At 60.1% G+C, this 56825-nt stretch carries 53 protein-coding genes (1 of these 53 running past the window's edge); 36 read left to right on the forward strand and 17 right to left on the reverse strand.

Going from position 1 to position 56825, the window contains the following annotated elements; genetic code table 11:
• The first annotated feature begins 34 nt into the window (after positions 1-34).
• The 11 genes from OCT39_RS01390 to OCT39_RS01440 all read left to right on the forward strand — a co-directional run bounded on the left by OCT39_RS01390 (position 35) and on the right by OCT39_RS01440 (position 10056).
• Positions 35-1783 carry a bifunctional diguanylate cyclase/phosphodiesterase gene (locus OCT39_RS01390; protein ID WP_263585919.1) on the forward strand — a complete coding sequence of 583 codons (1749 nt, stop codon included), beginning with the start codon at positions 35-37 and terminating at the stop codon, positions 1781-1783.
• A gap of 77 nt (positions 1784-1860) precedes the next feature.
• Complete coding sequence (gene phnD, locus OCT39_RS01395) at positions 1861-2823, forward strand: phosphate/phosphite/phosphonate ABC transporter substrate-binding protein (RefSeq protein WP_263585920.1); 963 nt, start codon at positions 1861-1863, stop codon at positions 2821-2823.
• Positions 2824-2896: 73 nt separating this feature from the next.
• Positions 2897-3727: a phosphonate ABC transporter ATP-binding protein gene (gene phnC, locus OCT39_RS01400; protein ID WP_263585921.1), complete on the forward strand. Its 831-nt coding sequence runs from the start codon at positions 2897-2899 to the stop codon at positions 3725-3727.
• Entirely contained in the window at positions 3724-4548 is an 825-nt protein-coding gene (phnE, locus tag OCT39_RS01405) for a phosphonate ABC transporter, permease protein PhnE (protein WP_263585922.1), read from the forward strand. The genes phnC and phnE (OCT39_RS01405) overlap by 4 nt, the downstream gene beginning before the upstream one ends.
• 13 nt (positions 4549-4561) lie before the next feature.
• Positions 4562-5377: a phosphonate ABC transporter, permease protein PhnE gene (gene phnE, locus OCT39_RS01410; RefSeq protein WP_263585923.1), complete on the forward strand. Its 816-nt coding sequence runs from the start codon at positions 4562-4564 to the stop codon at positions 5375-5377.
• A gap of 112 nt (positions 5378-5489) precedes the next feature.
• Positions 5490-5981 (forward strand): C40 family peptidase, encoded by a 492-nt coding sequence (locus OCT39_RS01415; protein ID WP_263585924.1) that lies wholly within the window; start codon positions 5490-5492, stop codon positions 5979-5981.
• Between the two features lie 196 nt (positions 5982-6177).
• Positions 6178-7956, forward strand: a complete 1779-nt coding sequence (locus OCT39_RS01420; protein WP_311958860.1) for a putative bifunctional diguanylate cyclase/phosphodiesterase — start codon at positions 6178-6180, stop codon at positions 7954-7956.
• A gap of 66 nt (positions 7957-8022) precedes the next feature.
• Entirely contained in the window at positions 8023-8247 is a 225-nt protein-coding gene (locus OCT39_RS01425) for a DUF2835 domain-containing protein (RefSeq protein WP_263585926.1), read from the forward strand.
• Positions 8248-8253: 6 nt separating this feature from the next.
• The gene (locus OCT39_RS01430) at positions 8254-8631 is read left to right on the forward strand and encodes a hypothetical protein (protein ID WP_263585927.1); all 378 of its coding nucleotides are present in this window, start codon (positions 8254-8256) and stop codon (positions 8629-8631) included.
• A 129-nt stretch (positions 8632-8760) separates the two neighbouring features.
• Complete coding sequence (locus OCT39_RS01435; protein ID WP_263585928.1) at positions 8761-9351, forward strand: antibiotic biosynthesis monooxygenase; 591 nt, start codon at positions 8761-8763, stop codon at positions 9349-9351.
• A gap of 33 nt (positions 9352-9384) precedes the next feature.
• Positions 9385-10056 carry a glutathione S-transferase family protein gene (locus OCT39_RS01440; RefSeq protein WP_263585929.1) on the forward strand — a complete coding sequence of 224 codons (672 nt, stop codon included), beginning with the start codon at positions 9385-9387 and terminating at the stop codon, positions 10054-10056.
• Between the two features lie 36 nt (positions 10057-10092).
• On the opposite strand, the gene nhaD is transcribed toward OCT39_RS01440, so the two are convergent.
• Positions 10093-11562: a sodium:proton antiporter NhaD gene (gene nhaD, locus OCT39_RS01445; protein WP_263585930.1), complete on the reverse strand. Its 1470-nt coding sequence runs from the start codon at positions 11560-11562 to the stop codon at positions 10093-10095.
• A gap of 399 nt (positions 11563-11961) precedes the next feature.
• Between nhaD and OCT39_RS01450 the strand changes: the two genes are divergently transcribed.
• A complete protein-coding gene (locus OCT39_RS01450; RefSeq protein ID WP_263585931.1) occupies positions 11962-12939 on the forward strand; it encodes a TAXI family TRAP transporter solute-binding subunit in 978 nt (325 codons plus the stop codon).
• Positions 12940-13050: 111 nt separating this feature from the next.
• A complete protein-coding gene (locus OCT39_RS01455) occupies positions 13051-14841 on the forward strand; it encodes a TRAP transporter permease (protein ID WP_263585932.1) in 1791 nt (596 codons plus the stop codon).
• On the opposite strand, the gene OCT39_RS01460 is transcribed toward OCT39_RS01455, so the two are convergent.
• Positions 14809-15381: a hypothetical protein gene (locus OCT39_RS01460; protein WP_263585933.1), complete on the reverse strand. Its 573-nt coding sequence runs from the start codon at positions 15379-15381 to the stop codon at positions 14809-14811. The two genes, OCT39_RS01455 and OCT39_RS01460, sit on opposite strands and share 33 nt — an antisense overlap.
• Positions 15382-15410: 29 nt before the next feature.
• Entirely contained in the window at positions 15411-16406 is a 996-nt protein-coding gene (locus OCT39_RS01465; RefSeq protein WP_409335773.1) for a calcium/sodium antiporter, read from the reverse strand.
• Positions 16407-16601: 195 nt separating this feature from the next.
• On the opposite strand from OCT39_RS01465, the gene OCT39_RS01470 reads away from it, so the two are divergent.
• Positions 16602-17366, forward strand: coding sequence for a ZinT family metal-binding protein (locus OCT39_RS01470; RefSeq protein WP_263585934.1), 765 nt, complete (start codon positions 16602-16604; stop codon positions 17364-17366).
• Positions 17367-17750: 384 nt separating this feature from the next.
• Positions 17751-18638, forward strand: coding sequence for a GGDEF domain-containing protein (locus tag OCT39_RS01475; protein ID WP_263585935.1), 888 nt, complete (start codon positions 17751-17753; stop codon positions 18636-18638).
• 9 nt (positions 18639-18647) lie between these two features.
• On the opposite strand, the gene OCT39_RS01480 is transcribed toward OCT39_RS01475, so the two are convergent.
• Positions 18648-19409: an SDR family NAD(P)-dependent oxidoreductase gene (locus OCT39_RS01480; RefSeq protein ID WP_263585936.1), complete on the reverse strand. Its 762-nt coding sequence runs from the start codon at positions 19407-19409 to the stop codon at positions 18648-18650.
• A gap of 218 nt (positions 19410-19627) precedes the next feature.
• Here OCT39_RS01480 and OCT39_RS01485 point away from each other — a divergent pair, with 218 nt between their 5' ends.
• Positions 19628-19921 carry a hypothetical protein gene (locus OCT39_RS01485; RefSeq protein ID WP_263585937.1) on the forward strand — a complete coding sequence of 98 codons (294 nt, stop codon included), beginning with the start codon at positions 19628-19630 and terminating at the stop codon, positions 19919-19921.
• Between the two features lie 104 nt (positions 19922-20025).
• Positions 20026-20553: an HPP family protein gene (locus OCT39_RS01490; RefSeq protein ID WP_263585938.1), complete on the forward strand. Its 528-nt coding sequence runs from the start codon at positions 20026-20028 to the stop codon at positions 20551-20553.
• 2 nt (positions 20554-20555) lie between these two features.
• Here the strand turns inward: OCT39_RS01490 and OCT39_RS01495 are convergent, their stop codons facing one another.
• Positions 20556-21116: a gamma-glutamylcyclotransferase gene (locus OCT39_RS01495; protein WP_263585939.1), complete on the reverse strand. Its 561-nt coding sequence runs from the start codon at positions 21114-21116 to the stop codon at positions 20556-20558.
• 82 nt (positions 21117-21198) lie between these two features.
• Between OCT39_RS01495 and OCT39_RS01500 the strand changes: the two genes are divergently transcribed.
• Entirely contained in the window at positions 21199-22062 is an 864-nt protein-coding gene (locus tag OCT39_RS01500; protein WP_263585940.1) for a sirohydrochlorin chelatase, read from the forward strand.
• Positions 22063-22109: 47 nt separating this feature from the next.
• On the opposite strand, the gene iolB is transcribed toward OCT39_RS01500, so the two are convergent.
• The 3 genes from iolB to OCT39_RS01515 form a co-directional block, all read right to left on the reverse strand.
• Positions 22110-22913, reverse strand: coding sequence for a 5-deoxy-glucuronate isomerase (iolB, locus tag OCT39_RS01505; protein WP_263585941.1), 804 nt, complete (start codon positions 22911-22913; stop codon positions 22110-22112).
• A 73-nt stretch (positions 22914-22986) separates the two neighbouring features.
• Entirely contained in the window at positions 22987-23976 is a 990-nt protein-coding gene (gene iolG, locus OCT39_RS01510) for an inositol 2-dehydrogenase (RefSeq protein ID WP_263585942.1), read from the reverse strand.
• Between the two features lie 68 nt (positions 23977-24044).
• The gene (locus OCT39_RS01515; protein ID WP_263585943.1) at positions 24045-24896 is read right to left on the reverse strand and encodes a MurR/RpiR family transcriptional regulator; all 852 of its coding nucleotides are present in this window, start codon (positions 24894-24896) and stop codon (positions 24045-24047) included.
• A gap of 210 nt (positions 24897-25106) precedes the next feature.
• On the opposite strand from OCT39_RS01515, the gene OCT39_RS01520 reads away from it, so the two are divergent.
• From OCT39_RS01520 to OCT39_RS01565, 10 genes are all read left to right on the forward strand, one after another.
• Positions 25107-26063, forward strand: a complete 957-nt coding sequence (locus OCT39_RS01520) for a sugar ABC transporter substrate-binding protein (protein ID WP_263585944.1) — start codon at positions 25107-25109, stop codon at positions 26061-26063.
• Between the two features lie 52 nt (positions 26064-26115).
• On the forward strand, positions 26116-27246 hold the full coding sequence (locus OCT39_RS01525; protein ID WP_263585945.1) for an ABC transporter permease: 1131 nt from the start codon (positions 26116-26118) through the stop codon (positions 27244-27246).
• A gap of 1 nt (position 27247) precedes the next feature.
• Positions 27248-28108 carry an ATP-binding cassette domain-containing protein gene (locus OCT39_RS01530; protein ID WP_263585946.1) on the forward strand — a complete coding sequence of 287 codons (861 nt, stop codon included), beginning with the start codon at positions 27248-27250 and terminating at the stop codon, positions 28106-28108.
• Positions 28109-28117: 9 nt separating this feature from the next.
• Entirely contained in the window at positions 28118-28915 is a 798-nt protein-coding gene (locus OCT39_RS01535) for a TIM barrel protein (RefSeq protein ID WP_263585947.1), read from the forward strand.
• Between the two features lie 109 nt (positions 28916-29024).
• Entirely contained in the window at positions 29025-30983 is a 1959-nt protein-coding gene (locus tag OCT39_RS01540; protein WP_263585948.1) for a bifunctional 5-dehydro-2-deoxygluconokinase/5-dehydro-2-deoxyphosphogluconate aldolase, read from the forward strand.
• A 1-nt stretch (position 30984) separates the two neighbouring features.
• Positions 30985-32832, forward strand: coding sequence for a 3D-(3,5/4)-trihydroxycyclohexane-1,2-dione acylhydrolase (decyclizing) (gene iolD / locus OCT39_RS01545; RefSeq protein WP_263585949.1), 1848 nt, complete (start codon positions 30985-30987; stop codon positions 32830-32832).
• 40 nt (positions 32833-32872) lie between these two features.
• Positions 32873-33784 carry a myo-inosose-2 dehydratase gene (iolE, locus tag OCT39_RS01550; RefSeq protein WP_263585950.1) on the forward strand — a complete coding sequence of 304 codons (912 nt, stop codon included), beginning with the start codon at positions 32873-32875 and terminating at the stop codon, positions 33782-33784.
• Between the two features lie 34 nt (positions 33785-33818).
• Positions 33819-35321, forward strand: coding sequence for a CoA-acylating methylmalonate-semialdehyde dehydrogenase (locus OCT39_RS01555; RefSeq protein ID WP_263585951.1), 1503 nt, complete (start codon positions 33819-33821; stop codon positions 35319-35321).
• Between the two features lie 93 nt (positions 35322-35414).
• On the forward strand, positions 35415-36536 hold the full coding sequence (locus OCT39_RS01560; protein ID WP_263585952.1) for a Gfo/Idh/MocA family protein: 1122 nt from the start codon (positions 35415-35417) through the stop codon (positions 36534-36536).
• 80 nt (positions 36537-36616) lie between these two features.
• Positions 36617-38209 carry an ABC-F family ATPase gene (locus OCT39_RS01565; protein ID WP_263585953.1) on the forward strand — a complete coding sequence of 531 codons (1593 nt, stop codon included), beginning with the start codon at positions 36617-36619 and terminating at the stop codon, positions 38207-38209.
• A gap of 27 nt (positions 38210-38236) precedes the next feature.
• On the opposite strand, the gene OCT39_RS01570 is transcribed toward OCT39_RS01565, so the two are convergent.
• The 7 genes from OCT39_RS01570 to OCT39_RS01600 form a co-directional block, all read right to left on the reverse strand.
• Positions 38237-38824, reverse strand: a complete 588-nt coding sequence (locus tag OCT39_RS01570) for a cell division protein ZipA C-terminal FtsZ-binding domain-containing protein (RefSeq protein ID WP_263585954.1) — start codon at positions 38822-38824, stop codon at positions 38237-38239.
• A gap of 199 nt (positions 38825-39023) precedes the next feature.
• Entirely contained in the window at positions 39024-40142 is a 1119-nt protein-coding gene (locus OCT39_RS01575; protein ID WP_263585955.1) for an alkene reductase, read from the reverse strand.
• A 100-nt stretch (positions 40143-40242) separates the two neighbouring features.
• Entirely contained in the window at positions 40243-41628 is a 1386-nt protein-coding gene (locus tag OCT39_RS01580; protein WP_263585956.1) for a YfcC family protein, read from the reverse strand.
• 93 nt (positions 41629-41721) lie between these two features.
• On the reverse strand, positions 41722-42108 hold the full coding sequence (locus tag OCT39_RS01585) for a hypothetical protein (protein ID WP_263585957.1): 387 nt from the start codon (positions 42106-42108) through the stop codon (positions 41722-41724).
• 118 nt (positions 42109-42226) lie between these two features.
• The gene (locus tag OCT39_RS01590) at positions 42227-42967 is read right to left on the reverse strand and encodes a sulfite exporter TauE/SafE family protein (RefSeq protein ID WP_263585958.1); all 741 of its coding nucleotides are present in this window, start codon (positions 42965-42967) and stop codon (positions 42227-42229) included.
• Positions 42968-42976: 9 nt separating this feature from the next.
• Complete coding sequence (locus OCT39_RS01595) at positions 42977-43633, reverse strand: lysozyme-like domain containing protein (protein ID WP_263585959.1); 657 nt, start codon at positions 43631-43633, stop codon at positions 42977-42979.
• Between the two features lie 25 nt (positions 43634-43658).
• Complete coding sequence (locus tag OCT39_RS01600) at positions 43659-45101, reverse strand: PLP-dependent aminotransferase family protein (RefSeq protein WP_263585960.1); 1443 nt, start codon at positions 45099-45101, stop codon at positions 43659-43661.
• A gap of 232 nt (positions 45102-45333) precedes the next feature.
• Between OCT39_RS01600 and OCT39_RS01605 the strand changes: the two genes are divergently transcribed.
• From OCT39_RS01605 to gabT, 3 genes are read left to right on the forward strand one after another with little or no spacing between them, the layout of a single operon-like run.
• The gene (locus OCT39_RS01605) at positions 45334-46749 is read left to right on the forward strand and encodes an APC family permease (protein WP_263585961.1); all 1416 of its coding nucleotides are present in this window, start codon (positions 45334-45336) and stop codon (positions 46747-46749) included.
• Positions 46750-46774: 25 nt separating this feature from the next.
• Positions 46775-48226, forward strand: a complete 1452-nt coding sequence (locus tag OCT39_RS01610; RefSeq protein ID WP_263585962.1) for an NAD-dependent succinate-semialdehyde dehydrogenase — start codon at positions 46775-46777, stop codon at positions 48224-48226.
• 11 nt (positions 48227-48237) lie between these two features.
• Entirely contained in the window at positions 48238-49509 is a 1272-nt protein-coding gene (gene gabT, locus OCT39_RS01615; protein WP_263585963.1) for a 4-aminobutyrate--2-oxoglutarate transaminase, read from the forward strand.
• A gap of 67 nt (positions 49510-49576) precedes the next feature.
• Here gabT and OCT39_RS01620 read toward each other — a convergent pair whose 3' ends face one another.
• Positions 49577-50401, reverse strand: a complete 825-nt coding sequence (locus OCT39_RS01620) for a helix-turn-helix transcriptional regulator (RefSeq protein ID WP_263585964.1) — start codon at positions 50399-50401, stop codon at positions 49577-49579.
• A 267-nt stretch (positions 50402-50668) separates the two neighbouring features.
• Between OCT39_RS01620 and OCT39_RS01625 the strand changes: the two genes are divergently transcribed.
• The 5 genes from OCT39_RS01625 (at position 50669) to OCT39_RS01645 (ending at position 56761) form a co-directional block, all read left to right on the forward strand.
• Entirely contained in the window at positions 50669-52042 is a 1374-nt protein-coding gene (locus OCT39_RS01625) for an APC family permease (protein ID WP_263585965.1), read from the forward strand.
• Between the two features lie 11 nt (positions 52043-52053).
• Complete coding sequence (locus OCT39_RS01630) at positions 52054-52941, forward strand: carbon-nitrogen hydrolase family protein (protein ID WP_263585966.1); 888 nt, start codon at positions 52054-52056, stop codon at positions 52939-52941.
• 185 nt (positions 52942-53126) lie between these two features.
• On the forward strand, positions 53127-54389 hold the full coding sequence (locus OCT39_RS01635) for a cation:proton antiporter (protein WP_263585967.1): 1263 nt from the start codon (positions 53127-53129) through the stop codon (positions 54387-54389).
• A gap of 76 nt (positions 54390-54465) precedes the next feature.
• Positions 54466-56355, forward strand: a complete 1890-nt coding sequence (locus OCT39_RS01640) for a diguanylate cyclase (protein ID WP_263585968.1) — start codon at positions 54466-54468, stop codon at positions 56353-56355.
• Between the two features lie 85 nt (positions 56356-56440).
• Positions 56441-56761, forward strand: coding sequence for a carboxymuconolactone decarboxylase family protein (locus OCT39_RS01645; protein ID WP_263585969.1), 321 nt, complete (start codon positions 56441-56443; stop codon positions 56759-56761).
• Positions 56762-56768: 7 nt separating this feature from the next.
• Here OCT39_RS01645 and OCT39_RS01650 read toward each other — a convergent pair whose 3' ends face one another.
• On the reverse strand, positions 56769-56825 hold the 3' end of the coding sequence (locus tag OCT39_RS01650) for a DUF488 domain-containing protein (protein WP_263585970.1). 297 nt of this gene lie beyond the right edge of the window; 57 of the gene's 354 nt are visible here — the last part of the coding sequence; its start codon lies off the right edge, out of view — the gene reads right to left on this strand; its stop codon occupies positions 56769-56771.

Genomic DNA, 56825 nt, shown 5'->3' on the forward strand with positions numbered 1-56825 from the left:
TTTATCCGTACACCCCGTTCATAAGGCCTTTGGCATGACCGCGCAAGACGCTCAGTGGCTACATCTCATTCTCGAACGCGAAGACCTGAGCGTTCTGTTTCAACCCATCATGGACGCGAGCCAGCAGGCGATCTTTGGCTATGAGGCGCTGGTGCGCGGGCCAGAAGCGTCGCCGCTGCACTCGCCGCTGCGCCTGTTCGACGTGGCGACCCAGGCCGGGCTTCTGGTCGAGCTCGATCTGTTGTGCCGGCGCCTGGCGATTACCCGCTTTGCCGAGCTCGAGCTTCCGGGCTTTCTGTTTCTCAACGTCATGCCGCTGACCATCGTCGAGCGCGACTTTCAGGAGGGGCTGACCCTGGGGTTCGTGCGCGAAAGCAACCTGCCCCCGGAGCGGGTGGTGATCGAACTCACCGAGCACGTGCCGATTCACGACTACGAGTTGATGCGCCAGGCGGTGGATCACTACCGCGACATGGGCTTTCAGGTGGCCCTCGACGACCTGGGGGCTGGGCACTCGAGCCTTCGCCACTGGGCGGAGCTGCGCCCGGACTTCGTCAAGCTCGACCGTCACTTCATCGCCGGGATCGACCAGGAGCCGGCCAAGCGGGAGTTTCTGCGCTCGATTCTGGATGTGGCGCGAAGTCTCGACTGCAAGCTGATTGCCGAGGGGATCGAAACCGCCGCCGAGCATCTGTGCCTTTGGGAGCTCGACCGCGGACTTTCGCTCTTGCAGGGCTTCTATTTTGCCCGTCCCAGCGCCACGCCACCGCTTTCCCTTCATATGCAGCTACCCGCCGCCGGGCAGATCAGCAGTGCCGGGCGTACCGCCCGCGCCATTTCGCGCCCGATCGATACCGTCGCCCCAGAGGATTCGGTGCTGGCGCTGGCCGAGCGTTTTCGTAACGCCCCCACGCTTCGCTGTGTCGCGGTGATCGACAGCGGCCGGCCGGTCGCAGTGGTGCGGCGAAACGCCTTTTTGACTCTGTTCACCAACCCCTACAGCCACGCGCTCTACGCCAAGCGCCGGGTGATGGACGTTGCCGATACCCGTGCGCTGATCAGCGAGGCGGACACGCCGCTGGAAACGCTCAGCCAGGCGCTGACCGAGCGCCACGACATCGACCAGGAGGATTTCGTGATCGTCGAGCAGGGGCGCTATCTGGGCATGGGCAGCATCGTCGACCTGCTGCGCGAGATCACCGCCATTCAGGTGCGCCAGGCGCGCCACGCCAATCCGCTCACGGGGCTGCCCGGCAACATTCTGATCAACGAGACCCTGAGCCAGACGCTCGAGGCGCAAACGCCCTTCGCCGCTGCCTACGTCGATCTGGACAACTTCAAGGCGTTCAACGACGCCTACGGCTACGCCCGGGGCGATCAGGTGATCATTGCGCTGTCCCGGCTGTTGCAGGCGCAGGTGGACAGCGCCGGCGGCTTTATCGGCCACATCGGCGGCGATGACTTCATGATGCTGCTGCCCATCGAGCACTGGGAGAGCGTGTGCCGCCAGATTCTCGACTCCTTTGGCGTGATGGCGCCGCAGTTCTATACCGAGAGCGATCGACAGCAGGGCGGGGTGCGGGTCGAAAATCGTCGGGGGGAGGCGGATTTTTTTCCTTGTGTGAGCGTGTCGATCGCCGTCCAGCCGGTGCTGGATGCGACGCGCTATAAAGCGCTCGAGGTCGCGGCCAAACTCTCCGAGCTCAAGCACCAGGCAAAGAAGATTCCCGGCAACAGCCTGTTCGTCGAGCGCCGTGAGGCCCAGGGCTCAGTGTCATCCTGATGTCACGTTAGTGTCGCGGGGCTGTCATTCGGCGCTGTCACCATGAGGGCACTTCGAACAACGCTTAGGGGTTCACGATGACGCTCTCTTTTACCCGCACGCTTCTCAGCGCCGCCATTACGGGTGCCTTCGCGCTGACCACGCTCGGCGCCGCCGCCGATCTCTCCTCGCGCTACACCGATGACGATGGTGACATGATCGCCGACGTGCCCAGCGACGAGTCCCAGTGGGTCGACCCGGATACGCTGGTCTTCGCCTACACGCCGGTAGAAGACCCGGCAGTGTACGCCGAGGTGTGGGCGGACTTTCTCGAGCACTTGAGCGAGGCGACCGGTAAGGAGGTGCAGTTCTTCCCGGTGCAGTCCAACGCCGCTCAGCAGGAGGCGCTGCGCGCCGGGCGTTTGCATATCGCCGGCTTCAACACCGGCGGCGTGCCGGTGGCGGTGAACTGCGGCGGGTTCCGCCCGTTCGCCATGATGGCCGCCGACGACGGCAGCTTCGGCTACGAGATGGAGATCATCACCTACCCGGATAGCGGCATCGCGTCCGTCGAGGACCTGCAAGGACGTCAGCTGGCGTTTACCTCGGAAACCTCCAACTCCGGGTTCCGCGCGCCATCGGCGCTATTGCGCTCCGAGTACGGCATGGAAGCGGGCGAGGATTTCGAGACCGCCTTCTCCGGCTCTCACGACAACTCGATTCTGGGCGTGGTGAACCAGGACTACGACGCGGCGGCGATCGCCAACTCGGTGGCCAAGCGCATGCTCGCCCGCGGCGTGGTCAACGAAGGCGACTTCGACGTCATTTATACCTCGGAAACCTTCCCGACTACCGGCTATGGCCTGGCGCACAACCTGAAACCCGAGCTCGCCCAGCAGATTCAGGACGCCTTTTTCAGCTATGACTGGGAAGGCACGCCGCTGGCAGCGGAGTTCGAAAACTCCGGCGAGGCGCAGTTCATTCCGATCACCTACGCCGATCACTGGTCGGTGATTCGCACCATCGCCGACGCCAACGACGTCACCTACGACTGCGACTGACCCCCGCGTTTTTCGAGACCTTTCGGCCGGAAGCTACGCTTGCGGCCGAGTGCCGTATTGACGAGGTACTTCCATGCTCACACTTGCAGGCGTTGGTAAACGCTACCCCACCGGTGATCGCGCGCTCAGCGATATCGAGCTGACCCTTCCTGAGGGGCAAGTGCTGGCGCTGATCGGCCCATCGGGCGCGGGCAAGAGTACGCTGATCCGCTGCGTGAACCGGCTGGTGGAGCCGACTCAGGGCAGCATTCGCCTGGGCGATCAGGAGCTGACCACTCTGTCCGGCGCCGGGCTCCGGCGGGCGCGGCGCTCGATGGGCATGATCTTTCAGGAGTACGCGCTGGTGGACCGGCTCACGGTGATGGAGAACGTACTCTCCGGGCGGCTGGGCTACGTCGGCTTCTGGCGAAGCTTTCTGCGCCGCTACCCGTCGGATGCGGTGCGCGAAGCGTTTCGCCTGCTCGAGCGGGTGGGGCTTGCGCATGCCATCGACAAGCGCGCCGATGCGCTCTCCGGCGGCCAGCGCCAGCGGGTGGGCATCGCCCGGGCGCTGTTGCAAAGCCCGAGGCTTTTGCTGGTGGACGAGCCCACGGCGAGTCTCGATCCGAAAACCTCGCGCCAGATCATGCGCCTGATCCGCGAGCTCTGCGCCGAGCGGGGCTTGGCCGCGATCATCAACATCCACGACGTGGCCCTGGCGCAGCAGTTCGCCGACCGCATCGTTGGGCTCAACGCCGGGCGCATCGTCTTCGATGGCGCCCCGGGGGAGCTGACCGCCGAAATGCTTACTACGATCTACGGCGAGGAGGAGTGGGATGTTCGCGAAAGCGCTGACAACGAGTATGAGGCACCAGACGCGCAGCGGCGGGCCGCGGCGCCGGCAATGCGCGTGGCCGCCTCATGAGGTCGGATAACCAGGCGCGACTGAGCGCGGCGCAGCGCGGACAGTGGCGAAAGCCCGCCTTCATTGAGGGCAAATGGCGTCGCGTGGCGCTGAGCGCCGGCGTGCTGGCGTATCTTGCGCTGGCGCTGGGCTCCGTCGAGGTGAACTGGGCGCGGGTCGCCGAGGGCGCCGGGCGCGGGCTCAACTTTTTGGCGGCCTTTGCCCACCCGGATTTTGTAAGCCGCCAGAGCGACATCCTCGCCGGGCTGCTGGAGAGTTTGACCATGACGCTCACCTCCACGGTGATCGGCGTGCTGCTCGCCATTCCCGTGGGCCTCGGGGCGGCGCGCAATATAGCGCCGCTGCCGGTTTACGTGCTGTGCCGCGCGATCATCGCGGTGTCGCGCACCTTTCAGGAGATCATCATCGCGATTTTGTTCGTGGTGATGTTCGGCTTCGGGCCGCTGGCTGGGATGCTCACCCTGGCCTTTGCCACCGTCGGCTTCATGGCCAAGCTTCTGGCCGAGGACATCGAGGATCTCGACGCGCGCCAGGTCGAGGCGGTGCGCTCGACCGGCGCCGGCTGGTGGCAGGTGATGAACCACGCCGTCCAGCCCCAGGTGATGCCGCGGCTGATCGGGCTCTCCATGTACCGCCTCGACATCAACTTTCGCGAGTCGTCGGTGATCGGCATCGTCGGCGCCGGCGGCATCGGCGCCACGCTCAACACCTCGCTCAGCCGCTACGAGTACAGCACGTCGGCGGCGATCCTGTTGATCATCATCGCGATCGTGCTGGCCAGCGAATACGCCTCCAGCCACATTCGCCGCTTCACCCAATAGGCAGGAATCCCTGATGCCCGTTTCGACCTCTCTTGATGGTTTGCCGCTGTGGCAGCGGCGCACCAGCCGCGCCCAGTGGCTGCGCTTTGGCGGCTGGCTTTCGGGCACGTGCCTGTTTCTGCTCTGCTGGAAAGTGATTTCGGACAACACCATGTGGGTGTTCGCCCTGGACGCCGGGCGCCAGGGCAGTGACCTTCTAAGTCGCATGATGCCGCCGCGCTGGGAGTACGCGGCGAGCCTTTGGCAGCCGATGTGGGACACGCTCAATATTGCCACCCTGGGCACGGCGCTGGGCATCCTGATGGCCTTTCCCGTGGCGTTTCTCGCCGCGCGCAACACCACGCCGCACCCGCTGGTGCGAAGCCTGGCGCTGACCGTCATCGTTTCGTCGCGCTCGATCAACTCGCTGATCTGGGCGATGTTGCTGGTCACCATCGTTGGGCCCGGCGTGCTCGCGGGCATCATTGCCATTGCGCTGCGCTCGATCGGCTTCGTCGGCAAGCTTTTGTACGAGGCGATCGAGGAGATCCACCCAACCCCGGTCGAGGCAATCAGCGCCACCGGGGCAAGCCGCCTGCAGGTGATGAACTACGCCGTGCTGCCCCAGATCCTGCCTGCTTTCGCCGGCATCAGCGTCTACCGTTGGGATATCAACATTCGCGAGTCGACGGTGCTGGGACTGGTCGGCGCCGGTGGCATCGGGCTACAGCTCAACGCCTCGATCAATAGCCTCGCCTGGAGTCAGGTCAGCGTCATCTTCGTGATGATCTTCGCAACCGTTTTGGTCTCAGAGTGGATCTCGGCGCGTGTGCGCCACGCGATGATCTGAGACTCAATAGGCAGGTGTGGCAACCGTGCGCGCCTTGGGCCATGATGAAACCTCATTGATGCCACCGGCCGAGCGCACCATGTCGACACCGTGTTTTTGTACCGCTTCTCGCTTGTCTTTTAACGTTGTCTTGCCTCGCGCCTGCCGGCGCCTTGGGGCGCTGCTGGCGCTTTTTCTGCTCGCTGGCTGCGCCAGCAAGGAGATAGCCACCGCCCCGACCCCGAACATGGCGGGCATCTCGATGGAGCGCGCGCTGATTCTTTCCCACGCCCAGCAGGCGATCGGCACGCCGTATCGCTTCGGCGGCAATACGCCCAAAGGGCTCGACTGCTCGGGGCTGGTCGAGATGACCTACCGCGCCGCCGGCTTCAAGGTGCCGCGCACCGCCGATCAGCAGTACCGGGCGCTGCCCGGCACCCCACAGCCGCGCCCGGGAGATCTGCTATTTTTCGGCAGCGGTGCCAAGGCCACCCACGTGGGCATCTACCGCGGCAACCGCCAGATGATCCACGCGCCGGGCAGCGGCCGTCAGGTGGTCAGCGTACCGCTGGACATCGACTACTGGGAAAGCCGCTACCTGGGCGCGGCGTCACTGGCGCCATAAGCGCGTGAAAAAAGATGAGAAGTTTCGTTTAAGTACGCCCATTAAATGTTAATAATGGTAGCCTGTTAAGCGTGATGAATTTAGTCATCCGCGCCGTGTTGCTTCGCGCGGCGAATGCGCCGCAGATCAAGCCGCTGAATTGGCAGGCTTTCCCGCGATGCATGGCTCACTCCCCGATTTGCCCAAGGAGCAGTCATTGGCTCAGCAACAATTCGATGCCGCGCTGTCGTTGCGAGGTAACGCGCCGCTCTCGGTCGTGCCCTCCAGCGCTTCGTATTCGCTCTGCGAAGCGGCATTCTATTGTGCCAATGAAGCGATCATCATCACCGATGCCGAGAATCTCGTCGTCGACGTCAACCCGGCCTTTTGTGAGCTGACCGGGCTTGCCCTGGACCAGGTGATGGGTAAATCGCCCCAATCGTTCAGCATTCTGGCGCTGGAGGATAGCCGGGCCTCGCGGTTTTTGAACGACGACGTGCTGTTTCGCGACCGCGGCAAGAGCCAGGTGAGCTACCGGGGACACGATGGCAAGCCTTATCCGGCGATGATGTCGACCAACCGGGTACGCAACGAGCAGGGCGGGGTGGCCTATCATGTCATCGTGCTGTCGGATCTCTCCGCCATTCCCGCCCACGCGCGTCATCTCGACCGCGAAATCAGCTTCGACTCGCTTACCGGCTTACCCAATTTGCATCTTTTGACCCAGCTCATTCAGGAATCCATTCAGCACGCCGATGCCAGGGGCCTGCCGCTGGCGGTATGCTCGCTCGATATCGACTACTTTCAGACCCTCAACGAGCGGCTGGGTCCCAAGCGCGGCGATACCATTCTGGCGGCGTTTTCCCGGCGCGTGAGCCACTTGCTGGTTGGGGATGACGTGCTCGCTCGAGTCGGCGGCGACGAATTCGTGCTGCTGTTGCACCACGGGGTGGACGAGGCGTATTTCGAAACGCTCTTGAACTCGATTCGCCAGCCGCTGATGCTCGATGGTCAGAGTATCTATCTCACGGTGAGTCTGGGGGTCACGCTCTACCCCAACGACTACGCCCAGGGCGACATACTGCTGCGCCACGCCAACCAGGCGATGTATCGAGCCAAGCAGCGCGGCCGCGATACCTACCATTTTTTTGACCCGGATCAGGACCGCCAGCTGCGCGTGCGCCATGAAAAGCGCCAGCGCTTTTCCGATGCGCTCAACGGTGACGAGCTGCGCCTTTTCTATCAGCCGCAAATCGACATGCGCACCGGTGAGATCGTTGGTCTCGAGGCGCTGATTCGCTGGCAGCACCCGGAAGAGGGGCTGCTGGCCCCGGCGGCGTTTTTACCGGACATCGAGGCGACCCCGCTCGAGGTCGATCTCGGCGAGTGGGTGATCAACGAAGCGCTGCGCCAGCTCTCGGTATGGCAAACCCAAGGCACGGCGCTGACGGTGAGCGTGAACATCAGCCCTTCCCATCTGCTGGTCAAGGATTTCAGCCATCGCCTTGGCGAGCACCTGGCGCGCTACCCAAGCGTGAGCCCGTCGCTTTTGAAACTCGAAGTGCTCGAAAGCGCCGCCATTCACGACATCCAGTCGGCGCTGGTCAACATGGCGTGCTGTCAGACGCTGGGCGTGGGCTTTGCCATCGACGACTTCGGTACCGGCTTTTCGTCGCTTACCCACCTGCGCCAGCTGCCGGTGAACCTGATCAAGATCGATCAGAGCTTCGTGCGCGATATGCTGGACGACCACGATGACATGGCGATCGTCGAGAGTGTGATCTACATGGCCAACCGGTTTAAAAAGCCGATGCTGGCCGAAGGCGTGGAGACGCTGGCCCACGCGAGCGCGCTAATGGCGCTGGGCTGCCACCTGGCCCAGGGCTATGGCATCGCACGCCCCATGCCCGCCGAGCAGGTGCCCGATTGGATCGAGCACTGGCCCGAGCGCCTCGAGTGGCACACCATCAAGCCGCTTTCGAAGGGGCTGTTGTAAGCTCGATGCCTGCTCGTTTCTATCCATTATTTCCCTGGCCGCTTGAGTGTTGCTCGTACCGTTACCATGCCTTCCATCGACGTCGTTTTGAGTTTGACCCCGCGTGAGTGCCTGGCGTACTACGAAGGGCGCTATCGCAACGTACGCGCGCGCAGCGTCGACGGCCGCTGGGTCGTCTTTCCCGCCGAGGCGCTGCGCCGAGTCGTCGACCAGGAGGGCGTGCACGGGGTGTTTCGGCTCACGTTTACGGGTGAGGGCCGCTTTAGCCGCATCGATTTCGTTCAAAGGTAATTCGCCATGCCCGCCTTTCATCAAGCGCCGAGCCTGAACGAGCTGGTGCTGCGCATTATTCCCAACCTCAACCAGGCCGACACCCTGGTGCTCAATACGCTCGAGAGTTTGATCGAAAGCGCCAGCGACCCGCTCGAGGTGCTGCGACGCAAGGAGCAAAAACAGCAGTTCGCCCTCGAGATATACCGGCTTCGCCTGGGGCTGGAGGGGGTGCTGGAGCGCTATCGGGACGATGTCAACGCGTTGATCGACAATGACAATCACCGCTCGCCGCCGCTGTCGTTCAAACCCGGTGAGGAGGCCGTGATCCGCGACGCCATCGCTATTTACGATCACGTACGCGCCTTTCAGCGCGGCGAGCGTGCAGCGCCAATCCCCCGTTAATTTTCAGTGGCCGAACGTTTCTGGCACCGATATTGCGTCTATAATGCAGGGCTCGCCCAGGGCTTACCCGCCCCGGCGAGCGACAGCGGCCTACCCGGTCTTCGCTGTGACTCATTTTGGAGATGACCCATGTCGACCTTACCCGTGACGATGATGGTGGCCCGCCGCGTGGCCAACGGCCGCTATCAGGACTTTCAGCGCTGGCTCAACGAAGGCCGCGACCTGGCGGCGGATTTCCCCGGCTATCTGGGCTCCGGTGTGCTGGCACCGCCTCGGGGCGACGACGAGTATCAGATCGTGTTTCGCTTTAGCGATCAGCAGATGCTCAACGTCTGGCAGCACTCCGCCTCACGCGAAGGCTGGCTCAAGCGCGGCCAGGGGCTTTTCGACTCCCCGATCGAGCAGCGCGCCACGGGTCTGGGCGCCTGGTTTCACATGGACGGCGTCGAGCCTACCCCGCGCTGGAAACAGGCGGTGGCGGTGTGGCTGGCATTTTTTCCCATTTCGCTGATGTTTCAGTGGCTGTTTGGCGCGCTGTTGGCCGATTGGGCGCTCGTGCCGCGCGTGCTGGTCAGCACGCTGGCGCTAACGCCGATCATGGTGTTCATTTTCATTCCGCTGTCGACCCGGCTGCTGGCGCCCTGGCTTCAGGGGCGGTGGTCGCCGCGTGTACAGCTGGGCCGCTGGTGGCAAAGCCATCGCTCCCAGGCCAGGCTGTAAGAGCGTTTCACCATCCACCACCAGGGAAGGGCCATGATTCACGTCCACCATCTCGAGAAATCGCGCTCGCACCGGGTTATCTGGCTTTTGGAGCTTCTGGGGCTCGAGTACGACATTCACGTTTACAAACGTAACGACAAGACCATGCAGGCACCGAAAGCGCTCAAGGAGGTGCATCCGCTGGGCAAGTCACCGGTGATCGTCGATGGCGAGCTGACCATCGCCGAGTCCGGCGCGATCATCGACTACCTCGTCGAGCGCTACGGTAAAGGACGTTTCACGCCTGATCCTGAGGACGTCGAGACATGGCTGGACTACCGCTACTGGCTGCACTACGCCGAAGGCTCGCTCATGCCGCTTCTGCTCATGAGCCTGGTATTCAGCCATATTCCCAAACAGTCGCCGGCGCTGGTGAGGCCCGTGGCCAAGGGAATCAGCTCGACGATCCGCGAGCGCTTTCTCGACCCGCAGCTCGATCAGCACATGGCGTTCATCGAAGCGCACCTGCGCGCGAAGGAGAACTTCGGCGGCGCCTGGCCAAGCGGGGCAGACGTACAGATGAGCTTTCCGATGCTGGCGCTCAAGGGCACCCGCTCGCTTGGCAACTACCCGGCCATCGCAGGATTCACCCAGCGTTTGGAGAGCGACCCCGCCTGGCAGCGGGTGATCGAGCGCGCCGGGCCGCTGGATATCCTCGAGCGCTAAAGAAAGTGCCCGGCGCGCCCCGCGCCGGGCAAACCGTTAGCCGAAGCTTGCCGCGTTGAGCCACAGGTGCACCAGGATGCTGGCCACGTAGCCAAGCAGGATCACCGGCGTCCAGCGAAGATGGCCCATGAAGGTATACGAGCCGCGGGCCTGACCCATGACGGCCACTCCCGCCGCCGAGCCGATCGATAGAAGACTGCCCCCGACGCCCGCGGTCAGCGTGATCAAAAGCCACTGCCCATCGGACATCGCCGGTTGCATGGTCAGTACGGCGAACATCACCGGAATGTTGTCCACCACCGCGGACACTACGCCGAGCACCACGTTGGCCCAGGTCGGGTTCCAGCCGCTGTAAAGCGCTTCGGATAAAAGCCCCAGGTAGCCCATGAACCCAAGCCCGCCGACGCACATCACCACGCCATAGAAAAACAGCAGCGTATCCCACTCGGCGCGCGCGACGCGGTTGAAGACATCGAAGGGCACCACGCTACCCAGCTGTGCGAGCTTTTTATTGTCGCCTTCGCGGCTATAGATTTCGCGCTTGCGCGCAAGCGACTTGGGGAGGCTCTTGCGCAAGTAGAAGCCGAAAAACTGCAGGTAGCCAAGGCCGGTCATCATGCCCAGTACCGGCGGCAGATCCAGCAGCGTATGGCACAAAACCGCGGTGGTGATCGTCAGCAGAAAAAGCGCGATGATGCGCCGCGCGCCGCGCTTCATGATGACCTCTTCGTAGACACTGGCGGGCTTTTGATCCTTGATGACCAGGCTCATGATCGTCGCCGGCAGCAAGAAGTTGACCAGCGCCGGCACGAACAGGATGAAGAACTCCTGGAAGGGAATGATGCCTGCCTGCCACACCATGAGTGTGGTGATGTCGCCAAAGGGGCTGAAGGCACCGCCGGCGTTGGCGGCGACCACGATATTGATACACGCCAGGTTGATGAAGCGCTTGTCGCCTTCTGCCACCTTGGTGATCACCGCGCACATCAAAAGCGCCGTGGTCAGATTGTCGGCGATCGGCGAGAGGAAAAAGGCCAGCCCGCCGGTCAGCCAGAACAGCGTGCGGTAGTTGAAGCCCTTACGCAGCATCCAGCTGCGCAGCGCATCGAACACCCGACGCTCTTCCATGGCGTTGATGTAGGTCATCGCCACCAGCAAAAAGAGCATCAGCTCGGTAAATTCCAGAAGCGTCATTCGAAACGCGTACTCGGAGGTTTCCGACAGCCCGTTTTGAACGTATACCCAGCCAATGAGTCCCCAGATGATGCCCGCTGCCACCAATACCGGCTTGGATTTGCGCATGTGGATTTTCTCTTCGGCCATGACCAGCGCGTAGGCGAGTATGAAAATTCCCAGTGCCAGAAACCCCGTCATCGAGCTGGTTAAATCGAGTTCGCCGGTGATGGCCAGAGCGCAGGGCGAGAAGATCAGCAGGGCCATCGCCCATAAAAAAAGCCAGCGGCGAGCGGGTCGCGGCTGGCGTAAGGCGTGATGTCGCATCAGCATAAGAGTGATTTCCTTATTATTAAAAGGGACTAAAAAGAGGCACTTCGAGTTTAACAACGGGGGGATTAACGCAATATGGAATAAAACCGAAAGAAGTGCGCTATCAATGGGTTTGAAACGTCTTTTTTTAGCAAATTAGTCGTTTAGAGAATGGTTGGTTTTAGCGTTTGGTGTTATGTCACGAATGCTCTTATCCATTGGTCTAAAGTACGCTTTTATTAAAGCGTATTGTTTACTGAATAAGGCCAGTCATTAAAAACCGGATCAATGCGAGCATTGCGCGCGGTTGATGGCTGGCATTCCGCCAGGGTCATGGTATTTTATGGGCATCAGAGACACCCTCTAACGACCACAACAAGCAAACTTCCTCGCAAACGCCGCTCCAGCCAAGGATATTTCATGCGCCCTCTAGCTCCTCTATTTCATCGTTCGATTACGGTTACGACCGCCTTACTGGTGTCGGGACTGATGGCGTTTTCCGCCCAGGCCGAAACGCGTATTACCTATAAGTCGTCGTCTGCCGGTACGGCCTATTATCAGATGGGCGTAGAGCTTTCCGAGGCGATTCGCGAAGGCACCAATGACGATATCGTGCTGACCCTGGAAGAGAGCCAGGGCTCGGTACAAAACGTCATGGAGGTCATGGCGCGTCAGGGCAATTACGTCTTTACGACGCCTCCGGCACTCGTCGAGCAAGCCATGGACGCCGAAGGGCCCTTCGCCAAGCGGCAAAGCCCTCGCTTTCAGGACATTCGTGGGCTCTTCCCTATTCCGTCGATCACCATGCACTTCGTCATTGCCGGGGATGACGGTGTCGCCCGCGTCGATGAGCTCGCCGGCAAGCACGTACTGATCGGCCGCGGCACCTTTGGCGCCCGGGAAGCCCAGCGCTACTTCGAACTCTTCGGCCTCGACGATGAGATTCGCCTGGCGGATGCCGCGTTGGGCAACGGTCCCGATGCGCTCAAGAACGGCCAGATCGATGCCTTCGTCACCGCCAGCTCCTTCCCCACGCCGAACGTGATCGAAACCGCTGCCAGCATGCCGATCACCCTGGTGTCGCTGACCGATGAACAGATCGAGCAGACCGGCGCGACCGCTCAGGTGATTCCAGGCGGCACCTACCCCGGCGTCAATGAAGACGTTCATACGACCTCGCTTCCGGTCATGGCCTACACCACGGCGCAGATGGACGACGACACCGCCTATACGCTGACCAAAACCTTCTGGGAGCGTCGCGACGCCATGGCCGAAGAAGCCGCCTGGTGGGGCAGCATCACCCCGGCGCTGCTCGAGAACATGACCACGCCGCTGCACCCCGGCGCAATTCGCTACTACGAAGAGGCGGGCGTCGACGTTCCAGACGCGCTGCGCTGATCCTTACTCTTTCATGAATTGATTCACCACGGCGCCCCGGTTGCCGTGGTGTTTTTCATTGTCTTCGTGTATTTCATCGTCGTCGTGTTTTCAGTCGTATAGGCAAACGTCATGCAGGTTTTATCGAAAGACGCCGCGGTCGCGGCAGCGCCTCGGGCGACAGGCTGGGTAGCGCTGGGGATGGCGAGCGTCATTTTTCATCTCGGGCTCATCTTCTACGGGCTGGCCCCGGCACTGGTGAGCCGCCCGCTGCACATGGCGCTGCTGCTGCCCTGGGTGCTGATCTACATGGCGCGCAGCCGCTTTCAGTATGTGAGCGGCTGGCTGCTGACGCTTTCGGGGATAGCGGCCTGCGGCTATATCGCGCTCAACGAAACCGCACTCGCCACGCAGTATGGGTTTATCGACACGCATCTGCAGATGGCGATCGGGGTGTTTCTGATCTTCGTTGCACTCGAGGCCGCGCGCCGGGCGATCGGCTGGCCGCTACCGCTGGTCGCCTTGCTGGCGCTGCTGTACGGCGTATTTGGCGAGTACGTGCCGGGAGCCTTTGGCCACGCGGGCATTCCTCTGGCAAGCCTGGTGGGAACGCTCACCATCGCCGAGGGCGGCCTGTGGGGATCGCTGACCGGGGTGAGCGTGGGGGTAGTGGCGATCTTCGTAATCTTTGGCGCGGTATTGAACGCCGGCGAGGCGGGGCAGGGATTCATGAACCTGGCTGGCGCCATTGCCGGACGGCTGACCGGCGGCGGAGCGAAGGTGTCGGTGATCTCCTCGGCGCTAATGGGCTCGATCTCTGGCTCCGCCTCGGCCAACGTCGCGTCTACCGGCGCGATCACCATTCCGTCGATGGTGCGGCTGGGCTATCCGCGCACACTGGCCGGGGCAGTGGAGGCGGTGGCCTCCTCCGGCGGGCAGATCATGCCGCCGCTGATGGGCGCTGGCGCCTTCGTCATGGTCGAGCTGACCGGCACCCCCTACACCCAGATCATGGCGGCGGCGGCGCTGCCTGCGTTGCTCTATTTTTTCACTGTCTGGATCGGTATCAATGCCTACGCCACGCGTCACGATTTGAAGCCCGTGGCCAAAAGTGAGCGCCCGACAGCCAAAGAGGTATGCATTACCTCGCTGTTCTTTGCCGTTCCCTTCGTGCTGCTGCTGGAGCGCATCTTCAACGGCGGCGTTACGCCTCAATACGCGGCGAGCATCGCGATCTTCGCGGGTATGGCGCTTTTGTTGTTCAACGTGAGGCTGCGCTTTTCGTTTTCGGACTTCATTAGCCGGCTCTGTGAGGCCGCGCTCACCGCCGGGCGCCAGATCGCGATGATCGGGGCGATCATCCTCTGCGCGTCGCTGGTGATCGGCGTGCTTTCCATGACCGGGCTCGGGGTCAAGATCACCTCGGGCATCCTGTCGCTCTCTGGTGACATGCTCTGGCCGGCGCTGTTGCTCACCGCGCTCGCGTGCCTGGTGCTGGGCATGGAGGTACCGACCACGGCCGCCTACGTCATCTGTGTCTCGGTGGCGGGGCCGGCGCTGACCTCGCTGGGACTTTCACCGCTGCTCGCGCATCTGTTCGTCTTCTGGTTCGCGCTGTTGTCCACCATTACCCCGCCGGTGTGCGGCGGCGTGTTCATCGCGGCCGGCATGGTGGGTGAAAACTGGCTCAAGGTGGCAGTCAAGGCGATGGCGCTGGGTATCGGGCTCTACATCATTCCGCTGGCCATGGTGGCCAACCCTCATATCATCGAGCTCGCCTTTACGCCCGGCGCGGCGCTGATAAGCGCGCTGAAGGTGGCCGTCGGGCTTGGCATGGTCTCGTTCGGCGTCATCGCCCGGCGCGCACTCTGGTGGCGGTTGGTGTTGGTGCTAGGGGGCTTGGCCGCCATCTTCCTCGTCTAGTCGCAGCGGTGATGAGGGCGGCGCCTGGGTCGTCGAGTAGATCACCCAGATGTCCAACGCCGGGCCGAGGGCGCGCTCGACGCGCAGGGTTTGTGGTGCCTGCGAGACCACCTGCGCGGCGCACAGGCCCGCGTCCACCTCGCCGGCAAGCAAGGCGTCGGCGACGGCCGAGGTCGTGGGGAGTTCGACGATTTCGTCGAAGGCGCTCAGATCGGTGTAGTGGCGGGTGGCCGGCTGCAGCGCAAGACGCGACGGGCGCTGGACGTCGCGGCGCACGATCAGCGCCAGCGGGTGGGAGCCGGCGATGAACACGTCCACCGGGAAGGCGCGATGCATGGTACGCCCAACGCAGTCGGCGTGGCTCGAGTGCGCGGTACATTGAAGCAGGTGGCTGATGTCGCCGGCCAACAGCGCCTCGAAGGCACGCTCGAAATCCTCGAAGTAGACACCTTCGCCTGTGCCGCTAGCGCGCCTGGCCAGGTAGCGTTTGGCGATCAGTGCGTGGTTGCTGCTCTCCGGCCCCAGCGTGCCCAGGCGCATGAGTGGCTCCTTGGATCGAGAAAATGGGTTTAGCCAAAGAGCGTAAAGCTCGCCGCCACGAAGCCCGCATAGCCCACCAGTAAAATGCCACCCTCGGTTCGAGACAGGCGAAGCCCCGTATAGAGAAACACCAGCAGCGCGACCGCCGAGCCAAGCATCACCCACTGATCGAATATCACCATGCGCTCGATGAGCACCAGCGGCTGCAAAAACGCCGAGACGCCCAGAATACCCAGCAGGTTGAAGATATTGCTGCCCAGGATGTTGCCCACCGCCACGTCGGCATGGCGGCGTAGCGCGGCGACCAGGGACACCGCAAGCTCCGGAAGTGACGTACCCACGGCGACGATGGTCAGCCCAATGACCGCCTCGGAAAGCCCCAGCGTCTGGGCGATACCGACGGCACCGTAGAGCAAAAACTGCGAGCCGCCGATCAACAGCGCCAATCCGCCGAGCAGGCCGAGAACGATCCAGAGGGTAGAGGTCGGCTTCTGGGCCGGTGGCTCCGGCAGTACGTTGGGCGGCTCCTGCGTGGGGGCTGTCTGGCGCTCGCTCAGGTACGCCCAGACGAGATAGCCAACGAGCCCTGCGAGGAAAAGCAGCGCATCGAGGCGGCCAAGCTCCCCGCTGGCGCCCAAAACAATAAACAAAAGGGTCGCGGCCAGCATCACCAGCCCGTCGCGCTTGAGCGCTTGGCGTTTCGTGGTCAGCGGATAAATCAGCGCGCAAAGACCCAGAATCAGCATGATATTGCCGATATTACTCCCCACCACGTTGCCGATGGCGATATCCGGCTGCTGATCGAGCGCGGCGTTGATCGACACGACCAGCTCCGGTGCCGAGGTGCCAAAGCCCACGATCACAAGCCCGGTAAACAGTGCCGATACCCCCAAACGCTCGGCGCCGGCAACCGCGCTTCGTACCAGCGCCTCGCCGCCGAGGGTCAAAAGCGCAATACCGCCCAATAGACTTAACACGAAGTAGAGCATGGTGATCTCTTCACGGTGATCAGCGTCGCGCGCCATTAGTCGCTCAAATTAGCGTGAAACAAGCCGTATCGCTACGGTTATTGACAAGCCCTTTGCTCGCTTTTTCAACGCTTCGATCCAGGTAAAGCCGCAAGGGAGTATTGGCGTAGCCCGTTTTTATTGATATGTTATATCATTAATTATATGAGCTGTTTCTGCTCTATTCATCAGCAGGTCACACAAGGAGAGTACATGTCACTTTTAGCACGCAAGACGCTTGGAGTATTGGCCGTAGGTTCGCTAATGGTTGGCGGCTTACAAAGCGCTTACGCTCAGCAGGACGACCACGACCACGCCCACGATCATGACCACGGGCACTCACACGATCATTCCCATGAACACGCTCATGAACACGAGCACTCCCACGAGCACGGTCACGACGATTCCCACGACCATTCTCATGATCACTCTCACGACCACGACAGCGATATTTACGCCGGCTATTTCGACGACGATCAGATCGAAGACCGCCCGCTAAGCGACTGGGAAGGCGACTGGCAGTCCGTCTATCCCTATCTGCAGGATGGCTCGCTCGAACCGGTCTTCGAGAAGAAAGCCGAAAACGGTGACAAGACCGCTGAGCAGTATGCCGAATACTACGAGGTGGGTTACGAAACCGACGTCGATCGCATCGTGATCGAGGGCAACAGCGTGACGTTTTACGAGAACGGCGAAGAGCGCAGCGCCGAGTACCAGTACGACGGCTACGAAATCCTCGATTACGCAGCCGGCAACCGCGGCGTTCGTTTCATCTTCGAAACCGAAGAGGGCGATACCGACATGCCGCACTACATCCAGTTCTCGGATCACGACATCTACCCGACCGACGCGCACCATTTCCACCTGTACTGGGGCGACGATCGTGAAGCGCTGCTGGAAGAGGTCACCAACTGGCCGACCTACTACCCAAGCGAACTAGACAGTGACGGTATCGTGGAAGAGATGCTGGCGCACTGATCAAACCGCATTCGGTTCGTTTCGTCACCGCGCCCCCGGCCCATGGACCGGGGGCGTTTTTTATGGAGATTGGGCAACCCTTCAACGTTACCGATGTCTGACTCGTGCGCCTGACCCGTATTCGCCAAAGAATGCTTCATTTATCAAATGTTTGTCTCAAACGTCGTGCCCGACACTCTTTTTTGCATGTAACGGAGTGCGTTTAATAATGCAGGATATGCCTGCTATTGGTAAAAAAGTGTATCATAGTGTAAACGAGGTGTGCCGTAATGACGGCCCGAAATCACGACCCCCTTGCTCGAGGCGAGCAAGCGAGCGTTGAGGGCGCTGCTTAACCTGATCGACGATCGACTGGACGAAAACACGATGTTGGAACCTCTGGTAATGTCAGCTCCTCCTGTCAGAGAGGTCAACCGTCAGGCCATTGCGGTAATGGGCGCCTGTGCAGACGGTTCGGATCTTACCATTTTGGACGTTAGCGACGAGTACACCCGGTTCTGGGGAGGCGAGCGCGACCAGTGGCTGGGGGCTTCGCCCAGGATCGTGGGCTGCGATATCGAGAACAGAAAACTCCTGCGCAAACTTTGCCGGGCGCTGGCCAAGGGTGAGTTGGGCGATGGCTATTCGCTTTCCGGGCTCGATAAAAGCAGCTGGCCGCTCTCCGCCAACCAACCGCCCATGCTCATCGAGTGGCGCGTGACGGCGATGACCATGCCCGGCTACGCCGAACGCGTGCTGGTGCTGGTGCAGCGCGACATCTCCAAGCGCGTCGAGAAAGAAGCCGAACTCGAGCGCCTGGCGACCACCGATATGTTGACCGGGCTCTACAATCGCGTGCGTTTCGACCGGCTGCTCAAGACCGAGCTTCGCCGACGCCACCGTTATGTGCGCCCGTTTTCGCTGATCATGCTGGATATCGATTTTTTCAAGGCGATTAACGACAGCCACGGCCACGATGTAGGCGACCAAGTGCTGGCGAAGCTTGGCCAGCTATTGACGCAGAACCTGCGCAAGGTCGATGTCTGCGCCCGCTGGGGCGGCGAGGAGTTCATGATTCTGGCGCCGGAAACCTCCCTCGAGCAGGCGGTCCAGCTGGCCGAGAAAATACGCTGCTGCGTGCGCCAGACCCGCTTCCCCGAGGCGGGTCAGGTGACCATCAGCCTCGGCGTGGTCGAGGCGCGGCTGAACGAATCGCAAAAGAGCGTGATGAAACGCGTCGATGACGCCCTCTACATCGCCAAGGAGCAAGGGCGCGATCGCGTCAGCTACTAGGCGACGGCTTCAAGTCGGGTCACGGTCCACGTTGAAGGGCGACCAGGCCTGGCGCACCGGCATGATCTCCAAACGGTTGATATTGATATGCGCTGGAAGCGTGGCCAGATAAAAGAGCTGCTCGGCAATGTCTTCGGCCTGAAGCGGGGTGGTGCCGCGGTAAAGCGCATCGGAGGCGGCCTGGTCGCCCTTGGTACGCACCAGCGTGAACTCGGTTTCCGCCATGCCGGGCGCCAGGTCCGTCACGCGTACGCCGGTGCCCTGCAAGTCGCAGCGCAGGTTGTAACCGAACTGCTGCACGAACGCCTTGGACGCCCCGTAAACGTGCCCACCTGGGTACGGCCACTGCCCGGCCACCGATCCCAGATTCAAAATGCTCGCACCTTCGCCGTGCTCGATCAGCTTTGGTAGCGCCGCGTGTGTGACGTTCACAAGCCCTGTGATATTGGTGTCGATCATGGTGTGCCAATCCTTGAGATCGACCTTCTGCGAAGGCTCCGGTGCCAGCGCCAACCCCGCATTGTTGATCAGGCAGGTCAGTGGTAAAAACTTTTCCGGTAGATCCTTGAACGCTTGGGCCACGGCCTCGCTGTCGCGTACGTCCAGTGTGAGCGTTAGTACGTCGACCTGATCCTTGAGCTCATCTTCGAGCGCTTTCAGGCGCTCCTCGCGACGCCCGGTCAGAATCAGCGACCAGCCAGCCTTGGCAAAACGGTAGGCGGCGGCGCGGCCAAAGCCGGAGGTGGCACCGGTGATCAATACGCTTGGCATTCTGGAGTCTCCCTGGTTTGAGAATGGGTCGAAAACCTGCAGCGACGTCGCACCAATGTAGCCGATATAAACGACAAACGTGAAGATATGCTGCGACGGCCCGGGCTATCCATGTCAGGTGACAATGTGCTTTTCATTGGCGCGGTGCGCGCTATGTTTTGCCCTTGTACGCGTTTTAATCGACAATGCCGTACTCCTCAAACCACGGGACAGGACGCATGCAGGCAAACGGATTTTTCGACGAGGTAGGCGAGACCATTGGCGAGGCGATTCGCGTGGTGGTGGAGTTCTTGTTGAGTATTTTTGGCAACTTCTTTGGCGCGTTCGGCGATTTCATCGATGGCCTGACGCGCTCGCTGGGCATCAACGACTCCTTTTTCAGCATCGCCGTGCTCATCATCGGCCTGCTGATTCTGTGGGGCGGAATCAAGTCGTTTCTGCGTGGGTCGATCGTCGGCGGGATCATTCAGACGTTCATCGCGCTGTTCATTCTTTCCTGGCTGATGATGTAGCGACGAGCGGTTGAATGAAATTCATCGGCGCATGACGCATTAACATTTGCTTATTTGGTGCGTTTTGCGATCATCTGCACTCATTTGGTGCTTGAGTGAGTGCGATGAAAACCTATCTTGGCAAAATGCGCGGCGAGCCCTTCAAGCGTGCGCGGGTCGGCTGGCAGGACGCGCTCTGGTCATGGATCGGGGCATTTTGCGGCATGGCGCTGATCTGTTGGCTCAGCGCAGAGTGGCTCAGTCAGCAGCTTCTGATCGTTGGCTCCTTCGGCGCCACCTCGGTACTCATTTACGCGGCGCCGGAAAGCCCCTTCGCCCAGCCCAGCCACGTGCTGTTCGGAAGCGTCCTGTCCGCTGCGGTGGGGGTGGCCTGCTATCAGCTGTTGGGCGCCACGCCGTTTTCCATGGCGCTGGCGGTGTCGCTCTCCATTCTGGTCATGCAGCTTACTCATACGGTTCACCCGCCGGGCGCGGCGGCGGCGCTGATCGCCGTCGGCGGCGGGTCGAGCGTTCACGCGCTTGGCTGGTGGTACCCGCTCGCGCCGATCGGTATGGGGTGCGTGGTGATGCTGGTAGTGGCGGTGCTGGTCAACAACCTGGCGCGCCACCGCCGCTACCCACGCTACTGGTAATGCTAAAGGCGCTCGAGTTCTGCCTGTAGCGCGAAAATGTGCGCGTCTTCCACGTCGAGCTCGCGAAGCGCTTGGGCCAGGTTGAGCAGATAGTCACGGTTGGGGCCGCTCGGGCCCACGGCTTTATGAATATGGCGCGCCATGGTTTCGAGCGGCGCGGGGCCCAGAAACGCCGGGTTCTCCTCGGTCGCCATGTAAACGAGGCCCTGCACCTGGCCACCGTCGGCGAAATGCAGCGGCGTGACCTCGCGCAGGTAGCCGTTTTTCTCCCGGTGATCCAGCGGCGCCAGGGTTTCCTCGCTGATGCGATACGCCATGCCGTGGCACACCGCGCCTTCCACGGGAATCAGTGTGGCGACCCGCCCCGGCGCCTGTGGCGTACCGCGATGGTCGTGAGAGCCCTGCCAGAAACGCCGCTCGAAGCCTTCGATATAGGCGCTTTTGCGCTCCAGAAAGGGGAAGTCCGCCTTCCAGATCAGAGAGCCGTAGCCGAACAGCCAGATATCGCCGTTGTCGTCGAACGGGCGGCGGCTCTGGTTGACGGCGGTGGTGTCTATCAGCATGGGGCTCCCGCGATGATCATGAGAGAATGTAGCGTAAAAGCACCATGGTAACATGACGTAAAACGCTTTTTGGGAGAGGCCCATGCGCGCGATTTTTCTGGTCGATAACGGTTCGCTCAAACCCGCCGCCGTCTTCAATCTTCGCCGCGTCGCAGCGGCTCTCGGCGACGCGCTGGGCGAGCCGGTCGAGCCGGCATCGCTGCTGCACTCGAACAAGATTCCTTTGGATGAACTCGGCGGCGAGCCCGCCCGAACGCTTGGCCCTGCCGCCGAGCGCCGCGCCGAGGCGGGCGCGCGCGAGATCATCATTATCCCGTTTTTCTTCGGCGAAAGCCGAGCGCTCACCGACTACCTGCCCAAACGCATGGCCGAGCTTCAGGAGCGCTTTCCGCGGGTGAGCGTGCGCGTGGCGATGCCGTTGGTCGACGAGCGCGGCGACAACGACCTGCGCCTGGCACGGCTTCTGGCCGACAACGTGATGGAAGTAGTGCCCGATGGGGCGCCGCCGCGCGTGGCGCTGGTCGATCACGGAAGCCCGATCTTCGAAGTCACCGCGGTGCGCAACCGCCTGGCGGGCCAGCTCGGGGCGCTGTTGGGCGAGCGCGCCGCCTGCGTGGCGCCAGCCTCGATGGAGCGCCGCGACGGCGAGGCGTACCGCTTCAACGAGCCGCTTCTGGAAAACCTGCTGGAGAGCCCTGATTTTCGCGATGCCACCGTGGTGGTGGCGCTGCTGTTTCTCTCCCCGGGCCGCCACGCCGGTGAAGATGGCGACATCGCCGAGATCTGCCGCCAGGCCCAGGCGCACCACCCGCGCCTTCGCGTCATTACCACCCGGCTGGTCGGCGAGCACGAGGGCATCGTCGATATTCTGCGCACGCGGTTTCAGCAAGTGGCTGATCACGGTCGGGTTCTGCTGGATATGTCGGGGCCTGAAACCAGTCGTTGAAGCACCCCATTTCAGTAATACATTGGCTCGGTTGAGGTGCATCGCGCTTACATGCGCGTCAACCACTCGTGGTCAGGGTCATTATGAAACTTCCAGGCGCGCTTGGGGCCCGCCATTACGTTCAAGTAGTAAAGTGAATAACCGTGAGAAGCGCCGACCGGGTGATAGCCCTTGGGCACTAAGACGCAACTGCCATTTTCCACCGCCATGCTTTCATCAAGAGAGCGGTCATCGGTATATACGCGCTGAAAGGCGAATCCCTGTGGGGGATCGATGCGGTGGTAGTAGGTTTCCTCGAGAAGTGACTCGTGAGGTAAGTTATCCACATCGTGTTTGTGAGGAGGATAGCTTGACCAATTGCCCGCAGGGGTAAATACCTCGACCACCAACAGGCTATCGGCGGGCTCGTTCTCTGGAAGAATATCGTGTACGTGACGAATGTTGCTGCCCTGCCCGCGTGTGCTTTGCTTGATGTCGCCCGGCGCGATGTGACGCGGTGAGTAATTGCTATGGCCGGGGGCCGCGCATACTGCGAACTCCAGGTCGGTAGTGGCTTCGATTGAGTAGCTCATTTCGTTAGGCAGATAGACGGCGTGAGGCGGAATCTGCTCGAAGATATCCATTCGTTCACCGATATCCTCGAAGCGCTGTTCGCCGCAGATGACATTGGCGCGCCCGGTTAGTATCACCAGGCAAACTTCCTGATCGGACGTGCTCGCCTCGATCCATGCTCCTTGAGTCAGTTGATGAACGCGAAAGCCGATATATTTCCAGCCGGCAGAGGCGGGGGTAACGTTGATGATCGTACCCTGCTCATCGGGGGCGTTGGGGCGTACCAATAGTGAAGCCATACGATATTGCTCCTTTTAATATTGCCTCTTTGATTGATCATGAGCCATTTTGAGATGCTTATGGGTCGAGCAATCAAGCATCGAGCAGGATCTTGCGTCCTTCACGCATTGAGCGTTCCGCCGCCTCGGCCAAGCGTAGAGCCTCCAGCCCATCCTGAGCACCGGCTAGAGGGCCGCGCCGTTCTTTCCACGCAGTAACGAAATCATCGATTTCCAACCGATAGGCCTGCGCGTAGCGCTCCAAAAAAAACCATTTCGGTTTTTCTTCGGTTTGACCTGACGTACCTGTAAAACGGAGCCGCGTATCGCTCTCGTTTTGGGCCTGCACCATACCGTCGCTTCCGAAAGCTTCGATACGCTGATCGTAACCGTAGCAGGCGCGTCGCGAGTTACTGATCTGACAGAGCTTTCCACTCGCGGTCGTTAGTGTGACCATCGCGGTATCGACATCGCCTGCCTCACCGATAGCCGGGTCGATCACGCAGCTACCCACGGCAAATATGCTTTCGATCGGTTCATCGAGCAGCCAACGTGCCATATCCAAGTCATGAATCATCATGTCGCGGAAGAGCCCGCCAGATGCACCAACATACTCTGCAGGCGGTGGGGATGGATCGCGACTGATAATGGTCAAGGTCTCAAGTGCGCCGATACGGCCCTCGGTAATAGCTTCTTTCAGGGCTGTAAACTGAGGATCGTGACGTCGATTGAAGCCCAAAGCGCACGTCACCGGATGTTCGCTAAGCACTTGCAGCGCATCCCGGGTACGCGCTAAATCCAGCGCGATGGGCTTCTCACAAAGAATCGCTTTACCCGAACGTGCTGCTCTTTCCAGGTAATCTGCGTGGGTCGGTGTGCTGGAGGCGATCAAAACGGCATCGATGGTATCGTCTGCAAAAATGTCGTCGGCTTCGACCGCGCGGCTGTTGTACTGCTTGGCTAGCGCCTGTGCAGCAGACGGATCGAAATCTGCCACTGCCGCGAGCGTTACCTCGGGGTGTGAATGGATGGCTTGGGCATGCACCTTGCCGATGCGGCCAGCGCCAATCAGTGCGATTCTCATAATCTCTCCTGTGTTGTTCTTGATTTTCAGGTATGGCTTGGGCGTCAGCTACTGTTTATTAAACGTCTTTATGGATCGTTGGCACCCCCGGCTTCACGCGCTTTGTCCTGGCGCACTCCCAGAGAAATCGCAAGGGCTTGGGTCAGGCAAAGCGATGCGGTTAGCCCGCGAAAGCTTTTCACTTCCGCCTCTTGAACGACAAACACCACGTTTGCTAATTGCGCGAGAGGACTAAGGCTTGAATCGGTAATAACCACGATAGGCAGACCGCGTTGTTTGGCATATTCGCACGCTTTTTGCGCTTCTTCTGCATAGGGCGAGAAGCTAATGGCGAGAAGTGCATCGTGCTTGCTCATGGCACGTAGTTGCTCGCTATACATTCCCCCCAGGCCGCTTACCAATAAGGCGGGCTTTTCTACATGAGCCAACGCGTAGGTCATATAACTTGCGACAACAAAGCTACGCCGGGCGCCTATAACATGAATGGCATAGGCTTTTTCAAATATATCCAGCGCTTCTTCCAAATCTACGGGATCGATACGGCCAGGCAGTTGTTCTAAAGCATCGCGATTGGCATCAGCAAACTCCCATAAAAGCTGGGTACTATCCGGCGTTTCTCCGGTGGCACTACGCGCTGCACGAATACGCTCGGTATAATTCGGCAGCTCGTTGACAAGTCGATTACGAAACAGCTGCTGCATCTCGGAAAAACCTTTAAACCCTAAACTGTTAGCCAAACGAATCAGCGTGGATGGCGTAACGTCAGCCTGTTCGGCAATTTTAGCCACCGTGGCCAGTGCCACTTCCTGAGGATTGTCGAGCATGAAGCGAGCGGTCTGCTGAAGGCGTTTGCTCAGCGAGCGGTACTCGGTGGCTAGCAGTGCCTCGAGTTCACGGTAATTCTGTGGCGGCTGCGGCATACGTATTCCTCAGCGTTAAATCGTTCGTTACTGACTAATCACCGACAAGTAACGAGTTCTTGTGCAGTCTAGCTGAATGAAATGAATATTCCATTTATACCAAAGTTTAGAATAAATAATTTGCAATCTCTTCTTTTCAAAATCTATAGTTCATGGCGCCAAGGCAGTTATTGCTACTTTCCCAACCAATAATGATAAGAGGAATTTCTCATGGCACGTCTATCTCAATGGCTTTTGGCCTCAGCGGCCACTACGGCTCTTTTGGCAGGCATCAACCAGGTTCAAGCTGAAGAGCAGGCTCAAACAGAAAATCGTTTTGTCATGGTGACCCATGGTGTTCCCTCAGACCCTTTCTGGTCAGTAGTGAAAAACGGTGCTGAGGCCGCTGCGCAAACAGTGGGGGCTAGTCTTGAGTACCGCGCACCTTCCACATTCGACATGGCTCAAATGCAGCAGCTGGTAGAAGCCGCCGTCGCATCAAATCCCGATGGATTAATTTTGTCGTTTACCGACGAGGATGCGCTGGGCAGTACCGTTCAAAGCGCTGTCGATAACGGCATCCCGGTCATTACGATCAACTCCGGTGGCGATGTGGCACGTAACTATGGCGCGCGCTTGCACGTCGGCCAAAGTGAATACGAGGCGGGCAAACAGGCCGCCGAGCGCATGCAAGAAATGGGCGTTGAAAAGGGAGTATGCGTTAACCACGAACAGGGTAATCAAGGGCTGGATCAGCGCTGCGATGGCTTTGTCGAGGGTTTCAATGGTAATGCCGAACAGCTAGCAACAACGTATGACCCCACCAGTATCCGCAATGCGATCGTCGCTTATCTCAACCAGAACGATGATGTTCGCGGCGTACTCACACTGGGTGCGCTTGCCGCCGAGCCGATGATTAGTGCCATGCGAGAACAGGGGGCGACGGATATGTTCACCCTGGGCACGTTTGATCTTTCGCCAGGCATTCTTGAAGCGCTTGATGCAGGTGAGCTGGATTTTGCAATCGATCAGCAACAGTACATGCAGGGGTATTTGCCCGTCATGTTCCTTGATCAGTTCGCCAGAAATGGCCTGCTGCCTGCAGGTGATGTTGCCACTGGCCCGGGCTTTGTGACCCAGGAAAATGCCGCACAGGTCATTGAACTGAGCAGCCAAGGCATCCGCTGAGTCTTACCTGTACATAAGGCTCGGCGGTGCCGAGCCTTGGGAGTTGATCGCCATGAATTCCAACGAAATTAAACAGCCCGTTGACCCTGCGTCCACCCCCCAGGACGAGCGTATCCAAAGAGTGTCGTTTTGGAAGAAAGCGCTAAATAGACCCGAGCTTGGTGCGTTGGCAGGGGCTGTCCTCGTTCTTTCTTTCTTCATTGTAGCCTCGAGTGGCACCGGCATGTTTACGCCAGCGGGGATTATCAATTTTCTCGAAGTAGCCGCCCAGCTTGGCATCATTGCCACCGCTGCGGCGCTTTTGATGATCGGCGGTGAATTTGATCTATCGATTGGCTCGATGATTGGATTGGCGGGCATTTTGATTGCCATTCCGGCAGTGGAGTATGGTTGGCCACTTTGGGCCGCTATCCTGCTGGCATTCACCTGTGCAGGGCTTGTGGGTTGGATCAACGGAAATCTGGTAAATCGTACGGGCCTGCCTTCTTTCATCGTAACGCTGGGTTTTTTGTTCATCCTGCGGGGCTTGGCGATTGGCGTCAGCCGCTTGCTCACCGGGCGTACTCAGGTGGGCGGAATTCATGATCATATTCCGGGTGACTGGTTCGCCGCGATCTTCTCTGGCGAGGTCGCAACCGGTTTGTTTAGTTGGATGGCCACCAATGGCTGGATTGCGACCAACTTTGCGGGCAACCCTGTCGTCTCGGGTATCCCCGTTTCCATTGTCTGGTGGCTGGGTTTAACCGCCTTGGCCACCTGGGTGCTGCTATGTACCCCTTACGGTAACTGGATCTTCGCCAGTGGCGGTGACGCTAACGCGGCGCGCAACTCGGGTGTGCCGGTCCACCGAGTCAAGATTTCACTTTTCATGTTTACAGCATTCTCCGCCACTATCTTCGCCTGTATCCAAGTCATGGATACAGGCTCGGCAGACACTATTCGCGGATTGCTAAAAGAGCTCGAAGCGATCATTGCCGTGGTGATCGGCGGGGCCTTGTTGACCGGTGGCTACGGCTCTGCGGTAGGTGCGGCACTGGGCGCCTTGATCTTTGGCATGGTGCAGATGGGCATCTTCTATACCGGGGTCAATACCGACTGGTTCCAGGTGTTTTTGGGCGTAATGCTGCTGGTCGCAGTGCTGTTCAATAACTACATGCGCAAGAAAGCAATGGAGGCCAAGTAACATGACAACACGTACTCCAATGATTGAAATGCGCAGTGTCAGCAAGCATTTCGGCAGCGTCATCGCCTTGAGCGACATCTCTATGCAGGTCTACTCCGGCGAGGTGATGTGCCTTCTGGGAGACAACGGGGCTGGTAAATCCACGCTGATTAAAACCCTTTCAGGCGTTCACCAGCCCACACACGGTGACATGTTGCTTGGGGGGGAATCCGTGAGATTCAAATCTCCCGCGTACGCGTTGGATGCAGGGATTGCCACCGTCTTTCAGGATTTGGCCATGGTCCCGCTGATGTCGATTACTCGCAACTTTTTCATGGGGAGAGAGCCCACAGTGGGCTGGGGCCCCTTGAAACGCATCGATTGGAAGTATGCCGATCGAATCGCCAAAGAGGAGATGGCGAAAATCGGTATCGATGTACGCGACCCAAGCCAACCTGTCGGCACGCTCTCCGGTGGAGAACGCCAGTGTGTTGCGATTGCGCGTGCGGTTTACTTTGGTGCCAAGGTACTGATTCTGGATGAGCCTACGTCAGCGCTTGGCGTTAAACAAGCCTCTGTGGTCTTGCGTTATATCGCTAAAGCCCGTGCCGATGGTCTGGCCGTCATTTTTATTACTCACAACGTTCATCACGCTTATCCGGTGGCCGATGCATTCACGCTTTTATCGCGTGGCGGCAGCCTGGGCTCTTTCCGTAAAGAAGAGATCACCCGCGAAGAAGTGCTCAATATGATGGCCGGCGGCGCCGAGTTGGAGAACTTGGATGCGGAGCTTGCCGAGTTTCAACGCGAGGATCGTGAAAAAAAGGCTCGTGTTAAAAGTACGGACGAGCCTGCCCCTGAGCATCTAGTAAACGATCATTGAGGAGTGTCGATGAACATACCCGCCTCTTCATCTCCATTTGCGCTTGCCGTCTGTGCCGAAATGGTGTTTTGCGATTTGCCCATGATCGAGCGCATCAAGCGCATTGATGCGATGGGTTTTCAGGTGGAAATATGGGACTGGACCAAACACGACATAGACGCGCTGATCGAAAGCGGCGCCACGTTCTCATCCATGACCGGCTATGTCTCCGGTACTCTGGCGGATTCATGTGGTGCTGATGAGCTGCTTGGCACGGCGCTGGAGTCAATCAAGGTCGCGAAACGTCTCGGTATTCCCCGGCTAAATATCCATGGTACAGGGCTTGATGGCAAAGGGCTTCCGGTCAAACCTTGCCAATTTCTGACCGGCGCTATGTGGCTCAAGGCGCGGGAAACGTTGAATCAACTGGCCGAGCTAGGTGAGCACCATGGCGTCACTTTCGTGCTGGAGAATCTTAATACCGAGGTTGACCATCCTGGCGTACCGTTTGCCCGGTTGGCCGATGTGTTAGCGCTTGTAGAAAGTGTGAATCGCCCTGGCCTTCGCATCATGCTGGATGTGTATCACGCCCAAATTGGTGAAGGCAATCTCATTGAGTTAATACGTCGCTGCGCTCCTTTCATTGGAGAAGTGCAGGTAGCCGATGTGCCTGGACGGTGTGAACCCGGCACCGGCGAGATCAACTATCCGGCCATTGCCCGAGCGCTTCACGACATAGGCTACCGGGGCACGGTGGGGCTAGAGGGCTGGGCATCGATGGATGATGAGCGTGCGCTCAACCGGTTTCGGGCAGCCTTTTTGCTTTAAGCGTCAGTGTATGCCTGACAGGTCAGTCGCTGTTTTCTCCGCCCAAGGCTTTTTTAAATACCCGATACCCAATATTCAGTACTACTGCGTGTGACGTAGGGAGACTTTTATGCCGAATAATAATAGACAACACCCACCGCTTGATCTGATTTGCCTGGGGCGCGTAGCCGTTGACCTTTACGCTGAGCAAATTGGTAGCCGCCTCGAGGATGTAGCAAGTTTTGCCAAATACTTGGGAGGCAGTTCCGGGAATGTCGCTTACGGCACGGCGCGGCTGGGGTTGAAGTCCGCCATGCTGTCTCGGGTAGGCAACGAACAGATGGGCCATTTTATACGCGAGGAGCTGACTCGCGTTGGGGTAGACACCACCGCGTTACAAACGGACAGCGAACGCCACACGGGGCTTGTGTTGCTGGCCTTGAAGGATCGCGAAAGCTTTCCGCTGCTGTTCTATCGGCGAGACTGCGCCGATATGGCGATCGATGCTGATGCCATTGACCCTGATTTCATTGCGCGAGCCAAGGCGCTTGCGATTACCGGCACCCATCTTTCAACCGACACTACCCGCAAGGCCTGCCGTAAAGCGTTGGATGCAGCGGCCAGCGTAGAGGTCAAGCGTGTACTGGATATCGACTATCGACCGGTACTCTGGGGACTGACCAATCCCGGCGACGGCGAAACCCGCTTTATCGCCGATGAAAAAGTGACACACGACCTACAGCAGTGGCTACCCGATTTCGACCTGATCGTCGGTACCGAAGAGGAGTTCCACATTGCAGGCGGCACTACGGATACGCTGGAAGCGCTTCGCAATGTGCGTCACATCAGTGCCGCCACGCTGGTGTGCAAACTGGGTCCGCTGGGCTGTGTGGTGTTTGAGGGCGACATACCCGCACGCATTGAAGACGGCATTCTGGTCGAGGGCGTGCAGGTAGAGGTGCTTAACGTATTGGGCGCGGGCGATGCCTTCATGAGCGGCTTACTTCGTGGCTGGCTTCGTGGTGAGCCTTGGCAGACTAGTGCTGCGTATGCCAATGCGTGCGGTGCGCTAGTGGTTTCGCGCCATGGCTGCGCGCCGGCCATGCCGACCGAGGCCGAACTGTTGGATTACCTGGCACGCCGCCATGATGTTCCTCGGCCTGATATGGATAAACAGCTGAATCATTTACACCGTGTCACAACGCGCGTACCCCAGCAATGGCCAGAAGTGCTGGGTTTGGCGTTTGACCACCGCCGCCAGCTCATCGACATGGCGCGCGATGAACATGCGGATATAAACCAATTAACCACACTCAAAAAGCTGCTCGTAACGGCCGCCGAAAAGGGCGCAACCCAAGAGGGTCTGACGACGCCAGCCATTCTGGTTGACGATGTGCTGGGCCAGGACGCTCTTAATCAGGCAAGTGGGCAGGGCTGGTGGATTGGACGCCCGGTTGAATTACCCGGGTCGCGCCCACTTCGCTTTCAACACGGCGACGATTTGGGGTCCTGCCTTCGCCACTGGCCGCGCGAGCAGATCATCAAGTGCCTTGTTTTCTATCACCCGGACGATGAGATAGCTCTGCGCCTGGAGCAGGAAGAGCGGCTGCGCCAGCTTTACCAATCCGCCTGTTCTCAGGGGCTGGAGCTATTGATCGAAGTTATTCCGCCCGCCGATATGGCGCGCGACGACACGACACTGCCGCGTAGCCTGCAGCGACTTTATAACCTGGGCATCAGGCCCGATTGGTGGAAACTACCCATGATGTCCGATGCCGCTTTGCAGGCCGTCGGCGACATCATCGAGCGTGAAGACGCTTACTGTCGCGGTATCGTTTTGCTGGGCCTGGATGCACCCATGGCAGACATGAAGCATGGCTTCGAAGAAGCGGCCAAGCACTCATGCTGTAAGGGCTTTACGGTGGGGCGCACGCTGTTTGCCAGTGCAAGCCGCGAATGGCTAGCAGGTCGTATCGATGATGAAAGCCTCGTTCAACAGGTAGCCAGCAACTACGCAGAGCTGATTAGCGCGTGGCGGCAATTAAAACATAGCCAGTCGCAAACGGCGTCACATGCGCAGGAGGTGTGAAATGAGCACTATCCAACTCACCATGGCCCAGGCGTTGGTCAAGTATCTAGCGGCTCAGCGTATCGAGATCGATGGCGCCGATATGCCGCTGTTTGAAGGAGTATTCGCGATTTTTGGCCACGGCAACGTGGCTGGTCTCGGAGAGGCGCTTTACCACGTCAAGGAAACGCTACCGACCTATCGCGCGCATAACGAGCAAACCATGGCGCATGCGGCGATTGCCTTTGCCAAGGCTAACGGTCGCATGCGCATGATGGCCGCTACCAGCTCCATCGGCCCCGGTGCTACAAACATGGTGACGGCCGCCGCGTTGGCCCATGCCAACCGCTTGCCTATCTTGTTGCTGCCGGGCGATACGTTTGCCACGCGCGCTCCTGATCCCGTACTACAGCAGGTCGAGCACTTTGGTGACCCGACGATCAGCGTCAACGACTGCTTCCGCCCCGTATCACGCTATTTTGATCGCATCAGCCGCCCTGAGCAGCTGCTCACCAGCCTGCCTCAAGCGATTGCCACACTGCTTGATCCCGAACACTGCGGGCCGGCAACCCTTGCTCTCCCTCAGGACGTGCAGACATTTGCTTATGATTACCCGAAGGCTTTTTTTAAGCCCAAGGTGCACCGTATTCGCCGCCCGCTACCCACGCCGGAGGAGTTGCACCAAGCCATTGCCGCCCTTAAACAGGCAAAACGCCCTTTGATCATTGCCGGCGGTGGGATGCACTACGCGGACGCCTGCCAAACGCTGGCCAATTTTGCACAAGCGCACGGTATACCCGTTGCTGAGTCCCAAGCGGGAAAAGGGACATTGGCTGATAGCCACCCCTGTGCCGTAGGTGCCATTGGCGTTACAGGCAGCGCCGCCGCCAACCGCTTGGCGGAGCAGGCGGACGTCATACTTGCGATCGGAACGCGCCTGCAGGATTTCACAACGGGCTCTCGAGCGCTGTTTGAAAGTAATGAAAAAACGCTGATAGCCCTGAACGTTGGTCGTTTCGATAGCCTCAAGCATCACGCCATACCCTTGACCTGCGATGCACGCGTTGGCCTACAACAGCTCAACGATGAGTTGACCGACTGGAGTGCCTCGCAGAGCTGGCAGGCCGAGACAAAAGCGCTGAAGCAGGAGTGGGACGACGTCGTTAAGCGCGTTACGGCCGATCAAGACCTTCTGCTACCTACCGATGCCCAGGTCATCGGTGCCGTCAATCGCCAAGCGGGAAGTGATGCCACCGTCGTGTGTGCCGCCGGTGGCTTGCCGGGTGAGCTGCACAAACTGTGGCAGTGCTCAGGCCCCAATAGCTATCACGTGGAGTACGGTTTCTCCTGCATGGGGTATGAGATTGCCGGTGGTCTGGGCGTCAAGATGGCCAAGCCCGAGCGCGAAGTGATCGTCATGGTCGGTGACGGCAGCTATCTGATGCATAACTCGGAGCTCGCTACCTCGGTCATGTTGGGCCATAAGCTGATCGTCGTTGTGCTGGATAATCGCGGCTACGGCTGTATCAATCGCCTTCAGCAGGCAACGGGCGGTGCAGGTTTCAACAACCTGCTTGAAGATTGTCACAGTATCGAGGCGGGTGCGCCCAAAACCGATTTTGCCGCACATGCTCAGTCACTTGGTTGCCAAGCGGAATCGGTCACCGGTATTGCTGAGCTTGAGCAGGCGCTTGTGCGCGCTCGTCAGGCGAGCGCTACCTATGTGATTGCTTTGGATACGGATCCGCTCCCCAGCACCGAAGAGGGGGGCGCCTGGTGGGAAGTGGCCGTACCCGAGGTATCTTCCCGGGAGCAGGTCACCAAGGCTTATCAAGGCTACCGCGATGCCAAGCGCCGTCAAGCACGCTGACCCACCTGTTTAACCACCCAATAACCATAAGGAGCATGCCATGCCAACCGTTACGCTGGGCATCAACCCGCTTACCTGGACCAACGATGATTTACCCAGCTTGGGTGCGTTTACGCCGCTGGAAACGTGTTTGCAGGAGGGCCGTGAAGCGGGCTTTACAGGATTTGAGTTAGGCAACAAGTTTCCGCGCACACCGGATGCCTTGAATAAGGTATTGAGCAATCATGGGCTGGCGCTGGTATCAGGTTGGTACTCCGCCCATCTACTGGAGAGAAGCCCGGAGGAAGAGATTGCGGCCATACAGGATCATTTGAACCTGCTCAAACAGTGTGGGGCCAGCGTAATGGTCTTTTGCGAGGTGTCTCGGTGTGTGCACGGCGACCAGCAGCGGCCTCTTTCCCGGCGGCCCCATCTCTCCGACGCGGATTGGCAACGCTTGATTAGCGGGCTGGAAGTGGTGGGCGATTACCTCAAGTCGCAAGGCATTCAGCTGGTATATCACCACCATCTAGGCACGGTGATAGAAAGCCAAGCGGACGTCGAGCGTCTGATGGATAGCACGAGTGAAAGCGTGGGTTTACTGCTCGATTTTGGGCATTTGCGCGGCGCGGGCGGTGACCCGCTTACCGTTGCTCAGCGCTATAGCACGCGAATTCACCATGTGCATTGCAAGGATCTGCGCTTCCCGGTACTTGAGAATGTACGCAACCGCGATAAAAGCTTTTTAAACGGCGTGCTGGACGGTCTCTTTACCGTGCCAGGAGACGGCGATGTGGATTTCTTACCGGCGCTAACGCATCTCTGTGAACAAGGGTATCAAGGCTGGCTCGTTGTCGAAGCCGAACAGGACCCCGAAGTCGCCCACCCTCTCACCTATGCCCGTTTAGGATATCGAAATCTACACGCCCTTGCCGAGCAGGCGGGCTTCGATATTTCGCCTGCCACGCGTTAATCACCGCCAAGGCCATCCGCTGAAAGGAACTGGAATGAACACATTACCCCATTATCTTAACGGCCAGCTTACGTCTGACAGCAGCGAGCGCTACGCGCCGGTGTACAACCCGGCGACCGGCGAGCAAAGCGCGCAGGTGATGCTGGCAACCGCTGAGGAAACCCGTGAGGCCGTGCGCATTGCGGATGAAGCATTTAGTGGCTGGGCTAAAACCTCGCCACTCAAACGCGCGCGTATTCTTTTCAAGTTCAAGGCCCTGGTTGAAGAGCATGCCGATGAACTGGCACGGCTGATTTCCAGCGAGCACGGGAAGGTATTTTCTGATGCCAAGGGCGAAGTGACGCGTGGTCTGGAAGTCGTTGAGTTTGCTTGCGGTATTCCGCACCTGCAAAAAGGTGAGCACTCCATGAATGTGGGCACCGGGGTAGATAGCTACTCCCTGATGCAGCCGCTGGGCGTCTGTGCGGGTATTTCACCGTTCAACTTTCCCGCCATGGTGCCCATGTGGATGTTTCCCATTGCGTTGGCCTGCGGCAATACATTTGTCATGAAGCCGTCGGAGAAAGACCCCTCCACGCCTCTGCGTTTGGCCGAGTTGTTGAGCGAAGCGGGTCTGCCAGCGGGCGTGTTTAACGTCGTCAATGGCGACAAGGAAGCCGTCGATGTCCTGCTCACGGATGAGCGTGTTCACGCGGTGAGTTTTGTCGGCTCAACGCCGATTGCCGAATACATCTATGCGACGGCATCGGCCCATGGCAAGCGTGTTCAGGCGCTGGGTGGGGCTAAAAACCACATGGTGATCATGCCCGATGCGGATCTTGATCAGGCCGTCAGCGCACTCATGGGCGCCGCCTACGGATCAGCGGGCGAGCGCTGTATGGCTATTTCCGTCGCGGTCCCGGTGGGTGAGAACACGGCTAGCCGGCTTAGAGAAAAGCTGGTTGCTGAACTGGCGAATTTGACCGTAGGGCCTGGTTTGGTCGATGGTCCCGACAACGATATGGGGCCGCTCATCACTCGCGAGCATCGCGACAAGGTCGCGGGTTATATCCAAACTGGCGTTGATGAAGGCGCGGAACTCGTCGTCGATGGCCGCCAGGTCGCGATCGAAGGAGCGGGAGACGGCTACTTTATTGGCGGAACACTTTTTGACCATGTGACGCCTGCCATGCGCATTCATTCAGAAGAGATATTTGGGCCCGTGTTATCCATTGCACGCGCCGCCAGTTTTGACGATGCGGTGGCGATGATTAACTCCCATGAGTACGGTAATGGAACGGCCATTTTTACCCGCGATGGCGATGCCGCACGACAATTCTGCGAACAGATCCAGGTCGGGATGGTAGGCGTCAATGTACCGATTCCCGTTCCCATGGCGTTTCATAGTTTCGGGGGCTGGAAGCGTTCGCTGTTTGGACCCTTGCATATGCACGGCCCCGACGGCGTGCGCTTCAATACGCGTATGAAAACGATCACTCAGCGCTGGCCCGACGGTATTCGAGAAGAGACTAATCACTTTTCGATGCCCACTATGTAAGGCTCAGTGAAGGTTAAAGCAAACGCCGGGCGCTGCCCGGCGTTTGCTTATGGCAAGCCTTGTTCCAAGGCTTCGTTGACAGGAATCATTACAATGAAAACGCTCTCGATTGGTTTGATTGGAACGGGCTTTATGGGTAAAGCTCATGCTATTGCGTTCAATGCAGCTTCCAGTGTTTTTGATCTACCGGCAAAACCTGTTTGTGAGCTGCTGGCGGATGTAAACCTTGAGGTGGCAAAAAGCCGGGCTAAGGTTTGGGGGTTTGCTCGTGCCACGGACGACTGGCGCGCGCTGGTGGCGGATAGTGCGGTAGACGTGGTGGATATTTGCGCACCCAACTTTCTGCATAAGGAAATGGCGCTAGCCGCCATTGCAGCGGGTAAACATGTGTATGCTGAAAAGCCGTTGGCGCTCAGCACTGCCGACGCACAAGAAATGGCCACGGCTGCCCAGCAGGCCGGGGTAAAAACGCTGGTCGGCTTCAACTATATTCGTAATTCCGCCACACAGCTGGCGCGTGACATTGTTGCCAGTGGTGAAATTGGCGATTTAATTCACTTTCGCGGACGGCACAATGAAGACTACCTGCTCGATCCCCAAAAACCTCACGATTGGCATACAAAGCGGGAAACGGCAGGTGCGGGGGCGTTGGGCGATGTGGGGTCACACATTCTCAATATGGCAGAATTTTTGACCGGGCAGCGCATTACCTCGGTGTGCGGTCAGCTGCAGACGGTGATTGCCATGCGTGCCACAGCGGAGGGTAGCGGCAGAGCAGCGGTAGAAAACGATGACCAGGCTCAGGCAATGCTTCGCTTTGACAGTGGTTTGATCGGCAATATCGAAACATCGCGAGTGGCGGCGGGTAGAAAGATGGGGCTGGCTTATACGTTAACGGGAACCAGAGGGGCGATTATCTTCGATCAGGAGCGCATGAGCGAGCTGCAGTTATATCGCCACGAAGCCGATAGCGGCCGGCGTGGATTTACAACGCTGCTAACCGGCCCCGAGCACCCTGATTACGCAGCCTTCAGCCCCGCCCCAGGTCATGGTCTAGGTTATAACGATCAAAAGATCATCGAAGTTCGCGATCTGGTAGAGGGAATTATTAACCATCGCCTGCTGTACCCTGACTTTCAAGAGGCTGTGCGTGTCAATCGATTGATTGATGCCATCGAGGCCTCGCATAGAGCGGGGCAGTGGGTTGAGGTTTAATGATGGGTGAATGCTTGCCCCAGAGCGCGTAGAATCGCGGGCCTTTAAGCGCTAACTCTACGCCAACCAGGGTCCTCATCTTGATCGCCACCGCCAATATCACCATGCAGTTCGGGGCCAAGCCCCTATTCGAGAACGTCTCGGTCAAATTCAACAACGGCAACCGCTACGGGCTGATCGGCGCCAACGGCTGCGGCAAGTCGACCTTCATGAAGATTCTGGGCGGTGAGCTGGAGCCCTCGTCCGGCCAGGTGATGCTCGATTCCACCACGCGGCTTGGCAAGCTGCGCCAGGACCAGTTCGCGTTTGAGAACGAGCGCGTGATCGATACCGTCGTCATGGGAAATACCGAGCTCTGGAAAGTCGCCGCCGAGCGTGAGCGCATCTACTCGATGGCCGAAATGAGCGAAGAGGACGGCATGGCCGTGGCGGATCTCGAGGTGCGCTTCGCCGAGCTCGACGGCTACACCGCCGAGGCTCGCGCCGGTGAGCTGCTGCTGGGGCTGGGCATTCCGCTGGAGCAACATTTTGGCCCGATGAGTGAGGTCGCGCCGGGCTGGAAGCTTCGTGTACTGCTTGCCCAAGCGTTGTTTTCCGACCCGGACGTGCTGCTGCTCGATGAGCCGACCAACCACCTGGATATCAACACCATTCGCTGGCTCGAGGACATTCTGAAAGCGCGCAGCAGCACCATGGTGATCATCTCCCACGACCGCCACTTTCTGAACAGCGTCTGCACCCACATGGCGGATCTGGACTACGGCGAGATCACGCTGTTCCCGGGCAACTATGACGACTACATGACCGCGGCCACCGCGGCGCGCGAGCGTCAGCACGCGGACAATGCCAAGAAAAAGGCGCAAATCGCCGAGCTTCAGCAGTTCGTTAGCCGCTTCTCCGCGAACGCCTCCAAGGCGAAGCAGGCGACCTCGCGGGCGCGCCAGATCGACAAGATCAAGCTCGAGGACATCAAGCCCTCGAGCCGGGTGAGCCCGTTCATCCGCTTCGATCAGAACAAGAAGATTCACCGTAACGCGCTGGCCGTCGAGGCGATCACCAAGGGCTTTGATGCCAACAAGCCGCTGTTCGAGCGCTTTTCGATGGGCGTCGAAGCCGGCGAGCGGATCGCGATCATCGGCCCCAACGGCATCGGCAAGACGACGCTGTTGAGAACGCTGGCCGGCGATTTTGCCCCGGATAGCGGCGAAGTGAAGTGGACCGATGCCGCCGAGCTTGGCGTGTTCGCCCAGGATCACGCGGCAGATTTCGCCGAAGATGCCACGCTGTTCGAGTGGATGGGTCAGTGGACGAAAGAAGGCGAGCAGGTGGTGCGCGGCGCGCTCGGGCGGATGCTGTTTTCAAGCGACGACATCAATAAGTCGGTGAAGGTGATCTCCGGCGGCGAACAGGGCCGGATGCTGTTTGGCAAGCTGACGCTGACCAACCCCAACGTGCTGCTGATGGACGAGCCCACCAACCACCTCGATATGGAATCGATCGAGGCGCTCAACCTGGCGCTCGAGAACTACCCTGGCACGCTCATATTCGTCAGCCACGACCGCGAGTTCGTCTCATCCTTGGCCACGCGGATCATCGACATGCAGCCGGACGGCATCGTCGATTTCAGCGGCAGCTACGACGACTACCTGCGAAGCCAGGGCCTGGTGGCGTAACGATCACGCGTTGGATGACTTGGTCACTCAGCCGAGAATGGTCTGGTAGGTGAGCTCGGAAACCGGGTTCTGCTCGCTATCGAGAATCTGGCCGCGGAAGGTGTCGTTCATCTCCTTGGCCAGCGCCACGTAGACGTGCATCTGCTGGTTTCGGCGCCGATGCAGCGGCGGCTTGACCAGCAGGCTTACGCCGCGCACGGTACCGTTGCTTTCACCGCTGAGAAGATCCGCCATTTCCCCCGGCGGGTAGGCGTTGGCAATGACGATCGGGTTGGAGCGCTTGTGTCCATCGATCAAAAACACCTTGCGAGCGTCATCGAAGCGCGCGTTCTTGCCCCGCAGCCACTCGGTCAGGCGCTCGTCGGTGGTGGCATCCGGGTGGGCGAAGATCACGAACAGCGCGTGCTGGCGGGTGCGCGTGGTGGCGGCGTGGGGAACGCTTGGCGTTGTATCCGACACCTCAGACGCCCGTGCGGGTCTCGGGGGCGGCGCCACGCGGCGCGCCTTGAAGGGGCGCTGCATCGAGTCTCTTCGATACCAGAATACCCCAGCGGCCAGTACGCCCAGCAGCAGCGAAAAACCCGCCAATAAAAAGGGAAGGGAACTACTCTCCATTTTATCACCCCGAGCCTGATCCGAATGTGAGACGCCGCCACCTGTCCATGTCGATACGTCTTGCTCCATAGTACCGATAAAGTAGGTGAAAATGATCGTTTTGACAGGCGCCAGCCTATAAAAAAAGCACCACGAGTGTGGTGCTTTGAATCCATCCAGCGCGTATTTAAAAGGTCAATAACCTGTTTTAAAACAGCGCTTACTGCTGATGGTCGTAACCGTTGTCCAGAAACGGGTAGTCGGTGTAGCCCTTTTCGTCACCGCCGTAGAAAGTGTCCTTGTTCGGCTCGTTGAGAGAGGCGTTCTGGCGAAAGCGCTCGACCAAGTCCGGGTTGGCGATATAGGGGCGACCAAACGCGATGAAGTCGCTATTACCGCTTTTAACCATCGCCTCGCCTTTTTCGGCGTCGTAGTGGCCGCAGTAGATGATGCTGCCGTTGAAGCGCTCGCGCATCCGCTCGCGGAAACCGTCCGGGAAGGTGTTGTCGCCACCGGCCCAGTTCGGCTCGTTGAGGTGGATGTAGGCGATTTCGCGCTTGGCCAGCTCATCGGCGAGATACAGCGCCATCTCTTCGGGCTCATCATCGGTTAAGCCGAAGATCTCGATGAACGGCGTCAGGCGAATGCCCACGCGGTCGGCGCCGTAAACTTCGATCACCGCGTCGACCACGTCCAGCGGGAAGCGCGCGCGGTTCTCGATTGAGCCGCCGTAGCGATCAGAACGCTGATTGGAGCCGGTGGCCAAAAACTGGTTGAGCAGATAGGCGTTGGCCGCGTGAACTTCCACCATATCGAACCCGGCGTTTTTAGCGCGCTGAGCCGCCTGGCGGTAATCCTCGACGATGCCCGGGATCTCATCGGTTTCCAGCGCCCGCGGGGTGCTGGCTGGGTGCTGACCGGCGCTGCCGTCTTCGAACTCGACAAACGCCTGGGCGCCTTCACCCTTGAGGGCGCTCGGGGCGACCGGCTTCTGGCCGTCCGGCTGAACCATTTCGTGAGAAACACGCCCAACGTGCCAGAGCTGCAGCGCAATGCGCCCACCCTTGGCGTGCACGGCGTCGACCACGCCTTTCCAACCGGCCTGCTGCTCATCGGTCCAGATGCCCGGGGTATAAACGTAGCCGCGGGCGGTCGGCGAGATATTGGTCGCCTCACTAATGATCAGCCCGGCGCCGGCGCGCTGGCCGTAGTAGGCTTGCTGCAGCTCACCGGGCACGCTGTTTGGCGTGCGCGCGCGGGTCAGCGGCGCCATGATCACCCGGTTGGGAAGCGTCAGGCTGCCAAGCTGGGTCGGGGCGAGTAGCGTTTCGAACGCCATGGGCAAACTCCTTCTTGCGGATAAATAAGCGAGACCATCAACAATAGACCAGTTTACTATTGTTCGCCAGCGGACCGAAAAATCGGCCCGCCGACATCATTCAATAGCCTACAACGTGGCCCAGCACCAATCCCGCGAAGCTTAGAAGATAGACCATCGCCATGAAGGGGAGAATGGCCTTGAGCCACTGCTCATAGCTGACACGCCCCAGCGCGATCATCGCCAGCATCCCGCCGGAGGTGGGAATGATCAGGTTGGTCAGCCCATCGCCGACCTGAAAGGCGGTGATCATGAGCTGACGGCTGATGCCGACCAGATCCGCCAGGGGAATGAGAATCGGCATGGTGACCAGCGCCTGGCCGGAGCCCGAGGGCACGAACAGGTTGATCACGCCCTGGAGGACACTTGCAAGGATGGCCGTGAGCGCGGCGGGTACGCCGCTCAAAAGCCCGCTCAGCCCAAAAACGATGGTGTCGATGATCGACGCCTCGTTGAGGATGACCTGAATCGACGCCGCCAGGCCAATGACCATCGCCCCGGCAGTGACGCTCGAGGCGCCTTCGATCAAGCGCGCAACGATGCCGTTGGGCGATAGCCCGTTCAGCGCCCCGATCACGATCGCCATCAACAGAAACATGGCGGCGATTTCGTTGATGTACCAGCCGCGGGTGAACACGCCGTAAAGCATGACCGCAAGCCCGCCGACGAAGGCCGCAAGCGTTGCCAGGTTGCGCCGGCTCAGCGTGTACTCGTTCAGAGGGCGGCTCATGCCCGCGGCGTCCGGCGACTCCTTGAACGGCATGGGCACCACGCGCTTACAGATATAGAGCGCCAACAAGCTGAGCGAACACAGCAGCAAAAGCGTGCGCAGCCAGGCGCCGGAAAAGGTCGGAAGCTCGGCGATGCCCTGCGCCACGCCCACCGTGTAGGGGTTGATCGGCGACAGCGCAAACCCCACGCCGATACCGCCCACCGCCATGGTGGTACCGACCAGGCTCGAACAGCCGATGGCGCTGGCGATCAGCACCGCGATCGGCACCAGCGCGATGTTGTTCTCATAGCCCACGGCGACGCCAAAAAAGCCGTAGATGAAGGTACCCACGGTAATGATCAGGTTGCGCCGGTGAACGCCGACCTTGTTCACCGCCACGCCGATAGCGTTTTCCAGTGCCCCGGTCTTTTGCAGAATATGAAAGAGCCCGCCGGCGATGAACACGATGAACAGATACTGTGAGGCGTTGATCAGCCCCTGAGGAATGGCCACGAAGATATCAAAAGGCGCGATCGCGGCAACATCGTCCAAATAGCGAAACGACTCCGGTACCACCAGGGTACGGCCGGCCTCGGTCACGCGTTCGAACTCCCCGGCGGGAATGACGAAGGTTAGCAGATAGGTCGCGACCAGAATGATGAAGATCAGGACCATGGGATCCGGCACCGTGCGGTACCAGGGGCTTGGCTTATCAGGAGTGGGAGCGGGCGTCATGAGGGGCCTTTTCGCGGGTGTCGTGTAAGGCGGCCGATCAACTCGGGCGCCGGGCGAAGAAGGCGTATCTTACCAGTGGCCGCTAGCGTGGAATCAAGATGACCAGAACCAGCGCTTTTTGGGTGCCGGCGCCGCCGCGCTCAAAAGTGCGGCGTTAAGGGTAAGGACGATGGCGCCGAGCTGGCGATGACAAAACGCGCTGCTCAAAACGCCGGGGCACTGTTTGAGCAGCAGCTCGCACTGGTTTGCGGCCAGGCAGAGCCTGGTGTGGGCCTCGGGCGGGAGCGTCGATTTGGCCGTTTCGCTAACGCGGGCAAGCTCGCCGGCGAGCATCGAAAGCGTGCCGGTATCGAGCCAGCAGGGCAGCGGGTCCTCAAGGCGCGGGGCGATCGAGTGCTGCATCGCTTCAAAAGAAGTGCGCAGCAACAAAACGCTCTGGCGAAGCTGGCGCTGATCCCTGGGTACACTCCACCGTTTCATGCGGGCTCTCCTGCGGGCGACTCGGTTAAATTAAAATGTTTCTCATTTGTATTTATGCGAGACGATAGCGTGTGCCCGTCATCGTGTCAATGACGGGGCGGGGGAGTCATGCGCCGCTTCAAGCCGTCAGCAGATAGACGCCTTGAATCAAATAGAACGCGCCGATGGCGGTCACGATCCAGCGCGTCCAGGCGCGGAAGTTGGCGTCGGTCAAGCGGTGCAGAATACGCGTGCCGGTTTGGGTGCCTAACAGTGCAAAGGGGGCGGCCAGCGCCACCATGGCCCAGTCGCCGGCGCCGAGGGCGAGCGCCGAGCCGAGATAAAACAGAATCTTGATGCTGTGGGCGACGACCTGAATCATCGCCTTGGTGGCCACCACCTGGCGGCGGTCCATGTCCGAGCGCACGAAGAAGATGTCGATCAAGGGCCCGGAAACGCCGGCGGCGATGGTGAGCCCGCCGGAGGCCAGCCCGCACGCGAGCGCGTGGCTTGCGCGGTTGGCGTTGAGCGCGAACCAGCGCTTGGGTACCCAGACCAGAATCGGTAAAAGCCCGATCAAAATCGATACCGTGGCGGCGTCGGGGCTGTAGTCGAATAACAGCAGCAGCCCCGCCGCGCCGGCCACGCCGCCGGCCATCAGCGCCACCACTCGCCAGTTAATGAAGCGCCGGGAAAGCCACGCGCGCGAGGCGTTGGCGGTGAGCTGAATCACCCCGTGCACCGCCATGGCGGAGGCCGCGGGAAAGATCAGCAGCAAAAACCAGAGCAGTACCAGCCCGCCGGCCATGCCGAAAATGCCGGATAGAAGCGACGTACAAAAGACCACGCCGACGAAGAGGGCGCCGATCAAAACGGCCATGCAGACTCCTTAGCGGCAAAAAGGCCATACCTGGTAGAACTTGCGGCACTGAAACTCTGCCTCGCAGGCGTTGAGTTGGGACTGGTAGCGCCCCGCGCGGCTCGCGACCTGACGCCCGGCGCGCAGTACGTGGGGTTTATTGCGATAGGTGCCGCGCTGATAGCCGCCGGCGCCTTCGTGGTAGGCGTAGTAAAGATGCTCCGGGTTTTGCAGCGAGATGCCGGTTTGCGCGCGGGTGCGGGCGTTGTACCAGCCAATGAAGTCCGTGGCATGCTTCATGTGGGTACGCCGGGCAAAGAGGCTGCCCGCCTGATCGCGGTACTCGCCCCACACCGGGTCCTGGGCCTGGGCGTAGCCCTTGGCCGACGAGGGCCGGGGGCCGGGAATGAAGCCGAGATAGTACTTGCGGTCCGGGCGCACGTGGCTTCGAAACGAGGACTCCTGCTGAATGAAGGACATTTGCGTGGCGATCGGCGTACCCCACTGATTTTCCGAGTCGCGGGCGTAGTCGTACCAGCTTGGCTGCTCGCGAAAGATCTCGCACACGTTGCTCTGATCCTGCGGCGGGCTGGGGGCGAACGCCGCGCAGCCTGAAAGCGTAAGCAGCGCGCAAAGTGCCCAAAGGGGGCGCGCGTAAGCGTCGCTCATTGTACGTAAATGACGCATGGCGTCTCCTGTTCGATCCCTGATGTTATCGTTTCTCTAGCGTGTTGGATTGGCGCAGCAGCGCGGCCAGGTGGTGGCGCAGGCGCTGAACTTCGCGGCTCAGCGTATCGCCGGAGAGCATGCCCACCCCCATGACCAGCCCCGAGCGGGCATCATTTGGCGCACACACCGGGCTAAGCGGGCGCACGATGAGGTGCTCTCTCAAAAGCGCCTGAGCGATGGCGACGTCGTCCACCCCGGGCTCGAACTCCACGCACAGGCTGATGGTGCTGCTCGGCGGTGAGACGCGCTTGACCCGGGGCAGGCGCTCAAGCTGGTCGTGCAGCACCTGCTGGCGGCCCAGATAGTCGCGCTGAATGCGTCGGCACCAGCTGTCCAGGTCGCCGTCGAATATGAACTGGGCGAGCACCGCCTGGTCGAGCATGCGGCCTTCGCGAAAAAGCTCGCTTCTCAGCCGGTTCATCGGCTCTGCCAGGTGGTGTGGCACTACCAGATAGCCCAGGCGCAGGCCCGGAAACATCATCTTGGAAAACGAGCCTACCAGCAAATGGCGCGACGAGCCGGGATCGAACAGAAGCTCGGTGTGATCATCCCGGGTGAACTCGTAGTCGTCCTCCACCACGTAGGCGGGCTGGAGCGCTTCACAAAACGCGCGCTTGTGCCGGGCGCTGGCAGGCATGCTCAGCGGGTAGTGGTGCGAGCCGGTCAGGTACGCCAGCGCCACCGGCCCGCCCGGGCGCTCCAAACGATAGCCGTCGTTTGGGTGCCAGGCACGCATGTCGACGGCAAGTCCTGCGGCGGTGAAGATGTTGCGCGCGCCCCAGTAGCAGGGCGACTCCATCGCGACGGTGTCGCCGACGTCGGTCAGCGCCATGGCGCACAGCTCGATGCCGTTGTGGGTACCGTCGGTAATGATGATCTGATCCACGTCGCAGTCGATGTTGCGCCAGCGCGCGAGAAAATCGCGAATCGCGCGCTTGAGCGGCCCGTACCCGCCGGTGGAGTAGGAGAGCAGCAGCGCGTTCTGCGCCACCGTGACGCTGCCATAGAGCTGGCGCCAGCGGCGCATCGGAAAGCGGGCGATGTCAGGAATGCCGGGCATGAAGGCGCCGCTTTGAATACGGCTCGACCCGGGGGCGCCGAGCACCTGACGGGCGCGCCGGGAAAGCGGTGCGGAAAGCGGATTGGGAGTTGGCGCCAACGGCGGCTTGCGCACCCAGGTGCCCTGGCCGTGAGCGGTCTTCAATAACGCTTCGCCGCGCAGCGTCTCGATCGCCTGAGCCATGGTCTGGCGTGCGCAGCCGGCGGCCTCAGAAAGCGCCCGGTGCGAGGGCAAGCGGCTGCCCTGGCTCCAGCGCTGGGTAATGGCCAGGCGCAGCGCCTGCTCGATGCGCACCTGTTTGTTGAGCCGCCCGGGCTGGGCCTGGTAGAGCTCGGCAAACTGCTCGAGCATTTCCTGGACGGTCATGGACGCTCCTTCAACGCTTTTATCCAACGCGCTATGTCACCAACAAATCAGAACGTTATCACACGTTCGATAAAAGTGGTCTAGTCCAACCGTGCAATGGTCCATTCGCTTGGGTGGTTTTGCCTGCTAGCGTGTACTAAAGAGCGCTCCCTCGCCGAATGGGCGGGGGCGCCCTGTCATAACAATGCGCCACGCTCACACAACAACCAATCACTCCTGGGAAGATACCATCATGACGACATCAACTCCTGAACAGGCAAAGCTTGTTCGCGTGTTGGCACGCGGGGACGTGCTGGCACTGGCCTTCGGGGCCATGATCGGGTGGGGCTGGATCGTACTGACCGGCACCGCCATTCAATCCGCCGGTAGTCTCGGCGCCATTCTGGCCTTCATCGTGGGCGGCATCGCGATTCTGCTGGTGGGCCTGACCTACGCCGAGCTCGCCTCGGCGATGCCGAAAGTCGGCGGCGAACACGTTTACAGCTACCGGGCACTGGGCCACGGCGCCTCGTTTCTGTGTACCTGGGCGATCATTCTGGGCTATTTGAGCGTGGTGGCGTTCGAGGCCGTGGCGCTGCCGACGGTGGTCGAATACATCGCGCCCAACTACGCCGTGGGGCATCTGTGGACCATTGCCGGTTGGGAAGTGAAGGCGACCTGGGTGGCGGTCGGCGTGGGCGGCTCGCTCATCATGATGATGGTCAACTACTTCGGCGTGACCACCGCTGCGCTTTTGCAGAAAGTCGTCACCGGATTGATTCTGGTGGTGGGTGTGATGTTCATCACCGGCGCGCTTTTCGAAGGCAACACCGCCAATATGACGCCGCTGTTCGCTTCCGGCGAGGCAGGTATGGCCGCGGGTATCATGGCCGTGCTGGTCATGGTGCCGTTTCTCTTCGTCGGCTTCGACGTCATCCCCCAGGCCGCCGAAGAGATCAACCTGCCCTACAAGGCGATCGGTAAGGTACTGATGCTTTCCGTGCTGCTGGCCGTGGCCTGGTACTCGCTGATCATTCTGGGCACCAGCCTGATGCTCGATAGCGCAGCACTCGAAAACGCGAGTTTGACCGTGCCGGAAGCCATGGGTGTGCTGTTTGACGCCGACTGGGCGAGCAATTTGATGGTCCTGGCCGGCATCGCGGGCATCATCACCAGCTGGAACGCCTTTTACATCGGCGGCTCGCGGGCGATCTACGCCCTGGCCTCCGCCGGCATGCTGCCCCAGACCTTTGCCAAGCTGCACCCGCGCTACAAGACGCCGACCAACGCCGTCTTTCTGATGGGTTTTCTCTCCTGCATCGCGCCGTTTTTCGGTCGCCCGGCGCTGGTGTGGATCGTCGATGCCGGTGGTTTGGGCATCGTCATCGCCTACCTGTTCGTCGCGATCTCTTTCATCGTGCTACGGGTGCGCGAGCCGGACATGCCGCGCCCGTTTCGCGTGAGCTTCGGCATGCCCTGCGGCGTGGCCGCCGTGCTGATGTCACTCGCCATGGCGTTTCTTTACCTGCCGGGCAGCCCCGCCGCGCTCACCGGCGCCGAGTGGATCATTTTTGCCGGCTGGTCGGTTCTAGGGCTGGCGCTGTACGTCTATTCGCTGCGCACCTATGGGCGCGCCTACAGCGACCGTCACATGTTGGACGACTTGTAACGTTTCATTCATTCAGGAGCACTTCATGAGCTTTATCGATCAATGGTTGAACGACAGCGTCCCGGCGCTCATCGGCGGGCAGTGGCGCAAGGGTGAGTCAACCTTCGCCGTCGACAACCCGGCCACCGGTGAGACCATCGCCCGCGTCGCGGAGCTTGGCGGTCGCGACACCGAAGAGGCCGTCGCGGCGGCGTATGAGGCCGGCCCCGCCTGGCGTGCCACCCCGGTCAAGGAGCGCGCGAAGATCCTGCGTCGCTGGTTCGAGCTGATCATCGAGCATACCGACGACCTGGCCCGGCTGATGACCCTTGAGCAGGGCAAGCCGCTGGCCGAAGCGAAAGGCGAGGTTGGTTACGGTGCCTCGTTCATCGAGTTCTTTGCTGAAGAAGCCAAGCGCATGGCCGGCGAAACCCTGCCAGGCCACGCCGCCGACAAGCGGATTCTGGTCACGCGCGAGCCGGTCGGCGTGGTGGCCGCCATCACGCCCTGGAACTTCCCGCTGGCGATGATCACCCGCAAGTGCGCTCCGGCGCTGGCCGCTGGCTGCACCGTCGTGATCAAGCCCGCCGAGGCCACGCCGCTGACGGCACTCGCCGCGGCGTACCTGGGCCGCGAGGCGGGGCTGCCTGCCGGCACCATCAACGTGGTTACCGCCAGCCAACCCGCTGAGGTGGGCGAGGTGCTCACCACGGATTCGCGGGTGCGCAAGGTGTCGTTTACCGGCTCCACGCCGGTCGGCAAGCGCCTGCTCGCCCAGTGCGCCAGCACGGTCAAAAAGACCGCCATGGAGCTGGGTGGCAACGCGCCGTTCATCGTCTTCGATGACGCGGATCTCGACGCCGCGGTCGACGGCGCCATCGCCTCGAAATTCCGTAACGCCGGGCAAACCTGTGTCTGCACCAACCGCTTTCTGGTCCAGGACGGCGTGTACGACGCTTTCGTCGAAAAGCTCGCCGCTCGCGTTCAGGCGCTGAAGGTCGGCGACGGCCTCGAGGAGGGAAGCATCATCGGCCCGCTGATCAACCAGGCGGCGGTCGACAAGGTGCAGCGCCACGTCAGCGACGCCCAGGGCAAGGGTGCTCGCGTGGTGTGTGGCGGAAGCGTGAGTGAGGCCGGCGAGCGTTTCTACACGCCCACGGTGCTGGCGGACGTGACCACCGAGATGGCCGTGGCCTTTGAAGAGACCTTCGGCCCGGTCGCGCCGGTGTTTCGCTTCGAGCGCGACGAAGAGGCGATTGCCATGGCCAATGACACGCCGTTTGGCCTGGCCGCCTACTTCTACGCCACCGACTACCGCCGCATCTGGCGCACCATGGAGGCGCTCGAATACGGCATGGTCGGCGTCAACGAAGGGCTGATCTCCACCGAGCTTGCGCCCTTTGGCGGCGTGAAGGAGTCCGGGCTTGGCCGTGAAGGCTCGCACCACGGGCTCGATGAGTTTACCGAACTGAAATACGTCTGCGTCGGCGGTCTATAAGAGGAGTTGAAATGACGAACCACGAGTTGAACGAGCTGAAGAACCGCTTTGTCGCCAAGGGCGCCGCGACCCCGACCGCCCAGTTTGCCGAGCGCGCGGAAAATGCCGAAATCTGGGACGCTGACGGCCAGCGCTGGATCGACTTCGCCGGCGGCATCGGCGTGTTGAACCTGGGCCACCGCCACCCGAAAATCGTGGCCGCCGTTGAAGCGCAGCTCAAGAAGGTGATGCACACCAGTGCGGCGGTAATCTCCTACGCGCCCTACGTGCAGCTTTGCCAGAAGCTTTGCGAGCTGACCCCGGTACGCGGGCCCGAGCGCAAGGCGATGCTGGTCAACACCGGCGCCGAGGCGCTGGAAAACGCGGTGAAGATCGCCCGCGCCGCCACTGGCCGCACCGGTATCATCACGTTTGATGGCGCCTTCCACGGGCGCACCATGATGACGCTGGCCATGACCGGCAAGGTGCTGCCCTACAAGAACGACTTCGGCCCGATGCCCGGCGACGTCTTCCGCGCGCCGTTCCCGAACCCGATCCACGGCATCAGCGAAGAGGCCTCATTGGAGGCCCTTCGCACGCTGTTCAAGACCGACATCGCCCCGCACCGCACTGCGGCCATCGTGATCGAGCCGGTCCAGGGCGAAGGCGGCTTCTACATCGCTTCACCGGAGTACCTGCAAGCGCTTCGCGCGCTGTGCGACGAGCACGGCATTTTGTTGATCGCCGACGAAGTGCAGTCCGGCTTCGCGCGTACCGGTAAGCTGTTTGCGCTGGAACACAGCGGTGTCGAAGCGGATCTTCTGACCACCGCCAAGAGCCTGGCCAACGGCATGCCGCTCTCCGCGGTCGTGGGAACCGCTGCCGTCATGGACGCCTCCGGCCCCAATTCGCTCGGCGGTACCTACAGCGGGAACCCCTTGGCCTGCGCGGCGGCGCTGGCGGTGATCGAGACGATCGAAGAAGAGAACATCCTCGCGCGCAGCGAGCAGATGGGCCGCATGCTCGCCGAGCGCTTTGCGGTGTGGGAAGCGCGCTTCGAGCACGTGGCCCACGGCCGCCAGCTTGGCGCGATGGCCGCGTTCGAGCTCGTCGATGAAAACGGCAAGCCCGACCCCGCCGCCACTGCGGTACTCTGCGCCAAGGCGCGCGAGCAGGGCCTGATCCTGTTGTCGTGTGGTTTCTACGGCAACAGCATCCGCATCCTGGTGCCGCTAACGGTATCGAGTGACGTGCTGGATGAGGGCCTCTCCATCATCGAGGCCTCGCTGGAGACGCTCGGCTAAGCCACGAGCGTTTTGACTAAGCCCGCGCTCGCTACAGGCACTCGCCTGTGGCGAGGGCGGGCTTTTTTTATGGTGTCGAAATCGATGACGTCAGCTGAGCGAAGAACGGCACTAACAGTGCAAACAGCTCTGCCTGGGAGGAAATGCGGCACCTGGCATAGAGCTGACGGCGAAACACCTTGACCGTTTGCAGGCTGACATTAAGGTGCAGGCTGATGGAAAGCGAAGAGTGGCCACGCAGGATGAAAAGCGCCACTTCCGCTTGCCGAGGGCTCAGTTGGATGCCGCGCTGCTGATAAAGCGCTTCTCGCAGGCGTTTTTCGAGCGGCAAGGGCGGGGCTTGTTGGGCGCTTTCCGGTCGATAGTGCTGCCAATGGCGGCTGAGAAGCCCGGCCAGGGTGTGTTCGTGACGGCCAAGGGCGGTCAGCTCTGACGGGCTAAACGGCTGATTGCTCGAGCGATCCTTTCCAAAGCAGGCGTTTAGCGTCACGTCATCGTTAAGCTGCGCGAAAATCGCGATTTCATCGAGTAGCGTCGTTTGGCGGTAGTAGTGCTCGTAATAGTGCGTGCGCCAGAAACGATCCGGCGCCACGTCGGCCAGGCGGCGTATACCCCGTACGCCGCCTTTGAGGTGCTCGCGGTAGAACGGATCCAGCAGGTAGGCGCCTTCCAGGTAGTGGCTATCCATCTGTTGATACACCACCGGATCGACGCACTCCCGGTACAGCACGTCGGGGCGTCGCTCTCCCTGATAGGCGATGATGATCAGATTATCGAACGCTGCCAGCTGCTTGACCCAGCCAGAAAAGTGGCTCGTAAAATCCGGGGCGGACAGCGCCATGATCGTATCGGCCAGCTGCTGATCGCGTTTGCTCTGCGTCACTCGCTCCACATCACTCTTTCCATGCCTCTGTTCTCATACCTCTGTTCTCATACCCCCCTGGGGTTATATACGTAGCGGTGCGCTGTCCCTACCTTCTTTATCGGGTGGGTACGAGGCCGTTTCGTCTGGCAGGGGAGCCAGGCAGACGGCCATTGAGTGCCATGCCCCTAATGATAGCAAGTCAGGCAAGCCAAAGCGGATGACCTGGCAACAACGTCGTGACGACCGGTCGCAAGACGCGCCGGTATGGTTGACGATGCCTTTAGGAGACACATCATGATAGATAATAATATCAAGCTGGAAAGAACGTTATCGCTCAAGGCGGTAGTGCTATTTGGGCTTGCTTACATGACACCCTTGATCGTGCTGGGTACGTTCGGTGTCATTGCCAGTACCAGTCAAGGGGCAGTGCCCACCGCGTATTTGATCACCACCATCGCCATGCTGTTCACTGCCTATAGTTACGGCATCATGGCGCGCGCCTATCCGATCGCCGGGTCAGCCTATACCTATACACGCAAGGCCATCGATTCCCGCGTCGGTTTCATGGTGGGCTGGAGCGTACTGCTGGATTATTTCTTTTTACCCATGGTGATCTGGCTGATCGGTGCGGCCTATCTCAATGCGCGCTTTCCCGAGGTCCCCAGCTGGCTATTTTTGCTGGGCTTCATTGGCATCACCACGAGCCTGAACGTTTACGGGATCAAGATGGCGTCCCGGGTGAACTCGCTGTTGATGGTTTTTCAGATATTGGTGATCGTCTTCTTCGTGCTGCTGTCGGTGCGCCACGTCGTCTCCTCCGGCGGTGCGAGTTCACTGTTCAGCATGGGGCCGTTTTTGGGCGATAACGCCGGCTTTACGGCGATCGCCGCCGGGGCTGCCGTGGCGGCCTACTCTTTTCTGGGATTCGATGCCGTGACGACGCTCACCGAGGAGACCATCGAGCCCCGGCGCAACATTCCACTCGCCATCATGCTGACGGCGCTGATCGGCGGCGGTATCTACGTGCTGGTAGGCTATACCACCCAGCTCGTACACCCAGGTAGTGAGTTCATCAATGCCGATTCCGCTGCTTTCGAAATCGCCACGATGATCGGGGCAGATCTTTTCGGCGCCGTGTTTCTGGCCGGGCTGGTGTTGGCCCAGTTCACCTCGGGGCTTGCCGCTCAGGCCAGCGCTTCGCGGCTTCTTTATGCCATGGGCCGCGACGCCGTTTTGCCTCGCCGACTGTTCGGTGCGCTTCATGCGCGCTTTCGTACGCCGGTATTCAATATCGTGCTGACCGGCGCCATCGGTGTCGTCGCGCTGTTCCTCGATGTGCTCTCGGCCGCCTCCTTCATCAATTTCGGCGCGTTCATCGCCTTTATCATGGTCAATCTGTCGGTGCTCTTCATGGTGAACCGGGACGCTGACGCCAGGCACCGCTACGGGGTCGTCAAGGGCATGCTGATCCCTCTGGTGGGTGCCGGCGTCAACCTATGGCTGATGAGCCAGTTGGACAGCAATGCCTTTGTGTTGGGCGCCATCTGGCTGGCCATCGGGCTGGTTCAATTGATCTATCTGACCCGAGGCTTTCGACAGCCGCCTCCCGAGGTAGACTTCGATGACTCGGATGGCTCGTCACACACCGAGACGTCAAACGCTCGCTAAGGAGGCACCCCATGGCCCGATACTTGCCGATACTAATGATGCAGGAGGTCGCTCGCCTGCACGGTAGTGACGCCGAGCTCCAGGCGTTCGAAGCCGAAATCGCCGCGCAGCTCAGCGATTTCGGCGCCGACTTCGAGCAGCCCCGAATGGTGGTCTATCCTGAGATGCACCTGTGCAGCGCCTCGGGCACTCCCGAACAGCGCAAGAGCCAACTGGAAGCCGCGGCGGAGCCGGTCGACGGCCCCCGCGACCGGCACTTGTCACGTATCGCGCGCCATCTGGGGATCTGGCTGCTACCCGGTTCGGTGTGTGAGCGCGGCAGCGACGGGTACCTCTATAACACGGCGCCGGTCTACTCGCCCGACGGCGAACGCGTTGCCGCCTATCGCAAGTGCTTTCCCTGGCGCCCCTTTGAACCCTACCGGCCCGGAAATCGCGTGGAGGTGTTCGACGTGCCGGGCATCGGCCGTGTAGGCCTGGCCATCTGTTACGATATCTGGTTCCCCGAAACGGTACGCCAGCTTGCGTGGCTGGGGGCCGACGTCATCATCAACCAGGTCGCCACGACCACCTGCGATCGGGCTCAGGAACAGATCCTCGTTCAGGCCAACGCCATCTTCAACCAGGTCTACATGGTGAGCGTCAATGCCGCGACGCCTTCAGGGGAAGGGCAGAGCCTGGTCGTGGACCCGGAAGGTCGTATTCGAGCACGCATGCCCGGCGCCACGGCGGGAACGCTGACCGACGTGCTCAACCTGGAGGAGGTCGAACGCGTGCGAACCTTCGGAACAGCGGGCTTGAACCGTATGTGGTCTCAATTTCGAGACGATGATCCGGTGCTTGAACTACCCATGTACGAAGGCCGTTTGGACCCTGGCAAGTGGGCACATCGCGCGTAACGCCTTTGTTAAAAGGTGAGCTTGCGCCCATCGTGGTGGTATCGATAGCCCGCCCCCACCGCAAGCGTTTGCCTGCGACGGGGGCGGGCCTCGCTTTTTAAGGCTATATTAGTTCTCCTGAAAATGACGCCCGGCCGGGCGTCATTTTATGGGATCGTCACCGTTTTAAATCCCCGGGAGCCCCGATGAGCCTGTTTTCTCTGGTGAGCGTACTGATCACGCTCGCCGCCGTATCGAGCTACTTTAATTACCGCTATATCAAGCTGCCGACGACGATCGGCGTCATGCTGGTCGCGCTACTTGGCTCGCTCGCGCTGATTTTGATCAGCCCCTATAACGACGGCCTTCGCGATGAAGCCACCGCTCTGGTGGCGCGCATCGACTTCGACCAGGTAGTGCTGCACGGGCTGCTGGCGTTTTTGCTGTTCGCCGCCGCCATTCACGTCAAGTTCGACCATTTGCGCCGGGAGTGGCTGCCCATCGGGCTACTCGCCGTGGTGGGCACGCTGATGTCCACGTTCATCGTGGGAACGCTTGCCTGGTGGATACTCGGCTGGATGGGGCTCGGCATTCCTTTCATGCACGCGCTTCTGTTCGGTGCGCTGATCTCACCGACCGACCCCATTGCGGTGGTCGCGATCATGAAATCCGTCGGTGTCTCGCAGCAGCTCGAAAGCCAGATCAGCGGAGAGTCGCTGTTCAACGACGGCCTGGGCGTGGTGGTGTTCATGGTGCTGTTACAGCTCGCAGGGCTCGACGGGGCACAGCAGGGCTCGCACCTTGGCTCGCCGATCGACGCGGCGGCGGTCGGCTTTTTACTGCTCAAGGAGGTGGGCGGGGCGCTGCTTTTGGCGTGCGCCGTGGGCTATACCACCCACCAGATGCTCAAGCGCGTCGATAACTATCAGGTCGAGGTGCTGATCACCCTGGCGCTCGCCATGGGGCTTTACGCCCTGGCAGACGGCCTGCACCTGTCCGCGCCCATCGCCGTGGTGATCGCGGGGCTGTTCGTGGGCAACCACGGACGACAGTTCGCGATGTCGGATGAAACCCGTGAAAACGTCGATACCTTCTGGGAGCTGATCGACGAGATACTCAACGTGGTGCTGTTCTTTTTGATCGGCCTGGAGCTTTTGATTCTGCCCATCGAGCGCGCCTGGCTGTTGGCCGGCGCACTGATGATTCCTGTCGTGGTCGGCGCGCGCGGCTTCTGCGTCTCCTTGATCATGGGCACGCTCAAGCGGGTCAGGGAGCAATCACCCGGGACGATCCGGATTCTCACCTGGGGCGGGCTGCGTGGTGGTATTTCGGTGGCCATGGCGCTGTCGCTGCCCGAGGGCGATCTGAGAAACCTGGTGCTGACGCTCACCTACTGCGTGGTGGTGTTCTCGATCGTCGTCCAGGGGCTTTCAATGGGGAAGGTGATTCGCTGGAGCAGCCGCGGGTAACCCCTGACACTTGGGCCCTCAAGACCGGCGTGAAGCCGCCGATAAAAGGTTAATCTCTGTTAAAATAGGCTAGCGAATGCAGCGATTCCTTGCCGGTCTTGTGGTGGCCTTGGCCATCGTGTTGATTGGATATATCAGTTTATTTTCTATTTGGACAAACACCAATGAGTTCGATTCTTATGCCCTGACGGGCAGATTGGCCGATGAGCTTGAGTATCTGACAGGTACCAATGACCATCGCTTTTTAGAAGCAGAAGATGCCGCTCGTGCAGGTGGATGGCAATCCAATCAAAAGCCTACGCTTAACCTGGGAAATCGGTCAGAGGGTGCTTGGGTGCGTTTTCGGGTGGAGAACCGCTCACCAGAGCCTTTAGAGCGTTTGCTCATGGTCGACTGGAGCTACCACCTGATCGAAGCGCGAGTGTTCGACCGTGCAAACGGCCAATGGTCGGCCCCGGTTCACACCGGCAATTTCATCGAGCATTCCCAGCGAGGTATCGCAAGCCCCGTGCTGGCTCTGCCCATCACACTACCCTCGGGCCCTGCCGAGGTTTATTTGCGCTTGGAGAGTCAGCTGCCCCTGATTCTTCCCATGCGAATGGTCGACCGTGAAACGTTCCATCGTGAAGCGCTTTATGACTATCTGCGTATGGGCGCTTTCTTCGGTGCCATGCTGGTCATGATGCTCTACAGCGCGTCGCTGTTTATTTTCATTCGTGATCGTTCCTATATTTATTACTGCTGCTATTTGGCGGCGATCATTCTTTATGTAGGGAGTATTTACAGCTACGGCTCCTATTTTCTGTGGTCGGAGTGGCCGTGGTTCAATCTGCGCGTGGATTTCCTGTCGATTGGTCTAGCGTTTTTATCTGCCTGTGTTTTTGAACGTCAGTTTTTGAACATCAAAAGCGAAGGGCGCTGGCTTGAGCGCTGCATCAATATGATTATCTTTTACTGGTCGAGCGTCGTTCTGGTATCTCTATTGTTCCCGCAGTATGCCTATGAGCTCTTTATAGAAGAGGCGGGCGCTCTCACATGTATCGTGATGTTGGGTATTGCGTTCATCATATGGCAGCGGGGCAATGTTTCTGCCGGTTATTTTTTCATTGCGTGGTTATGTCTGGTGACATCCACCTTCTTTCTAATGCTGGCAATGAGCGGAGTTTTATCCATGAACTTCGCTATACGTGCGGCCCAACTGCTTGGCTTTATTCTGGAGTTTCTGCTGCTATCCATTGCCCTGGCAGAGCGTATCAGTCGTGAAAGAGCCTCTCGAATGGAAGCTCAAAAAGCACTTCTGGTAGTGCAAGAGCAAAACACGAAGGTGCTCGAAAAGAAGGTGGCCTTGCGCACTCGTCAGCTGGAGGAGGCCAATCGGGAACTGTTGCATTTGAGTACCACCGACCCGCTTACCGGCCTCAATAATCGTCGCGGTTTCGAGGAGAAGTTCGATGAAGCGCTCGAGCTTAGCCTTGAGAAGAGCGTACCACTGGCGTTTCTGATGATCGATATCGATCACTTCAAAGCGATCAACGATACCCATGGCCACAACGTCGGCGATGAGTGCCTGGCCCTGGTGGGTAAAACGCTGGTTCACTACTGCCAGGGGGACAATGCGTTTGCCGGGCGCCTCGGTGGGGAGGAGTTCGCCACTGTATTTTATGGCCTCTCAAGCGAAAGGGCCGAGGCGATGGCCGAGCGAATTCGAACGGCCATCGCGGAGTTGATCGTAGCAACGACCGGAGAGCCGATTTGGTTCACGGTCAGCATTGGTGTGGCCACGGGGTTAGCCCATCTCGATGACACTTTGCCCACCTTTGCCGAAGAGGCCGACAAGTCGCTCTATCAGGCAAAGCTTCAGGGACGGAATCGCGTTGTTCTCTCTGTACGCCAGGAGAGAGAAGAGCGCTTGCGGCCCATTAGCAGCACTCTTTTCGACGACAACCCTATGCTGCCTGCGAAGTAAGCCTTGGCGAGGCGGGCGCCGGCCTGGCATCGTCAAGGCCGGCGCCTATACTGAGCGCATACTTCGTTGCATGAGGATGCGCGCCATGACGTCACGAAAACTTCCTTCCGGTGCCGGCGATGTCGCCGACGAATACCCCGACGTATGGAGCGCCTACGCCGCGCTCGGTAAGGCGTGCGCCGAGGCCGGGCCGATGGAGGCGCGAAGCCGCCGGCTGGTCAAGCTGGCGCTGGCCGTCGGTAACCGCTCCGAAGGCGCGGTGCACTCCCACGTGCGCCGTGGGCTCGAAGAGGGCATCAGCGCCGAGGAACTCAAGCAGGTGGCAATGCTGGCGGTGCCGACCATCGGCTTTCCCGCTGCCGTAGCGGCGCTGACCTGGATCACCGATATCACCGACGCGAACTGATCCGCCGCTAGCCCAGCATGTTCAGGTACTGGCGCACCACCACGGCGTTGTTGGTGCGCGTCTC

The sequence above is a fragment of the Halomonas sp. GD1P12 genome, from assembly GCF_025725645.1.
Taxonomy (GTDB): Bacteria; Pseudomonadota; Gammaproteobacteria; order Pseudomonadales; family Halomonadaceae; genus Vreelandella.

Bases quoted from the DNA above. Each gene is read 5' to 3' on its own strand.
- OCT39_RS01390 (WP_263585919.1), top strand. From the start codon at position 35: ATGACCGCGCAAGACGCTCAGTGGCTACATCTCATTCTCGAACGCGAA.
- phnD (WP_263585920.1), top strand. From the start codon at position 1,861: ATGACGCTCTCTTTTACCCGCACGCTTCTCAGCGCCGCCATTACGGGT.
- phnC (WP_263585921.1), top strand. From the start codon at position 2,897: ATGCTCACACTTGCAGGCGTTGGTAAACGCTACCCCACCGGTGATCGC.
- phnE (WP_263585922.1), top strand. From the start codon at position 3,724: ATGAGGTCGGATAACCAGGCGCGACTGAGCGCGGCGCAGCGCGGACAG.
- phnE (WP_263585923.1), top strand. From the start codon at position 4,562: ATGCCCGTTTCGACCTCTCTTGATGGTTTGCCGCTGTGGCAGCGGCGC.
- OCT39_RS01425 (WP_263585926.1), top strand. From the start codon at position 8,023: ATGCCTTCCATCGACGTCGTTTTGAGTTTGACCCCGCGTGAGTGCCTG.
- OCT39_RS01430 (WP_263585927.1), top strand. From the start codon at position 8,254: ATGCCCGCCTTTCATCAAGCGCCGAGCCTGAACGAGCTGGTGCTGCGC.
- OCT39_RS01435 (WP_263585928.1), top strand. From the start codon at position 8,761: ATGTCGACCTTACCCGTGACGATGATGGTGGCCCGCCGCGTGGCCAAC.
- OCT39_RS01440 (WP_263585929.1), top strand. From the start codon at position 9,385: ATGATTCACGTCCACCATCTCGAGAAATCGCGCTCGCACCGGGTTATC.
- nhaD (WP_263585930.1), bottom strand. From the start codon at position 11,562: ATGCTGATGCGACATCACGCCTTACGCCAGCCGCGACCCGCTCGCCGC.
- OCT39_RS01450 (WP_263585931.1), top strand. From the start codon at position 11,962: ATGCGCCCTCTAGCTCCTCTATTTCATCGTTCGATTACGGTTACGACC.
- OCT39_RS01455 (WP_263585932.1), top strand. From the start codon at position 13,051: ATGCAGGTTTTATCGAAAGACGCCGCGGTCGCGGCAGCGCCTCGGGCG.
- OCT39_RS01460 (WP_263585933.1), bottom strand. From the start codon at position 15,381: ATGCGCCTGGGCACGCTGGGGCCGGAGAGCAGCAACCACGCACTGATC.
- OCT39_RS01465 (WP_409335773.1), bottom strand. From the start codon at position 16,406: ATGGCGCGCGACGCTGATCACCGTGAAGAGATCACCATGCTCTACTTC.
- OCT39_RS01470 (WP_263585934.1), top strand. From the start codon at position 16,602: ATGTCACTTTTAGCACGCAAGACGCTTGGAGTATTGGCCGTAGGTTCG.
- OCT39_RS01475 (WP_263585935.1), top strand. From the start codon at position 17,751: ATGTCAGCTCCTCCTGTCAGAGAGGTCAACCGTCAGGCCATTGCGGTA.
- OCT39_RS01480 (WP_263585936.1), bottom strand. From the start codon at position 19,409: ATGCCAAGCGTATTGATCACCGGTGCCACCTCCGGCTTTGGCCGCGCC.
- OCT39_RS01485 (WP_263585937.1), top strand. From the start codon at position 19,628: ATGCAGGCAAACGGATTTTTCGACGAGGTAGGCGAGACCATTGGCGAG.
- OCT39_RS01490 (WP_263585938.1), top strand. From the start codon at position 20,026: ATGAAAACCTATCTTGGCAAAATGCGCGGCGAGCCCTTCAAGCGTGCG.
- OCT39_RS01495 (WP_263585939.1), bottom strand. From the start codon at position 21,116: ATGCTGATAGACACCACCGCCGTCAACCAGAGCCGCCGCCCGTTCGAC.
- OCT39_RS01500 (WP_263585940.1), top strand. From the start codon at position 21,199: ATGCGCGCGATTTTTCTGGTCGATAACGGTTCGCTCAAACCCGCCGCC.
- iolB (WP_263585941.1), bottom strand. From the start codon at position 22,913: ATGGCTTCACTATTGGTACGCCCCAACGCCCCCGATGAGCAGGGTACG.
- iolG (WP_263585942.1), bottom strand. From the start codon at position 23,976: ATGAGAATCGCACTGATTGGCGCTGGCCGCATCGGCAAGGTGCATGCC.
- OCT39_RS01515 (WP_263585943.1), bottom strand. From the start codon at position 24,896: ATGCCGCAGCCGCCACAGAATTACCGTGAACTCGAGGCACTGCTAGCC.
- OCT39_RS01520 (WP_263585944.1), top strand. From the start codon at position 25,107: ATGGCACGTCTATCTCAATGGCTTTTGGCCTCAGCGGCCACTACGGCT.
- OCT39_RS01525 (WP_263585945.1), top strand. From the start codon at position 26,116: ATGAATTCCAACGAAATTAAACAGCCCGTTGACCCTGCGTCCACCCCC.
- OCT39_RS01530 (WP_263585946.1), top strand. From the start codon at position 27,248: ATGACAACACGTACTCCAATGATTGAAATGCGCAGTGTCAGCAAGCAT.
- OCT39_RS01535 (WP_263585947.1), top strand. From the start codon at position 28,118: ATGAACATACCCGCCTCTTCATCTCCATTTGCGCTTGCCGTCTGTGCC.
- OCT39_RS01540 (WP_263585948.1), top strand. From the start codon at position 29,025: ATGCCGAATAATAATAGACAACACCCACCGCTTGATCTGATTTGCCTG.
- iolD (WP_263585949.1), top strand. From the start codon at position 30,985: ATGAGCACTATCCAACTCACCATGGCCCAGGCGTTGGTCAAGTATCTA.
- iolE (WP_263585950.1), top strand. From the start codon at position 32,873: ATGCCAACCGTTACGCTGGGCATCAACCCGCTTACCTGGACCAACGAT.
- OCT39_RS01555 (WP_263585951.1), top strand. From the start codon at position 33,819: ATGAACACATTACCCCATTATCTTAACGGCCAGCTTACGTCTGACAGC.
- OCT39_RS01560 (WP_263585952.1), top strand. From the start codon at position 35,415: ATGAAAACGCTCTCGATTGGTTTGATTGGAACGGGCTTTATGGGTAAA.
- OCT39_RS01570 (WP_263585954.1), bottom strand. From the start codon at position 38,824: ATGGAGAGTAGTTCCCTTCCCTTTTTATTGGCGGGTTTTTCGCTGCTG.
- OCT39_RS01575 (WP_263585955.1), bottom strand. From the start codon at position 40,142: ATGGCGTTCGAAACGCTACTCGCCCCGACCCAGCTTGGCAGCCTGACG.
- OCT39_RS01580 (WP_263585956.1), bottom strand. From the start codon at position 41,628: ATGACGCCCGCTCCCACTCCTGATAAGCCAAGCCCCTGGTACCGCACG.
- OCT39_RS01585 (WP_263585957.1), bottom strand. From the start codon at position 42,108: ATGAAACGGTGGAGTGTACCCAGGGATCAGCGCCAGCTTCGCCAGAGC.
- OCT39_RS01590 (WP_263585958.1), bottom strand. From the start codon at position 42,967: ATGGCCGTTTTGATCGGCGCCCTCTTCGTCGGCGTGGTCTTTTGTACG.
- OCT39_RS01595 (WP_263585959.1), bottom strand. From the start codon at position 43,633: ATGCGTCATTTACGTACAATGAGCGACGCTTACGCGCGCCCCCTTTGG.
- OCT39_RS01600 (WP_263585960.1), bottom strand. From the start codon at position 45,101: ATGACCGTCCAGGAAATGCTCGAGCAGTTTGCCGAGCTCTACCAGGCC.
- OCT39_RS01605 (WP_263585961.1), top strand. From the start codon at position 45,334: ATGACGACATCAACTCCTGAACAGGCAAAGCTTGTTCGCGTGTTGGCA.
- OCT39_RS01610 (WP_263585962.1), top strand. From the start codon at position 46,775: ATGAGCTTTATCGATCAATGGTTGAACGACAGCGTCCCGGCGCTCATC.
- gabT (WP_263585963.1), top strand. From the start codon at position 48,238: ATGACGAACCACGAGTTGAACGAGCTGAAGAACCGCTTTGTCGCCAAG.
- OCT39_RS01625 (WP_263585965.1), top strand. From the start codon at position 50,669: ATGATAGATAATAATATCAAGCTGGAAAGAACGTTATCGCTCAAGGCG.
- OCT39_RS01630 (WP_263585966.1), top strand. From the start codon at position 52,054: ATGGCCCGATACTTGCCGATACTAATGATGCAGGAGGTCGCTCGCCTG.
- OCT39_RS01635 (WP_263585967.1), top strand. From the start codon at position 53,127: ATGAGCCTGTTTTCTCTGGTGAGCGTACTGATCACGCTCGCCGCCGTA.
- OCT39_RS01640 (WP_263585968.1), top strand. From the start codon at position 54,466: ATGCAGCGATTCCTTGCCGGTCTTGTGGTGGCCTTGGCCATCGTGTTG.
- OCT39_RS01645 (WP_263585969.1), top strand. From the start codon at position 56,441: ATGACGTCACGAAAACTTCCTTCCGGTGCCGGCGATGTCGCCGACGAA.